General features: G+C 38.4%; 37 protein-coding genes (1 of these 37 cut by a window edge). 23 read left to right on the top strand and 14 right to left on the bottom strand.

From position 1 onward, the window contains the following. From ACFINC_RS01070 to ACFINC_RS01090, 5 genes are all read left to right on the top strand, one after another. A protein-coding gene (locus ACFINC_RS01070; protein ID WP_375615721.1) for a mitofilin family membrane protein crosses the window boundary here: on the top strand, nucleotides 1-167 show its final stretch. It extends 1,018 nt beyond the left edge of the window; only the last 167 of its 1,185 coding nucleotides appear in the window; its start codon lies off the left edge, out of view; its stop codon occupies nucleotides 165-167. Between the two features lie 11 nt (nucleotides 168-178). Continuing rightward, on the top strand, nucleotides 179-1,738 hold the full coding sequence (locus ACFINC_RS01075) for a heme biosynthesis protein HemY (protein WP_375615722.1): 1,560 nt from the start codon (nucleotides 179-181) through the stop codon (nucleotides 1,736-1,738). A 146-nt stretch (nucleotides 1,739-1,884) separates the two neighbouring features. Further along, nucleotides 1,885-2,631 carry a glutamine amidotransferase gene (locus ACFINC_RS01080; RefSeq protein WP_375615723.1) on the top strand — a complete coding sequence of 249 codons (747 nt, stop codon included), beginning with the start codon at nucleotides 1,885-1,887 and terminating at the stop codon, nucleotides 2,629-2,631. 791 nt (nucleotides 2,632-3,422) lie between these two features. Next, a complete protein-coding gene (locus ACFINC_RS01085; RefSeq protein ID WP_375615724.1) occupies nucleotides 3,423-4,409 on the top strand; it encodes a DUF2125 domain-containing protein in 987 nt (328 codons plus the stop codon). Between the two features lie 1,174 nt (nucleotides 4,410-5,583). Next, nucleotides 5,584-5,736, top strand: a complete 153-nt coding sequence (locus ACFINC_RS01090) for a hypothetical protein (RefSeq protein ID WP_375615725.1) — start codon at nucleotides 5,584-5,586, stop codon at nucleotides 5,734-5,736. Nucleotides 5,737-6,223: 487 nt separating this feature from the next. On the opposite strand, the gene ACFINC_RS01095 is transcribed toward ACFINC_RS01090, so the two are convergent. Continuing rightward, nucleotides 6,224-10,933, bottom strand: a complete 4,710-nt coding sequence (locus ACFINC_RS01095; protein ID WP_375615726.1) for an NAD-glutamate dehydrogenase — start codon at nucleotides 10,931-10,933, stop codon at nucleotides 6,224-6,226. A 262-nt stretch (nucleotides 10,934-11,195) separates the two neighbouring features. Here ACFINC_RS01095 and ACFINC_RS01100 point away from each other — a divergent pair, with 262 nt between their 5' ends. From ACFINC_RS01100 to rpsP, 4 genes are all read left to right on the top strand, one after another. Then, complete coding sequence (locus ACFINC_RS01100; RefSeq protein ID WP_375615727.1) at nucleotides 11,196-11,852, top strand: carbonic anhydrase; 657 nt, start codon at nucleotides 11,196-11,198, stop codon at nucleotides 11,850-11,852. 230 nt (nucleotides 11,853-12,082) lie between these two features. Next, nucleotides 12,083-13,651 (top strand): signal recognition particle protein, encoded by a 1,569-nt coding sequence (gene ffh, locus ACFINC_RS01105; RefSeq protein WP_375615757.1) that lies wholly within the window; start codon nucleotides 12,083-12,085, stop codon nucleotides 13,649-13,651. Nucleotides 13,652-13,675: 24 nt separating this feature from the next. Next, nucleotides 13,676-14,005 (top strand): chorismate mutase, encoded by a 330-nt coding sequence (locus tag ACFINC_RS01110; RefSeq protein ID WP_375615758.1) that lies wholly within the window; start codon nucleotides 13,676-13,678, stop codon nucleotides 14,003-14,005. A 16-nt stretch (nucleotides 14,006-14,021) separates the two neighbouring features. Further along, entirely contained in the window at nucleotides 14,022-14,396 is a 375-nt protein-coding gene (rpsP, locus tag ACFINC_RS01115; protein ID WP_375615728.1) for a 30S ribosomal protein S16, read from the top strand. A gap of 132 nt (nucleotides 14,397-14,528) precedes the next feature. Here rpsP and ACFINC_RS01120 read toward each other — a convergent pair whose 3' ends face one another. Next, on the bottom strand, nucleotides 14,529-14,744 hold the full coding sequence (locus ACFINC_RS01120) for a DUF1674 domain-containing protein (protein ID WP_375615729.1): 216 nt from the start codon (nucleotides 14,742-14,744) through the stop codon (nucleotides 14,529-14,531). A gap of 83 nt (nucleotides 14,745-14,827) precedes the next feature. Between ACFINC_RS01120 and htpX the strand changes: the two genes are divergently transcribed. The 3 genes from htpX (at nucleotide 14,828) to ACFINC_RS01135 (ending at nucleotide 19,111) form a co-directional block, all read left to right on the top strand. Continuing rightward, nucleotides 14,828-15,877: a zinc metalloprotease HtpX gene (gene htpX, locus ACFINC_RS01125; protein ID WP_375615730.1), complete on the top strand. Its 1,050-nt coding sequence runs from the start codon at nucleotides 14,828-14,830 to the stop codon at nucleotides 15,875-15,877. Nucleotides 15,878-15,936: 59 nt separating this feature from the next. After that, nucleotides 15,937-17,301: an RsmB/NOP family class I SAM-dependent RNA methyltransferase gene (locus ACFINC_RS01130; RefSeq protein ID WP_375615731.1), complete on the top strand. Its 1,365-nt coding sequence runs from the start codon at nucleotides 15,937-15,939 to the stop codon at nucleotides 17,299-17,301. 64 nt (nucleotides 17,302-17,365) lie between these two features. Then, nucleotides 17,366-19,111, top strand: coding sequence for a heparinase II/III family protein (locus tag ACFINC_RS01135; protein ID WP_375615732.1), 1,746 nt, complete (start codon nucleotides 17,366-17,368; stop codon nucleotides 19,109-19,111). 2,320 nt (nucleotides 19,112-21,431) lie between these two features. Here the strand turns inward: ACFINC_RS01135 and ACFINC_RS01140 are convergent. The 3 genes from ACFINC_RS01140 to ACFINC_RS01150 all read right to left on the bottom strand — a co-directional run bounded on the left by ACFINC_RS01140 (nucleotide 21,432) and on the right by ACFINC_RS01150 (nucleotide 26,824). Continuing rightward, on the bottom strand, nucleotides 21,432-21,584 hold the full coding sequence (locus tag ACFINC_RS01140) for a DUF1127 domain-containing protein (RefSeq protein WP_375615733.1): 153 nt from the start codon (nucleotides 21,582-21,584) through the stop codon (nucleotides 21,432-21,434). Between the two features lie 353 nt (nucleotides 21,585-21,937). Then, on the bottom strand, nucleotides 21,938-23,557 hold the full coding sequence (purH, locus tag ACFINC_RS01145; protein ID WP_375615734.1) for a bifunctional phosphoribosylaminoimidazolecarboxamide formyltransferase/IMP cyclohydrolase: 1,620 nt from the start codon (nucleotides 23,555-23,557) through the stop codon (nucleotides 21,938-21,940). Between the two features lie 2,478 nt (nucleotides 23,558-26,035). Next, nucleotides 26,036-26,824, bottom strand: coding sequence for an SURF1 family protein (locus ACFINC_RS01150; RefSeq protein WP_375615735.1), 789 nt, complete (start codon nucleotides 26,822-26,824; stop codon nucleotides 26,036-26,038). A gap of 277 nt (nucleotides 26,825-27,101) precedes the next feature. On the opposite strand from ACFINC_RS01150, the gene rpmB reads away from it, so the two are divergent. The 3 genes from rpmB to ACFINC_RS01165 all read left to right on the top strand — a co-directional run bounded on the left by rpmB (nucleotide 27,102) and on the right by ACFINC_RS01165 (nucleotide 29,061). Then, entirely contained in the window at nucleotides 27,102-27,419 is a 318-nt protein-coding gene (rpmB, locus tag ACFINC_RS01155; RefSeq protein ID WP_375606026.1) for a 50S ribosomal protein L28, read from the top strand. A gap of 78 nt (nucleotides 27,420-27,497) precedes the next feature. Further along, a complete protein-coding gene (locus ACFINC_RS01160; RefSeq protein WP_375609043.1) occupies nucleotides 27,498-28,181 on the top strand; it encodes a VUT family protein in 684 nt (227 codons plus the stop codon). Between the two features lie 736 nt (nucleotides 28,182-28,917). Continuing rightward, nucleotides 28,918-29,061, top strand: a complete 144-nt coding sequence (locus ACFINC_RS01165; RefSeq protein WP_375606024.1) for a hypothetical protein — start codon at nucleotides 28,918-28,920, stop codon at nucleotides 29,059-29,061. Between the two features lie 517 nt (nucleotides 29,062-29,578). On the opposite strand, the gene cobT is transcribed toward ACFINC_RS01165, so the two are convergent. From cobT to ACFINC_RS01180, 3 genes are all read right to left on the bottom strand, one after another. Beyond that, nucleotides 29,579-31,477, bottom strand: a complete 1,899-nt coding sequence (gene cobT / locus ACFINC_RS01170) for a cobaltochelatase subunit CobT (protein WP_375615736.1) — start codon at nucleotides 31,475-31,477, stop codon at nucleotides 29,579-29,581. Nucleotides 31,478-31,492: 15 nt separating this feature from the next. Beyond that, nucleotides 31,493-32,473: a cobaltochelatase subunit CobS gene (gene cobS, locus ACFINC_RS01175; protein WP_375615737.1), complete on the bottom strand. Its 981-nt coding sequence runs from the start codon at nucleotides 32,471-32,473 to the stop codon at nucleotides 31,493-31,495. 200 nt (nucleotides 32,474-32,673) lie between these two features. Beyond that, nucleotides 32,674-33,294, bottom strand: coding sequence for a J domain-containing protein (locus tag ACFINC_RS01180; RefSeq protein WP_375615738.1), 621 nt, complete (start codon nucleotides 33,292-33,294; stop codon nucleotides 32,674-32,676). Nucleotides 33,295-33,417: 123 nt separating this feature from the next. On the opposite strand from ACFINC_RS01180, the gene ACFINC_RS01185 reads away from it, so the two are divergent. Next, the gene (locus tag ACFINC_RS01185; protein ID WP_375606020.1) at nucleotides 33,418-33,690 is read left to right on the top strand and encodes a BolA family protein; all 273 of its coding nucleotides are present in this window, start codon (nucleotides 33,418-33,420) and stop codon (nucleotides 33,688-33,690) included. A 19-nt stretch (nucleotides 33,691-33,709) separates the two neighbouring features. Here ACFINC_RS01185 and ACFINC_RS01190 read toward each other — a convergent pair whose 3' ends face one another. Further along, nucleotides 33,710-34,678 carry a tyrosine recombinase XerC gene (locus ACFINC_RS01190; protein ID WP_375615739.1) on the bottom strand — a complete coding sequence of 323 codons (969 nt, stop codon included), beginning with the start codon at nucleotides 34,676-34,678 and terminating at the stop codon, nucleotides 33,710-33,712. A 3-nt stretch (nucleotides 34,679-34,681) separates the two neighbouring features. Then, nucleotides 34,682-35,503, bottom strand: a complete 822-nt coding sequence (locus ACFINC_RS01195; protein WP_375615740.1) for a SapC family protein — start codon at nucleotides 35,501-35,503, stop codon at nucleotides 34,682-34,684. A 131-nt stretch (nucleotides 35,504-35,634) separates the two neighbouring features. On the opposite strand from ACFINC_RS01195, the gene rimM reads away from it, so the two are divergent. The 7 genes from rimM to ACFINC_RS01230 all read left to right on the top strand — a co-directional run bounded on the left by rimM (nucleotide 35,635) and on the right by ACFINC_RS01230 (nucleotide 41,739). Further along, nucleotides 35,635-36,192: a ribosome maturation factor RimM gene (gene rimM / locus ACFINC_RS01200; protein ID WP_375615741.1), complete on the top strand. Its 558-nt coding sequence runs from the start codon at nucleotides 35,635-35,637 to the stop codon at nucleotides 36,190-36,192. A 266-nt stretch (nucleotides 36,193-36,458) separates the two neighbouring features. Continuing rightward, entirely contained in the window at nucleotides 36,459-37,157 is a 699-nt protein-coding gene (gene trmD / locus ACFINC_RS01205) for a tRNA (guanosine(37)-N1)-methyltransferase TrmD (RefSeq protein ID WP_375615742.1), read from the top strand. 212 nt (nucleotides 37,158-37,369) lie between these two features. Beyond that, a complete protein-coding gene (gene rplS / locus ACFINC_RS01210; RefSeq protein WP_375615743.1) occupies nucleotides 37,370-37,810 on the top strand; it encodes a 50S ribosomal protein L19 in 441 nt (146 codons plus the stop codon). A 477-nt stretch (nucleotides 37,811-38,287) separates the two neighbouring features. Further along, nucleotides 38,288-38,689, top strand: coding sequence for a succinate dehydrogenase, cytochrome b556 subunit (gene sdhC / locus ACFINC_RS01215; protein ID WP_375615744.1), 402 nt, complete (start codon nucleotides 38,288-38,290; stop codon nucleotides 38,687-38,689). 18 nt (nucleotides 38,690-38,707) lie between these two features. Further along, nucleotides 38,708-39,094, top strand: coding sequence for a succinate dehydrogenase, hydrophobic membrane anchor protein (sdhD, locus tag ACFINC_RS01220; RefSeq protein ID WP_375615745.1), 387 nt, complete (start codon nucleotides 38,708-38,710; stop codon nucleotides 39,092-39,094). A gap of 6 nt (nucleotides 39,095-39,100) precedes the next feature. Next, nucleotides 39,101-40,945, top strand: coding sequence for a succinate dehydrogenase flavoprotein subunit (sdhA, locus tag ACFINC_RS01225; RefSeq protein WP_375615746.1), 1,845 nt, complete (start codon nucleotides 39,101-39,103; stop codon nucleotides 40,943-40,945). A gap of 14 nt (nucleotides 40,946-40,959) precedes the next feature. Further along, a complete protein-coding gene (locus ACFINC_RS01230) occupies nucleotides 40,960-41,739 on the top strand; it encodes a succinate dehydrogenase iron-sulfur subunit (RefSeq protein ID WP_375615747.1) in 780 nt (259 codons plus the stop codon). A gap of 608 nt (nucleotides 41,740-42,347) precedes the next feature. Here the strand turns inward: ACFINC_RS01230 and virB11 are convergent. Genes virB11 through ACFINC_RS01250 form a run of 4 tightly spaced genes read right to left on the bottom strand, consistent with a single transcriptional unit; the run spans nucleotide 42,348 to nucleotide 46,071 of the window. Further along, complete coding sequence (virB11, locus tag ACFINC_RS01235) at nucleotides 42,348-43,409, bottom strand: P-type DNA transfer ATPase VirB11 (RefSeq protein ID WP_375615748.1); 1,062 nt, start codon at nucleotides 43,407-43,409, stop codon at nucleotides 42,348-42,350. Beyond that, a complete protein-coding gene (gene virB10 / locus ACFINC_RS01240; RefSeq protein WP_375615759.1) occupies nucleotides 43,384-44,553 on the bottom strand; it encodes a type IV secretion system protein VirB10 in 1,170 nt (389 codons plus the stop codon). Before virB10 ends, virB11 begins: the two co-directional genes overlap by 26 nt. After that, a complete protein-coding gene (virB9, locus tag ACFINC_RS01245; RefSeq protein WP_375609048.1) occupies nucleotides 44,553-45,359 on the bottom strand; it encodes a P-type conjugative transfer protein VirB9 in 807 nt (268 codons plus the stop codon). Before virB9 ends, virB10 begins: the two co-directional genes overlap by 1 nt. Nucleotides 45,360-45,372: 13 nt before the next feature. After that, a complete protein-coding gene (locus tag ACFINC_RS01250; protein WP_375615749.1) occupies nucleotides 45,373-46,071 on the bottom strand; it encodes a virB8 family protein in 699 nt (232 codons plus the stop codon). Nucleotides 46,072-46,141 lie beyond the last annotated feature (70 nt).

Below are 46,141 nucleotides of genomic sequence, written 5' to 3' on the forward strand. Positions count from 1 at the left end.
GTGATTACGAAAAGGCTTTGAGCGAATGGCAATCATTGCCCCAAAGTGCAAAAGATGTTTCAGAGGATTTTGTTAAGCAGCTTGAAAGACATATTGCTATTCAACAGTTGTTGCAGCAATTGTTATTGTCTGTACAACAAGGATCTTTTAAAGCAACAAAGATGTAAATAGGCTCCAGATGATTCGTGTTTTTATTTATATTTTTGTTGTTTGTATCCTCGGTTTAGCTTTCGGGTGGGTTGCTAACCACAACGGTGTTTTTGTCCTCACATTTTTGCATTTCAGATTTTCTGCTTCATTTCTTACAGTGTTAAGTGTGCTTATTTTGCTTTTTGCAATGCTGGTGCTTTTATGGTGGTTATTATCGTTCTTTTTTTCCATACCTAGTGCTCTTTCCAATTATTTTTATAAACGCTATCAAAAGCGCGGTTATGAAGCTCTTTCAAAGGGGATTCTTGCAACCTTTGCTGGTGATGCTATGGTAGCGCAAGAAATGGAAGCACGGGTTGCTAAATATCTTGCAGGGAAACAAGAGCCATTGGTAAAATTTTTACAAGCACAAACCTTGTCTTTACAAAATAACTCTGCTCGCGCCATCGGTCTTTACGAGGAAATGAGAAAGGAAGATTCGACAAAATTAGTTGGACTTTATGGTTTGTTTCGTGAAGCGATGAAGAGTAAAGCTTATGAGGCAGCACAACAATATGCCGAAGAGGCACTGACTTTATCGCCAGCACTTTTATGGGCGCATCAGGTGGTGCTTGATCGGTTAAGTGCTGAGGGTAAATGGGATAAGGCACTTACTGTTTTTGAAAGAGCAAATAAAGCTCTCCCGCGTTCTGTTCGCTCGACTCCAGAGCGGCAGCATATGCAGGTTTTATTGTTAAGTGGGCAGGCACTTCATTTGTTTGATACACATCCTGTACAAGCACGTGCTGTAATTTTGAAAGCCCATAAATTGGCGCCTGATTTTGTTCCAATAACAGTTATTGCTGCTGATATTCTTTATAAATTAAATGAAACGCGTAAAGCGGATAAAATGATTATAGCGGCTTGGCAAAAGGATCCTCATCCTGATTTGGGGATGCTTTATCTTGAAAGAGAAGAAGGAGCCATTGGGCGATTGAAAAGGGCTGAGACACTTGCTTCTTATAATAAAGAGGCATTTGAGTCGGCTTTTCTTCTTGCTAAAGCAGCTTTGGATGCTGGTGAAACGGCATTAGCAAGAGAGCAGGCACAAAAAGCATTGCAGTGTCATCCACGGGAAAGTGTTTATTTATTATTGGCAGATATTGAAGAAGCACAGGGAAATAATCAAGGCGCTGTGCGTCAATGGCTTTCTTTAGCACTTCGTGCTGAACGTGATCCAGTATGGATGTGTGATGGGTCTATTTTTTCTTCTTGGTCAGCTGTTTCTCCAATCAGTGGACGTTTAGGCTGTTTTGAATGGAAAGCGCCTCCTTGTGCACCTTCTCTCACATTAGAGGCGGCTAATCGTGTGCAGAAAAAAGAAGATAAAGAAGACATTATGGGAAAAAGTGATGGTATTGAAGATAAGAAGCTTGAAAAATTAACACCTATAGATGATTCTCTTTTGCATAATGCGCAGGTGGAAAAACAAGATATGAAAGAACAAGATGTAAAAATGTTCAGTCAAACTCACTTAAATGTTGATGACCCAGGGGTTAAAACAGAAGAAGAAACGTCTTTAACGAGGAAAAAATTTCGTTTATTTTAAATTACATCAATATGGTAGTATGAGCGTTTTTTCAGAAGAAACAATTGACCTAGAAGAAAAAATATCGTTAGTCTTGTCCAATAAAATTATTCTCTTATGCTTTAAAAATAAAGTTTTGCTTGGTAGCAGAGGTGATTGGTTAAAAAATGTTTTTAAATCAGAGATGTCTTGATAAAAAACAAAAAAATAACAAACCAAGGATTGCTGTCGTTATTCATCGGCGCTCTACCTATACTGGTCGTTTGGGAAAATTTTTACAACAAAATGGTTTTGTTCTTGATATTTATCGTCCTATTTTTGGACAAAAGCTTCCTGATACATTAGAGCATTATGCTGGCGTTGTTATTTTAGGGGGACCGATGAGTGTGAATGACAGCGAAGCTTATATTGGTGAGGAAATTGACTGGATTTCGTTGTTGCTAAAGGAAAATAAGCCTTTTTTGGGTATTTGTCTTGGAGCACAAATGTTAGCGCGCAATCTAGGCGCGCGCGTTGGTACAAGAAGTGATGGAACCGTTGAAGTGGGTTGGTATCCACTAGAAGCAACCCCACAAGGGAAAGAATTGATGAATTGGCCAGAAATGGTCTACCATTTCCATGATGAGGGTATTTATGATTTACCGAAAGAGGCGATGCTTTTGGCAACAGGGCATACGTATCCTACACAAGCTTTTCGTTATGGAAACAATGCATGGGGTTTGCAATTTCATGCTGAATTTACACGTGCTATGATGCGGCGTTTGGTTGTACGTTCGGCACATAAATTGACTGAAAAAGGCGCTCAACCTGCTTGTGCACATTTGAAAGGTCGTTTAATCTATGATCGAGCTTTGAGCCAATGGTTTGAAGGTGCATTACGCCAGATTTTTTGTACACCGACCGCACTTGTGTGATTGTTGGCAACGCTTTGGTTTATATAGGTAATTTACTGTTTTGAATATTGAATGAGAATCCTGAATATAGTAAGGTTTTCTCATTCCAAACCTGTGTATGTTGACTCAATAAAAACCTCTTGCTTGCATATTACAAGTAGGGCTGACGTGTGGGCAAAAACTGTATAAGAAAAGACTAAAAATGCCTCTTATAAACTGTCTTAAGTGCCAAGGGCTGTTGCAACATTTGGGGGTTAGCCAAATATAATGATGGTGCTGGCTTGCTCTTCCATAAGCGTAAAGATGGAGGGGCTCAATGGCTTTATCGTTAAGAGACATTATTCATTATCATTTTTGTTGTGCTATAAAACAGTATGGTTGAAGACTGAGATAGAAGGCCTATGTAAAACTTTACACATGAGGTATTTTTTGTTAAAGGGTATAATCATTCTTCTTAAGAAAACCTTGTTGAGTTTATGAGATACAGTACTTTAGAACGATGTATGGGGTCTTCTTGAAGTGACCAGTAGATAAAATCCGGTCGATTAAGAAGTTGGATTGTGTATAAACTGACCGGGGTTAGAAATCTTTGTCCTTTTTAGGGTGGGAGAAAGTTAAGAGATAAAGAAAGTTTTAATGTTGTCCAAATCCTCTCAATTACCATTAAGACGAAAAAGTTTTTCTTTAAGCTATTTAATTTTTGGGCTTTTTTGTTTTGCTCTAATATTTATTTATAGCGCACTCTGGTTTTTTTTTCACGTAAAATAGAAGACCATGTTTCTGATATATTCGCAAAAGTATCTTCCCATAATATGGCGGTGGTATGCGAGAATGTACGCAGGGGTGGTTATCCTTTACGTGTCGGTGTTATTTGTGATAAGTTTCAATTTTCTTGGCCTTTACATGGGGTTTCTTTATCGACGGGGCGTTTGACGGCTGGTGCACCAATTTATTCACCTTATTTGGTCGAGTTTAATGTTCATTCTCCTGCATCGATTGTTTTTTCTGGAAAAGCTCCCATAGTATCCCGTTGGCGCAATTTGGTGATTGAAACAGAACCTTATTGGAAAACGGGTGAGACATTGAAGTTGATAACTGAAGGGCTTGAGATTTCATTTCTTTCCTCTTCCCTTGAAGATCAAAAGCTTCAAGAAGCATTAGGAGCACAAACAACAGATAAAAAAACAACACAAGAAAATATTGAAGATTCGGCATCTTTGCAAAATACGCATGACGTAATTATTCAGCCATTAGAACCAAAAGATGCCTCCCAAAAAATAACGGCAGAATTTTTCCGACTTGATCTTAAACATGAAAAGAATCATTTATCGGGACATATAACTTTTGATGGTTTTGATGCTTCTCTCTTTTTTACATCTTCTTTTGTTGATATTCCTAAAATTGATGGCAATTTGAAATGGATTTTGAATGATGTCTCTCTTCTATCTGAAAATGAAGGAAAAAATTGGCAACAGCGATTGTATGGAAAAAGTGGACTTTTAAAGCATAGCGAGTTGGCTTTTCATACAGGTGGTGCGGTACGTATTAGTGGACCTTTTTCTTTTGATGATGAAGGATATTTGACAGCAAAATTTGAACTTGTCTTTGTTCAGTCCATGAAGCTTCTTGACACTCTGCAGCGCTTATTTCCTGCGCAAGCCAATAGTCTTCAGGCGTTATTTTTTATTTTGGGTGCTTTTCCTAAAAACGCGGATGGCGCCCCCGTTCTTCCTTTGCTCATTAACAAAGGGTGGGTAAAACTAGGATTTTTAAAACTTGGTCGTCTTGCTCCGCTTTAGATATTGTACCGAAGTCTTTTTTCATTTTTACTACCAAATTTCGATTTTTTCTGATTTTCACACTTTTTTGCAATTTTAGAGTGTCAAAATCTATTTTAACAAAATACGTATTTAATGGTAAAAAAATAGCTATAAAAATAAAAAATTACCACCTACTCCTAACTCGTCCAACCTTTTTTCACTTAGTACAAAATCTTATGTCAAACTACATATAACAACAGTGTTTGTATGGAAAAAGTGGCATTTTAAAATATGCTGAATTGCCTTTTTATACAGGTGGTGTGGTACTTGTTAGGAACCTTTTTCTTTATATATGGAATGAGCATATTGCATATATCTGTTTGGGAGTAACCTCTTAAAACAAGTAAACAGGCTAGCTGGAGGAGAATATGAAGTTGTAAAGGGAAAAATCAACATCCATCTTTACTGTCATTTTTTATTTGATTTTACGCATTTCAAAAGCAGTTACAGTTATATCTTTTAAATAATGGATTAAGCTTATCCTTTTATTTCTGATGTTTTTTAATGAAGCCATATGTCTTCCACGTAAAACAGAATATATTTGTATTGCATATTTACGCATTTGTTAAAAAAATATTTCTCAGTAATTCTTGTTTCACGATGTCGTCTATGAATGGTATAACGATAAAGCCATTAAGGGCTATCATCTTTTCGGTTATGGAGTAATAAGATAAGGGGCAACACCATCATATTATATTTGCTAACTCCCAATGTTACTGCAGCTTTTGGCACTTGGGGCGGTTTATGAGGGGCATTTTTAGTCCTTTCTTTACTGTTTTTATCTATTCGGCTTTCCCATTTGCAATATGCAAGGGGAAATGGAGTTAATTGATTGAATATAAATAGATTTGAAATAAAAGAAATCGAAGATATCGTAACGCTTTTTCAATATACAAAATGATAAAATTATGATTGTAAATCAAAACATTATACTTTTATAATGAAGGATATTTGACAGCAAAATTTGAACTTATCTTTGTTCAGCTCATGGAGCTTCTTGACGCTTTGAACACTTGTTTCCCGCGCAAGCCAATAATCTTTAAGGGTTATTTTTTATTTTTGGTACTTGCTTAATGGGATCATGCCCTGCACGAAAAATAGAACACTCCAAACCAACTTAGGTTGCATATTCACGGGCTTTTTTAAAAGAGATATGTTGCAACCGCTTCCAAGCTCATTTCCCGATGGTGCTCGTAAATGGTATACCGAATCCATTGAGCACTCTCATCTTTACGCTTATGAAGGAGTACATACACCATCACACATTTTGCCAACCTCTAGTGTTGCGACAGTTTTTGGCATTTGAGACGATTCATAAGAGATATTTTTAATCTTTTCTTGTACAGTTTTATCTATACACTTATTCTGCTTGTGATGTGAAAACGAAAGGTTTTGGTTGATTCAACAAAACAGACTTGAAATGAAAGAATCTTATGAGATTTGGGATTCTGATTCAATATGCAAAACGCCAAATTATCAATATAAATCAATCTGTTGTATAAAAATGCGGAACGACCTCCTCGTTTTTTCCTTGTTGTTTAGCCACGAATGGATAAAACAGGGGAAAAAAGTTAGCTGTTTTGTACTACTTTTAAGCTTGAAAGTTTATGTTTTTAAGTTGAGAAATCAATCCTGATGTTGTTTTGAAATTGTTACAAACAATTCCGTTGTAATAAGTAGCAGAATTTTTATTTTGGGTGTTATGTCTAAAAACATAACCTCCCCCTCTATTTTTGCCGTTTCGCTGTGGGGAGATAGAACAGGGGCAAAAACTTAGCTGTTTTATACAGCTTTTAAGTTTGAAAGCCAGTATTTTGAAGTTGAGAAATTAATCCTGCTGCAAAAGTAAAACGAGAAATATTGAGATCATTTTCAATAAGGGCACTAATGCGGTTTGTAATATTATGAATATTATTTTCTTCTGTTTTTTTCCAAGTGTCAAAAGGATCTTTTTTCTTGCCATAATTTTTGAGGATTTTCATAACGATTTGCCGTAAGCTTTCGGAAACATTTTCTTTGGCTTGGCTTAGAGCCATACTATCATAATAATCTAAGATGGGAATTGTTCGACGAGCTTCATTAATGCGGTTTATACGAATGATTTGTGCAAGCGAGAAATAAATCTCTGCAGTTTTAATAAGATCACTGTTGCTTTGTTTTGCAATCAAAGAAATATCACAGATTATTGGTGCTGCTTCCAAGAGAGCCAATTGTTTTGCTAATGCTTTTGGTGCTCCTTCTTCACTGTAGTGTAGTGCTTTTTCTTCAATCTTTTGATTAATATCGTTGTTGGGAGAATGCATAAGCTCTTTTTCAATAATACTACGGGCTTGCTTTATTGTTTTTACAATTTCTTCTAGTGGACGTGAGAGATCCATGTTGTGCAAACCCCAATTGGTTGTTTCAAAGAGCATTGGGGTCATTGCTGCATAGAATTTGTTTTGGACAAGACCAGGTATTTTATTATCAAGCTTATCAATTTGATCAGACAATTGAGGAATTTCAAAACCATCGCGGATGGCAATAAAAACGCGAATAATGTTTTCAACCTTTTGTTGTGTTTCATCGTGTAGTCGATTAACAAAAGTGGGACCTCCACGATTTACAATGTCGTTGGCAATCAGCGTTGCGATAATATTACGACGCAATTGATGGTTAATAACTTCCTTCTTAAAATTTTCTTGAATTTGGGTTGGAAAATAGTTCAGCAAGGCTGTATTGAAATAGTGATCATCAACAATGGGGCTATTAGCAATTTCTTCTTTTAAGGTCAATTTAGCATATGCAAGAATAACGGCGAGTTCTGGGCGGAAAAGACCTTTTCCTTGGGTTGTTCTTTGCTGTAAAACTTGTTCATCAGGGAGCATTTCAACTCTGCGGTCTAGAAGCTTTTTTTGTTCCAAATCGCGCATAAAGCGTATTTGATAGGGCAAATCAGCAATGCTGTGGTTTTCTGATAAAGAAAGCGCAAGGGGTTGTAGATAATTGTTGCGCAAGACGAGTTGTTCGACTTGAGGTGTCATTTTCTTCAAGAGCTTATTGCGTTCTTCGCGGGTTAGTGTTTTGGCACGTAGTGCTGATGCAAGAACAATTTTGAGATTGACCTCAATATCGGAACAATTCACACCGGCAGAATTGTCAATGGCATCCGTATTACATCGACCACCATTTGAGACATATTCAATCCGTCCACGTTGTGTAACACCAAGATTCGCTCCTTCGCCAATAATTTTTGCACGTACTTGTTCTCCGGTAATGCGTATTGCATCATTTGCACGATCACCTACTTGGGCATCGTTTTCTGTTGTCGCACGGATATAAGTGCCAATACCGCCGAACCATAAAAGATCAACAGGGGCTTTGAGAAGAGCAGAGATAATTTCAAAGGGGGTTCCTGTTTGCTTTTCAAAACCAATAGCTTGTGCTGCTTCAGGTGAGAGAGTAATGGTTTTTTCTTTTCGTGAGAAGATACCACCGCCCTTTGATAATTTGCTTTTATCGTAATCTTGCCAACTTGAGCGAGGAAGTTTAAAAAGGCGCGTACGCTCTGCGTAGCTTTCGTCTATGTTTGGATCTGGATCAATAAAGATATCGCGGTGATCAAAAGCGGCAATCAATTTTGTTTGTTTGGAAAGAAGCATTCCATTACCAAAGACATCACCAGACATATCGCCAACACCGATACAGGTGAAAGGCATTGTTTGAATATCGTGATTAAATGATTCTCTAAAATGTCTTTTGACGGCTTCCCACGCACCTTTGGCTGTAATAGCAATGGCTTTGTGATCATAGCCTGCTGAGCCACCAGAGGCAAAAGCATCATCAAGCCAAAAGTGGTTTGCTTGGCTAATGGCGTTGGCTGTATCAGAAAAAGTCGCAGTCCCTTTGTCTGCTGCTACAACAAAATAGGGGTCAGGGTCATCATGACAGATGATATTGTGGGGCGCACTTATTTTGCTATTAACCAGATTGTCTGTGATGGAGAGCAAAGCAGTGATAAAGTCTGTATAAGCTTGACGTGCTGCTTCTATGATGACAGCACGGTCATTTGTTTGGGGAAGACGGTGGGGATAGAATCCACCTTTTGCACCGGCAGGAACGATAACCGCATTTTTAACTTGTTGGGCTTTGACTAAGCTTAGAATTTCGGTGCGATAATCTAATGCACGGTCAGACCAACGAATTCCGCCACGGGCAATAGGTCCAAAACGCAAATGAACCCCTTCAACTTCTGGTCCATAAACAAAAATTTCTCGGTAAGGGCGCGGTTCAGGCAAACCTTCAATCTGACGCGGATTTAATTTGGTGGCTAAAATACGTCGTGGACTTCCATCGGGGAGAGGTGTAAAAGCATTCGTTCGTAAACTTGCCTCGATAAGATTACAATAACGGCGTAAGATGAGATCATCATCTAAACCAGATACTTTCCGTAATTTTTCTTCAATGCGCTTTTGAATGACTTGTTGGTTTTTTTCTCGTTCTTTTTCTGTATGGCTTTGATGAAACTTTAAGTGAAATAAAGCATAAAGGTCTTGGGTAATGTCAGGATAAGCATTTAAAGTTTGGGCAACGCGATCTTGCGAATAGGGAATTCCTGCTTGTTGGAGATAGCGCCCATAATGGCGCAAAATAACAATTTCATGCCAATTAAGCCCAGCTGTTTGGGTGAGAGCATTAAAGGCATCATTATCAGCATTTTGTGCCCAAATGGCTTCAAAAGTTTCAGCGTGTTTTTGACCGTCTTTTTCAAAATCAATACAGCGTTGGAAAATACTTTCCAGTTGCATATCATGAAGATATACAGAGTGTCCATTGCCATCTGGTAATTCAAGGGTTTGTTCAGCAATAACGCGAAACCCCATATTTTCAAGAAGTGGCACACGTTTGGAAAGGGCAAGTGCTTCATGGCGATGAAAAAGTCGAAGAGAAATGCACTGTTTTTCTTTGTTTTGTGCGTGATAAAAGATTACGAAAAGGGGCTTTTCATCATGAAGACTTAGAATGTGTCCGGCATCGTTAATAGCGTCTTCAGCTGAAAATAAATCTCGATAACTGTTGGGGAATTGGCTGGCTAGATGTGTTTGTTGCTCTGTTATTTTCTGGGTAAGAGCGATGGCTTGAACTCTGTCTTCCCAACTTCGTGCAATCAAACGCACATGTTGTTCAAGTGTGGAGCGCTCAATAAGAGGAGCAGTTTCATTTCCTTTGCGATGGATGATGTAATAGACACGTATAAGGGTGCTTTCCAAAAATAGCGGATAGGATTCAAAAAAATCACCTTTATAGAGCTCAACAAAATGTTCGCCAACTTTTTCACGTAGGCTGCTGCTGTATTGGTCACGTGGTACGTAGACAAGGATAGAAACAAAGCGCCCAAAAGAATCAGTGTGAGCAAGAACCCGTAAACGTGGACGCTCATCTAATTGTAGAATAAGTTTAATGTTTTCTGTCAATGTATCAACATCAGAACGAAACATTTCATCTCTTGGATAAGTTTCTAAAACACTGATGAGTGCTTTTCCTGAATAATCAGCTTGATTGTGTCCAAGACGTTGAGTGATGGTTTGGGCTTTTTCTTTTAAGAAAGGAATTTGTAAAATAGAACGTGTATAAGCTGAGGAGGTAAAAAGCCCTACAATGCGTAATTCTCCACAGAGTTGCTTTTCTTTATCAAAGATTTTAAGACCAATATAATCCAGCCAAACAGAACGGTGAATTTTGGAGCGGCTGTTCGCTTTTGTCACGATAAATAGATTATCGCTTTCCATGAAGGATAAAACTTCTTGAGGAGGTTCTTTCATACTTTTATCGTCAACAATATGAATAGAAGCATCCGTGAGTATACCAAGTTCAATATTACTCGCTGTAAAGGATTTTAAGGGTTTTTGATCTTTGATGAAGTTGTAAGTGCGCATACCAAGGAAGGTGAAATTATCATCCATTAGCCAATGAAGAAATTCAATAGCCTTTTCGCCTTCTTGCTTGTAGTGTGTGGGAAGGTTTGTTTGGTAGGCATGAATATGTTTTTCAACTTCTTCAAGCATAGGTTTCCAGTCTTGTACAGCAGCATTAACCTGCTCAAGAACTAAGGTGAGTTCATTTTCAAGTTTCTGCGTCTGCTGTTTATTGAGTGACTCGATGTGAATTTGCATCAGACTGATGCGTTTTCCAGAAGCACAATCAAGAATGGGGTGTGCAATCAAATAAATATGGTTTTTGTGTTGATTGAAGACATTTAAAATAGAATCGAGAAGGAAGGGTTTGTTATCATTGACAAGTGTGATAACAGTTATAGGTTTGTTATTACGGGTCAAATTTTGTTCAAAGTAGATAGTATTTTTTCCCGTTTTATGGAGATTAAAAGCTTTTACTGCGATGGCTGCCGCTTTTTGAAGTTCTTTATTTTCGTAATAAGCAATATCTTCTTCATCGGTTTGAGCAAAAAGAATTTGTTCTATTTTATCTTGGGTGTTTTTTGTTTCTGTTTTTTTTTGTTGTAACACATTCACTCTCCCTTTTTGCTCTTAGGGGTCTTTAAAAGCAGACCATTATATTTTTACATACTGTAACACCTTCTTCCTAAAGAAAATAGCTCTTTATTTGGAGAGAATAAATTTGTTTTTTCTATTTTTTAGTAATAGTTTGTACTTTAAAAGAAATATTTTGCGTCAATGAAAGGGCATTTTTAGTATTTTTGTATGTTAATAGTTTGTTTTTTAAAATATACAAAATGAAAGTAAAAAAAGAAGCAAAAGTAAAGAGAGAATGGCGCATTTACCAGAAAGACTTTTAAGGGGTTACCAAAACTTTATAAACAATCATTTTTTATATAAAATAGCAGATTATCAGCAATTGGCGATTGAGGGGCAGAAACCTGAAGTTTTGGTCATTGCTTGTTGTGATTCGCGAGCAGTACCAGAAATGATTTTTGATGCTAAGCCGGGGGAAATTTTCACCTTACGCAACGTGGCAAATGTGGTTCCTCCTTTTTCTCCCGATAACAAATATCATGCAACATCAGCAGCTCTCGAATATGCCGTGCAATTGCTTGAAGTGAGACATATTGTTGTTTTTGGTCATGCCCATTGTGGGGGAGTTCATACTGCTCTTAAGCAGACGTGTAAATCTTTATCGTCAAATGATTTTATCGGTCAATGGATAAGTCTCTTAGCACCAGCAGCAGAAATCGTTTTGAATAATAAGTCGCTGTCGTGGACAGAAAGACAGACGGCATTAGAGCAGCTTTCTATTCGTCATTCGTTGAGAAATTTAGAGACGTTTCCGTGGATAAAGCTTCGCAAAGATCAAGGTTTTTTGACATTGCATGGGGTTTGGTTTGATATCTCTAGCGGAAAATTATGGAGCATGGAACAGGAAACAGGTTGTTTTATGCGTGTTGAAGTTGAAAGTTTTGAAGTATAGTATTTGTTGTTTTTATTTCTTCGTATAAAAAGACATTTTATGATAAAACTTGACAAAGCTGGGGTTTTATTGTTTGAAGGAGCAAGCTTTCAGTGACAAAATTAACTTGGAGCCACCGACTGAGACCCCAGTTTAAGGGTATAAAGAGATCTCAGAGGTCAACATCCGACGGCGCGATGCGTTCTCGGGTGCAACTTTGGTTTGTTTGTTATGCAACAATGAGGTAAATGATGTTTGAATCTTTGCAAGAGCGACTTGGTTCTATCTTGTCTCATTTGACAGGGCGGGGCGCTTTGTCAGATCAGGATGTTGCAGAAGCGCTGCGTGAAATTCGTCGCGCTTTATTGGAAGCTGATGTTGCTCTTGATGTTGTGCGCTCTTTTACCGATAGAGTTCGGGAAAAAGCTGTTGGGGCCGAAATCGTTAAATCGATTAAGCCAGGCCAAATGGTGGTTAAAATTGTTCATGATGAATTGGTTCATATTCTTGGAAATGAAAGCGTTCTGAGTGATTTGAATGCACCTTCTCCAGTTGTTATCATGATGATTGGTTTGCAAGGTTCCGGAAAAACAACCACAACAGCAAAGCTTGCAAAACGGTTAACGGATAAGCACAATAAAAAAGTTCTCATGGCGTCATTAGATACACGCCGTCCCGCTGCACAAGAGCAATTGCGCCAATTGGGAGAGCAGGCGAAACTTGTAAGCTTGCCTATTATTGCGGGACAGTTGCCCGTTGATATTGCATCACGTGCTGTGCAAGCTGCTAAATTGGGTGGTTATGATGTGCTTCTTCTTGATACGGCAGGGCGTAATCATATTGATGAAGCTTTGATGCTTGAATTGGCTGAAATTAAAGCGTGTTCCCTTCCTCATGAAATTATGTTGGTGGCTGATAGTTTGACGGGGCAAGATGCCGTTCATCTTGCTCGTTCTTTTGATGAGCGTGTAGGGATTACAGGAATTATTTTAACACGGATGGATAGTGATGGGCGGGGTGGTGCTGCTCTTTCCATGCGTGCTGTTACAGGCAAGCCAATTAAAGCAATTGGAACTGGTGAAAAAATAGATGCTTTAGAAGAATTTCATCCCAGTCGTATTGCTGATCGTATTCTCGGAATGGGGGATATTGTTTCTTTGGTTGAAAAAGCTGCTGAAACAATGGATCATGAGAAAGCCGCTGCTTTTGCAAAAAAAATGCAAGCCGGAAAATTTGATCTGAATGATCTTGCTGAACAGTTGCAGAAAATGAAAAAACTTGGTGGAATGGGCGGTATTATGGGCATGTTGCCAGGATTGGGGAAGGTCAAAGAGCAAATTGCGGCTGCAGGGCTTGATGATCGTTTGTTTAATCGCCAATTGGCTATTATTTCATCTATGACACCTCAAGAGCGTGCAAATCCAGAGCTTTTAAAACATAGCCGTAAACAACGAATTGCTAAGGGGTCTGGTACAACGGCGGCTGATATTAATAAACTTTTGAAGATGTATCGCCAAATGGCTGACATGATGAAAGCCATGGGTGGTAAAGGAAAAAGTGGTTTGATGGGAAAAATGTTGGGAGGCCTTGGTTCCAAAATGGGATTTGGAGGCAAGGGAAACTTGAGTGGAGATTCTCCAGTTATACCTGATTTATCGGGAATGGATTTGAAGCAATTCTCAACGCTTCAAAAGCAGATTGAAAATGATAATGGAGGGAAGATTTTGCCTGGACTTCCCAAGCGTGGGCCTATATTTCCTGGTCTTTCCAATAGCATTGCCGATAGGGGAAAATTTCCTCAGCATCCTAAGAAAAAATAAGATGTAAAGAGGGAAAGGAATATGATGCAGGAAACAGTATTAAACGAATTGGCACATTTACGAGCATCTATTGATAATTTTGATGCAACCTTAATTCATATCTTAGCAGAGCGTTTTCGTTGTACGAAAGCTGTTGGGCGTTTAAAAGCACGTTATGATTTGCCTAGAGTAGATCCTTTACGGGAGAAACATCAAGTAGCGCGTTTGCGGCAATTGGCTATAGATAGTCATCTTGATCCTGATTTTGCTGAAAGATTTTTAAAATTTATTATTAAAGAAGTTGTGAGTCATCATGAAGTGATTGCTGAAGAGCAAAAAACAAAAAAAGTCAATTTAAACGAAAGCCAGAGCTGACAATAGGAGATAAAATATGGCATTGAAAATTCGTTTGTCCCGTGGAGGTTCAAAAAAACGTCCTTACTATCATATCGTCGTTGCAGATGTTCGTAGTCCGCGCGATGGGCGATTTCTTGAACGTGTTGGTGCATGGGATCCAATGTTGCCTAAAGATGGACCAAGGGTAAAACTTAATGAAGAACGTATCCAGTATTGGCTTGGGCAAGGGGCTCAACCAACTGATCGTGTTTTACGGTTTTTAGATGCGGCTGGTTTAAAAAAGCGTCCAACCCGCAATAATCCACATAAAGGTGAACCAGGTAAAAAAGCACAAGAACGTATCGCAGCAGCAAAGCAAGCAGCAGAAGAAGCGGCGGCAGCAACTGAAGCAGAATCTGCTTCAGCATAAGAAGCATGATTGTTCAATCAATGCGTCTTTAAAAGTTCTAGAAGAATGAATGTTATCCGTTTTTGTCTATCAAAAACGGATCTCTTTTAAAAGCATGTTTTAAAAGAGTGTTAGTTTTTTAAAAGTTGAATTTTAAAAATCAATGGCGCGGCCTTTAATTTCCCAATCTCCATAGCGCGAAGGGTCTTTGCCGCCGCGTCCACCATTTTCGACAGGTTGTTCTTTTTTTGTTGCGCTTTTTCGCCGTTCTTCAGCTTCTTTGAGGGCGCGTTGTGCTGCGGGAGAAAGAGATTGCTGTTTAATGACAGTTGCATTTTTTTTGCTTGTTTTCTCATCTTTTTTATTCATTTTACACCTATTCTATTGAAGAAGCAGAAAGAAAACCCCATCATATAGTATTAATAGACTTTTTTCATGGAGTTTTTTGAGTAATGAATATAATGCGTACAGCCATGCTTTTGGCTTTTTTAACTGCTCTCTTTATGGGGGTTGGTTATCTTGTTGGAGGGGGCAGTGGCATGGTCATTGCTCTTTTGGTGGCAAGTGCTTTGAACTTTTTTTCTTATTGGAATTCAGATAAAATCGTTTTACGCATGTACGGGGCGCGTGAAGTTGATCAGCATTCTGCACCGGTTTACTATAAAATTGTAAGTGATTTAGCGCAAAGAGCTTCTCTTCCTCAACCAAAAGTTTATGTTATTGAGAATCCACAGCCAAACGCTTTTGCAACGGGACGTAATCCGCAAAATGCAGCTGTTGCTGCAAGTACTGGATTGTTAGAGCGGTTGAGTTCGGAGGAAATTGCCGGCGTTATGGCGCATGAGCTCGCACATATTGAGCATCGTGATACATTAACAATGACTCTAACCGCAACGATTGCAGGAGCCATTTCAATGCTTGGTAATTTTGCTTTCTTTATGGGAGGACCGCGCAACTCTTCAGAAGATTCTCATGGCGCTGGGGCAATTGGAGGATTTATTGCCTTGCTCGTGGCTCCTTTTGCAGCGATGCTGGTGCAAATGGCGATTAGCCGTACACGTGAATATGCTGCAGATCGGAGAGGGGCTGAAATATGCGGTAATCCTCTATGGTTAGCTTCGGCATTGCGTAAGATTGCTGATGGGGGACGTGGGGTATATAATGAAGAAGCAGAGCATAATCCAGCAACAGCACATCTATTTATTATCAATCCTTTGAGCGGTGAGGGAGCGGATAGTCTTTTTTCAACACATCCTGCAACGGCAAATCGTATTGCTGCTCTTTATCGGCAAGCAGAAGAGATGAAAGGGGTTCTTGCTGAAAATGGGGGATGGAATGAAGAAGGCAGTATGAATAAAAAAAGCAATGATGAGATGAATTATGGAGATTTTCGCAGTGGTCAGGCTTATGCATCAGGAGAGCAAGAAAACAGCACTTTTCAGCGTATGACAAAACGTCCTTCTTGGCTTCGTTATGATAATTCAAAAAGATCTCGTTCATAGAATTTTTTGAGGAGATTTCTGGGAGTTCTTGAGAAAACAGTGATATAAAGGTTGTTGTTTTGAAACACAAAAAAGCGGGGCATGTGTCTGAAAAAAATGTTCCAGGATTAGCTGTTCGGCAGGTGTGTGTGCGCCTTTTAGGGGCGGTGGTTGATAAGTGTACGCCTCTTTCTGGTTTGACGGATAATGAACACGGACATCCACACTATTTAAAACTTTCACAACGAGATCGTTTGTTGTGTCGGGCTATTTTGATAGCTTCATTACGTCATCGAGGGCAGATTATAGCGGCTTTCTCACGATTTTTGATGCGTCCTTTGCCTTCACAAGCACTTTCACTTCAGCATCTTTTGCATATCAGTGTCGCACAAATTCTTTATCTTGATATTCCTGATCATGCGGCTATTGATTTAGCTGTACGTGTGGCAAAACTTGATCCTCGTATGCATCGTTTTTCAGGGGTTGTGAATGCTCTTTTGCGCAATGTTGCGCGTGAGGCAGAGCTTTTATGCCAACAAGTTCCTACCATTGAAGGTGTTCCAGCGTGGTTTGGACAGCTTTTAGTGTCAGCTTATGGAACAGAAAAGGCACATCAGATTATAGCAATTCAAAGTATGGAACCCCCTCTCGATTTGACAGTGAAATCTGATAGCGTTGGATGGGCTGAAAGACTTGGCGGTGTTGTGTTGCCTAATGGCTCTGTTCGATTGAATCGTCTGGAGTGTTCTGTTTCTGATTTACCAGGCTATTGTGAAGGAGCTTGGTGGGTTCAAGATTTTGCCGCAGCCTTGCCTGCTTGTTTACTTGGGAATATTCGGGGTAAACGCGTTGCTGATCTTTGTGCAAGCCCTGGGGGGAAAACAGCACAATTGGCTTTGCAGGGGGCAGAAGTGACAGCAATTGAGCTTTCTGCTAACCGCGTAAGGCGTTTAAAAGAAAATATGGAACGGCTTGATTTTTTAGTTCAAACTTGGCAGGGTGATGTGAGAAATTTCCACCCCACACAGCTTTTTGATGCGGTTCTTCTTGATGCTCCTTGTTCTTCTACAGGAACAATTCGTCGTCATCCGGATATTTTATGGACGAAGTCGAGGGAAGACATTATCAAGTTAGCGGCGTTGCAATATGAGTTGCTTGTCGCAGCAATTGGCTTAGTAAAGGAGGGGGGACGTATTGTTTTTTCCAATTGTTCCTTGGCAAGAGAAGAAGGTGAAGATCTCATTGAAAAAATTTTATCAACACGCAACGATATTGTTTTAGAACCTATTTATCCAGAGGAAATGGGAGCACTGGCACATTTGCTTTGTGAGGGGATGTTGCGTACAACGCCTGCGGATTTTTGTCATAAAAATTTCGATGCTGAGAAAACTGCATTTTTAGGAATGGATGGTTTTTTCGCTGCGCGCTTACGAAAAATTGCTTAATTAACGCTTCATTTACAAAAATGGTCGAAATTGTATTTGATTCAGCATAAATGGAGATAAAATTTTGGCGGTTGCAGTAAAAGCTCCTCAGGTAAAAGTGGTGGCCTATGTCGATACGCTGCAGCACTTTATGCGGCGTTTATGGGTTGGACCATTGTTTCGCTGGCGATTTTCAGGATTCCGCCCTCATAAAATTTTAGCACATCCTATTGATTTGCATGTGGCTGACCCAATGATGGCCCATGAATTTTATCATGGTCGTTTTGCTTTTGCTCGTCATGTGGTTCATTCTGGTGCTGTTTCTCCATTTTCATTGGTTCCCCCAACGCTTGAATGGGAAACGGCTCTACATGATTTTCATTGGTTGCGCCATATGGAGGCAGCAGAAAGTAATTTAGCTTCTGCACATGCACGCTCTCTTTTAGAAGATTGGCTTGATCATGCTGGTAAGAAGGTAAAAGGGCTTGCTTGGAGTAGTCCTGTTGTGGCACGGCGCTTGATTTCGTGGATTTGTCATTCAAAAATGTTGTTAGAGGGGGCAAGTGAGCGGTTTGAAAAACGCTTTTTACGTGCGCTTGGTTTGCAATTTCGTTATTTGCGCGTAACAATTTGCAGTATGGAGTATGATGATCAACGTTTACAAGCAGCGACAGCTTTGACTTTCGCCTCTCTTGCTTTGCCTGTTTCTGCGGCAGTGAAAAAAAAGGTACAAACGACGCTTATAGAGGAGCTTTCACGTCAAATCTTAGTTGATGGTGGGCATATTTCCCGTAGTCCTGTTATTTTGCTGAATTTGTTATCGGATTTATTGTCGTTACGGCATCTTTTTATGCGTAGCAATGAAACAGCACCCCGTATTTTGATTGATTCTGTTGAGCGTATGTTGCCAGCTTTACGATTCTTTATCCATGAGGATCAAACGTTGGCCCATTTTAATGGGGTTGGTCCTCTTGTGTCGGAACGATTATCATCACTTTTGGAGCTTGATGAAACAGGGGGGCATCCTTTTAGTTATGCCCGTTATTCAGGATTTCAGCGCTTAAAAGCCAATCAAACAACAGTGCTTGCAGATACAGGAAAGTTTCCACCTCGCTCTGTAGCGCAGCAGGCTTGTTCGGGGTGTTTGTCTTTTGAAATGTCTTCACAAGGGCACCGTTTTATTATCAATGCCGGTGTTAATCCTGATGGGCGGGAAGATTATCGACATTTAGGGCGTGTTACTGCAGCCCATTCTACAGCTACGCTTAATGATTGTTCGGTGGGCGTTTTTTATAAAAAAAAGAAAAATGGCGCTTCCTTTTTGTTTGATGGACCAACGGATGTTCAAGTGCGCCGTATAGAGGATTCAGAGAAGACAGGTTTTATTGCGAGTCATAATGGTTATGTGCGCTCTTTTAATCTTATTCATGAGCGTGGTCTTATTTTGGCGACAAATGGAGATATGATCGAGGGGTTTGATCGCTTTTTTATGCCAGATAAAGGGAGAAAGAGACATAAGAGTGCGCAAAGTGAACAGAATCATGTTGCTGTTCGCTTTCATCTTCATCCACAAGTTGAAGTTAATTATGATGGCAAGCGTGTGTGTTTAGCCATAAAAAATGAGCACGTAAAGAACGGGCAAGTATGGTATTTTATTTCGCCTGATGCGGATATTTGTCTTGAAGATTCAATTGATTTTGCGGAATTAACAGGTCCACAACGGACGCAACAAATTGTTTTATATTTTCGCCCTGCATTGCAGGAAAAAGTTCGTTGGCGTTTTATCCGTAAAGCATTTGATAAAAAATCAAAACAATGTTCTGATCTATAGTTCATATATTTTATCTTCATACCGCGAAACATCATCGCTTATTGTGGTAATATTTTCAAAATTTGAAGGCCATGTAAATTTTTATACATGAGGTGCTTTTTAGAGTATGTGATGGATATTCTTAGGAAAGGTTTACCTATAGAATCTCATGAGGTGGTGCTAAGGGGATTGGTTCCAGAGAAACAGAATTTTTGACAGATCGGTATTGGTTAAGAATTTTTATCCTTTAAAAGTGTGGAGAAAAAGTCAAGCTGTTGCGTGTCTTAGAAAGTTTTTGCATGTACTGTTGTGATCAATATTTATCTCTGAGAGAGCTGCATGTTTAAGATAGTCAAATGTTTTCCTGCAAATGCACATTCTTGTTTTAAGGAAATATCGTTCAATGTTTATTGTTCCCATTTTACGATGGAATCCGTATAGAATATAGCGTAAAAATCTCCCGTAAATGGTGTAGGGTTATTGTGTCTCCCATTTTTACCGTTTCTTTTTATTTTGCTTTATGATTTTTCAAAGCATCTAGAATAACAGCTTTTAAAGAATGTGGATGATGCTTTATTTTTCACATTTTTAAAGAGATTAACATATTGATTTATAACAATTATTTTTTAAAACTTAAAATTCGAAAATTGTGAGATTCTCTCTTTACAAATCTGTTTATAGTGAGGCAACTAAAAGTATAGGTTTGTACGTTATAAGAAGACTTGGCGTGTAGATAAAACCTATGGAAGAAAGGAATAAAATAGCTCTTCTGAACACTCTTAAGTATCGAGGATTATTACAACATGAGGGGGCTGGAAAATGGCATGATGTTATAATTTGTTCCTTTATTAAACATACAAGATATTGATTTATAAAGATAATTTATAGTTATTTATGTTGAATTACCCCCCCGAATATTGTAAGATTCTTTTGATTTCAAATTTGTGTATGTTGAATCAATCAAAATCACTTGTTTGCATATCACAAGCGAGGTTGGCGTATAGGCAAAAAAACGATCAAGAAAGGACTAAAAATAGCTCTTCTGAATTGTTTTACGTGCTAAAGGCTGTCCGACACACCCACAAGCTGGCAAAGTGTGTGATGGTGCCGGTTTGTTTCTTCATAAGCATAAAGGAGATAATGCTCAGGAGATTTTATGATTCTTCATAAATGTTATCATGAGAGGGGGATCACAAGCATTGAGGGATGTTTCCTTAAAACAAAATCGTGTGAATGTGCAGCATATAATGTCGTTTTAATTTTGGATCTTTTATTTTGCCTGAGGGATACGATTTTATTAAAGAGTGAGAGAAAAAGGTGTGATCATGCGTAATCTCCATTCTTTAAAACTATTATTCTCAATGCTTTTGAAAATTGTAAAGCAAAGTAAAAAATTATAATAAAGATAAGAATGGGTTTTTATCTTTAAGATTTTCTTTTCTTGTCGAATTAGGTTGTTTACCATTTTAGGAGTAAACCAAATCTATATATTCAATATTTTCTGTCACCATCTTGCATAAAAAGCTGATATAGAAAAGCATTAAGCCATCTTAATCTTACATTATTACTGTGTTAAGATTGGGGGTGTTGATTGATAAGCAACAGAAAACAGTACGGGCTTTAGAAGTATAACGATATCATAAAAGGTAAAACATACCAGTGCTGGATTGGGGAAATATTTCGGATTTTATCAGATATTTAAGCAAACAATGACAATCACACACTTAGTTTTACGAATGCTCCTCAAGCTTTGCTTTTGTTACAAGTATTCATACATGTTTTTTGCGTTATATTTATAAAAATCAAATTGATGGGGATCTATGATAATCTTTGTTTGGGCATAAAAACATTGACATGATACTCCACTAGAGTTTTGCATATACTCGCACGCACTTCCATCTTTACGCTTAATAAAAGCGCAAGCTGGTACTCTACTTTGTCTACGCTCAATGTTGTGCGATAGCCTTGTGCTCTTGAGAGTGTTTATAAAAGTTTTTTTTATTTCTTTCTTGATTGTTTTTTTGCCTATACGCCAACCTCGCTTGTGATATGCAAGCGAATGATTTTTATTGATTGAACATGAACCAATTTGAAATGGAAAAAGCCTACAATATCAGAACTTCTCATTCAATGTGGAAAACAATAAACTCTTTTTATAAATCAAATGTAGTTCATTATAAAAGCATTAAGAATTCAAAAAATAACACATAGCAACGACATGTGGAAAAAATATAAATATTCTTTCTGCTTTTTGCTATTATACTAAAAATGAAGTCATAATAACCAACTGCACAACGCTCATTTTCTCATACATAAGCATTCTCTCAACTTCAAACAACTTTTAGAAAGATCTATACGAATAATGCCGTGCAATGGACTTAATATTACCTCGATAAATGCCAAGATCACTCAGCTCATCTGTTGAAAGACGGTTCAATGCGTTAACGGTTCGACGATAACGACGCCAATTCCTATAAGAACGTAGAATATTCATGTCCTCTACTCAAATTTTATATTACACTTTTTAGTTTAAAGATAGAACATATTACTAAAAATAGTTGTGCTATAATGTCATAACAGGTATGCATCTACACATAAAAGAAACCGCTTTAACACTTGTCTCATATAATAAGGACAGACTATTAAAGTTAATAATGACTACGCTGTTCTATCTCTAAAACAATGGCTAAATTATGTTTGTTCGTTGTGGTGATAAATTTATTCATTACGCGTAGATTCTTTGAATTAAATAACTGCTCTCATTGCAACAGTTATCAATCGACAGATGACGATTATGAAAAATTCCTTGAAATATTTATCTTATATGAAGGGAAAACCACAAAATGATTAATGTCGGAAATGTCGTGTTCCTGTAAAGATCATAGCTAAACCTTGCTCATCAGCAGCTGTGATAACTTCTTCATCACGCATGGAGCCTCCTGGTTGAATAATTGCTGTTGCACCTGCTTCAGCTGCTGCTAATAAACCATCGGCAAAAGGAAAAAATGCATCTGATGCAACAACAGACCCTTTAGTGAGAGTTTCTGTTAAGCCTGCTCTTAGCGCACTTTCTGCTGCTTTACTTGCAGCAATTTTTGCTGAATCAATGCGGCTCATTTGTCCAGCTCCAATTCCAACTGTTGCACTATTTTTTGCGTAAACAATAGCATTCGATTTAACGTGTTTTGCTACACGAAAAGCAAATTGAAGATCACGCATTTCATCTTGAGTTGGTGCCCGCTTTGTCACCACTTGCAATTTAAGATCATCAACCACCACATTATCACGCGATTGCACTAAAATGCCTCCCGCTAATGTTTTAGCAAGAAGTCCTCCACAACGTGGATTAGGGATACCACCTGTAATAAGCAAACGAAGATTTTTTTTCTTTGCAATAATTTCACGTGCCGCCATTGTGGCATCAGGTGCAATAATCACTTCTGTAAAAATTTTAACAATCTCTTCTGCACATTCTTCATCAAGGGGCTGATTTAAAGCAACAATTCCACCAAATGCCGATACATTATCACACATAAGAGCTTTCAAATAAGCTTCTTTCAAATTTTTGCCTTCTGCAACACCACAAGGATTGGCATGTTTAATAAGAGCAACAGCAGCAGTTTTTTGCGGATCAAATTCTGCCACAAGTTCAAAGGCTGCATCTGTATCATTCAGGTTGTTATAAGAGAGCGCTTTGCCTTGTAAAAGTCTTGCTGTTGCAATACCAAAACGCTTTTCATTATTGCGATAAAATGCTGCTTGTTGATGTGGATTTTCTCCATAGCGCATAATACTCTCAAGATGGCCAGAAAAACTCTGCCACGATGGCATTTCAATTTTTAAATCCCGTGCAAACCACGCTGCTATTGCCGTATCATAAGCAGCAGTGTGGGCATAAGCGCGCATTGCTAGCTGACGACGTGTGGATAAGCTTAAACATCCGTTATGCTGTTTTAATTCGGCTAGAATCGAATCATAGTCGTTTATCGCTGTTACAACACCGGTATAAGCATAATTTTTTGCCGCTGCGCGAATCATTGCCGGTCCGCCGATATCAATATTTTCAAGAATTGTTTGATTGTCGGCGCCTGATTGGACTGTCTCTTCAAAAGGATAAAGATTCACAACTAAAAGATCAATTCCATGAATGTTGTTCTTTTCCATGGCATCTTTATGGCTAGGATTTTCTCTTACCCCTAACAAAGCACCATGAATCAAAGGGTGGAGTGTTTTAACACGCCCATCCATTATTTCAGGAAATCCGGTAACTTCAGCAACATCTTTTACGGGTAAACCAGCAGCTATGAGTGTTTGGGCTGTTCCTCCTGTTGAAATCAATTCAATATTATAATTCGCATGAAGGGCTTGTGCAAATGCAACAACACCTGTTTTATCAGATACAGAAAGAAGAACACGACGAATCTGATGAAGATCAGGTATGGGAAAATTTTTGGCAACAATACCCATTATAGAAGCCTTAAAAATGAAAGAGTTAAAATTTCAGAAAAATAAACTTATACATTTATAGCATAAGCCTTTAGAAAAATACACTGAAAGAATAAATTTCTTTGTTAAAATACACTAAGAATGATTCATCTTTTTTCTATTATTCTGTTATCTTGGAATGCTGTCATTGAAGATGTGGTGATAGAAGATATACACATTTCATTGATACATTAAATGTCGTTTTAGTGCATGGTCAATGATTCTTAAGATAGGCCTTTTCTGTAGACTTTTTGTAATCGTATGAATAGGAAGATCAAGCGTAAAGATAGAGGTGCTCAATGGATTTACCTTTATACCCTTCATGGGCGCTGCCGTGAAATGGGCTTGGGTGCTTTGAGAAATGTTTCTTGAAAAAAAGCTCGTGAATTAGCAAGTCAATGACGTTCTGTTTTACATGAGGAATACACACGGTAAGAATCCGGATTGTTTACAAACCAGATTGGGTTAAAAATCTTTATGCTTTGATATGGTGCGAGGAAGCCAAAAAGAAGCAGATCCTTGCTTACTATAAATTGATTTAAAATGGTAATTTAGTTTTCTATATTGAATGATGGCACTGAACACTATTAGATTTTCTCATTTTCTTCCCTCGCATTCAGAAACAAAAACTTTTCTTATACATTCCCTAAATGCAAAAATAGAGTAAAAGTGAGAGCTGAGAAATAAGATAATATTTGCTTATACCTTGACTAAACCTAAAAATGAAGCACCGTGGAGGCTTATCCTTTATGAGCACCGTCAAAAGATGAAATTGAGAGCAAGACAAGATATCTTGTCAAAGAAAATGCTTAAAAACATAATACTGTTTTAAAAGTTTATACGACGATAAGCACGCTTACCTTTATCCTCTCATATATATTTCTTGACATAGTTTTATACTTTCATAAGAAATGTCTGTTATTTCAGCGAGGCAATTCCATAGATGGGAATGAAAACTATGGAGATATGTTCTAAATTTAGAATGTTTGATGTCAGTTGGATGCAATTCATGTGCAAAAGGACTTTGATCAGAAAAAGAAAAGATAATAAATTTTTTCAATGAGTTTAGTGCTTTTGAAGTAATAAGCCGGTACCATCACACAATTTGCCAGTTCGTGGGTGTTGCTACAAGCTTTTGGCACTTGAGACGATTCATAAGAGCCATTTTTAGCCTTTCTTATACAAATTTTATCCACACGCTCATCCTGCTTATAATGTGCAACAGACATGGTTTTTGTTGATTCAAAATAAATAAATTTGAAATGAGAGAATCTTAAGATATTCGGGACTCTCATTCAACATACAAAACAATGAATTATTATTATAAATCAAAATATTATTGATGATCAAGATACGAAAAACTTTGTTGTTGTGTCGGGTTTCTTCTTATGTTTCCTCGCCAAAGATTGTCCATAGATTATTGTTAAGCTGATCTTTATGAATATGGTGCAAAGAAAAAAAGAATATGTACGAGTGCTTACTAAAATAAATAAACGCAAAGCTAAGTATATTATTGTTGTTGTTATTAATTATCTTAAAATTTAGCATATTTCTCCAATCCATTGCGGGTATATTGGTGAATTTATAGTATGTTATGTCTCATAAAGCTTTTGTTTCTTGTAACGCAACATCTCATCTTCATGAAGCAGCAGGTTTGAAATAAAAAACGCTTCCATACGTTCTCTGCTCTATGATTTTGTATGTTCGATGCAGGCCAGAGGATTACGTATATAAATTTGAGTAATCTCTGAAACGGCAAACAATCAAATAAGGCAAAAATATAATAGAAATGAGTGCCCATCTTGCCTGTTATTTTTAAATTGTGCGTTAGTTTTTTCAAAAGCGCTTATAACAATGTTTTTTTAGAGTGGTTTTTTAGAATGGGGATAATGCATTGCTTCACATTTTTGTGCATTGCTTCTTTAATGAGGTCACGATTTTCGTGCACAATAAAATACTATTATGGTGCCAATTCACGTGTGTGTATTTTAAAGAGACATTTTTTAATGAATCACTCCCTATTTTATGATGGTCTTTTGAAGAGTATCGTGTAAATTCTTCGTGAATAGGATAACAGATTCATTGTATGCCTATGATTTTTACTAAATAAAAGCGCAAGTCGGTATTCTTAATTCTTGATCGGTTCTCAATATTTTAACAACTCTTGGTCCTTGAGATGGAAGAGGTATTTATTTTCAATAATTTTATCCGTGCGGTTATCTTTGCTTGTGGGGAGCCAAGAGAATGATTTTGATTGCTTCAGCATAAGAAGATTTGAAGTGAAAGAGTCTTACGATATCTGAAGTCTTTTTTAGTTATAAAATGATAGGATTATCAAACTATTATTTCTTGAAAAAACAGATTTTATGGTGTGTTTAATACAACAGCGTTAAGATATGTTCTATTATGAAGCATATTAATGAGACTATATTGGGGGATGGGTATTTTACTTTTAATTTTTTAGTTTTTTTGCCTTAGCAGAAAAAGAAAAGCTCCTAACATCCCAGCGGCTAAAATAAACCACGTGATTGCATAAACGAGATGATTGTTTCGAAAATGTACAATCGTAAGACCAGCAACGGGAAGGTTTGCTTGTGGGGTTGTTTTTTTCCCGGCATCAATGAAATAAGGGGCAACAGTAGACAAACCAAGTTTTTGTGCCATAGCGGGGAGATCGCGCGTATACCATAAATTTTTGTCAGGATTATTTTTGCGTGGAAAAAATCCATTTTTTTCACTCATGCGTAATAAACCTATGATCGTTGTTTGTTCTGTGTCCGTGGTAGAATGTTGCTGAGATGAGGCATTTGTATCCAATTGCTCTGAGTTTTGAAAATTGTTACGTTCATCCATGGGGATAAAACCACGGTTGATAAAGGTCAATGTATTGTCATTAGTGGTTTGTAAAGGAGTCAAAACCCAATATCCCGTAGTATTTTGAGCGGTAGCCGTGACCAAAATATTTTTATCTGTTAAAAATTTTCCCGTGATAACAACAGGTTGATATTCATATTTTTCAAAAGTAACATCTGCCCATTGATTTTTGGGAGGGGCTTTTATGGGGGGCAAGTGAACGCGCTGATTGGCACTGGTGATAAGATTTGTTTTCCAGTTTAACCGTTGTATTTGCCATATACCTAATGCGCTGAAGAGAAGAAAAAAACAAACACATAAAGTTCCAAACAAAAAAGAAGAAAAACGGTTGGGATTGTCCTGAAGCTTTGTCATGGGGGACGCTTGTTTACTCATGATTTCTATTTCCTTTCAGGACAATAGGCTTTCATTCTAACATGGTGCGACTTTAAAAAAAACATTTTGTACGCCTTATTGCAGAAAAAGATGAAAAATGCTCCCATAAGAGATGAAAAAGGTTTTATAAAAGACTTGACCTTTTGTTGTCGACCCCCTATTAGAAAGAAACTTCCCAATGGTGCCCGTTCGAGGTAGTGTTGTGCGTGCTTTACGTTCATTCTATCCTTTGGGTATAGGGATTTGAAAGTTTCTTAGAGTTTTAAGGGTGAAGTTTATGTCTCGTGCATGTGAATTGACAGGGAAGACGGTTCTGTATGGTAATAATGTTAGCCATGCAAATAATAAGACTCGGCGTCGTTTTTTACCAAATCTTTGCAATGTGACATTGATTTCAGAAGTGTTACAGCAAAGTTATCGCTTGCGCATTTCTGCAAGTGCGTTGCGTTCTGTTGAGCACCGTGGTGGTCTTGATGTTTTTTTAATGAAAGCAGACGATAAAGAGTTATCGCAACGTGCGCGTTTGTTAAAGCGCCAAATCATTAAGAAGAAATCTGAGCAAGAAGGTGAGAAAAAAGCTGAGCAAGCAGCGTAATTTTTAGCGTCATTGTTTCCGGCTTTTTTCTTTTTGATCGCTCTACTTTGTTTGGTTCCATACCCCAGGTTAAAAAAAATGTCTTCAAGCGGTCCTTTATTAGAACAGCAAAAGAAAAGGTATATTGTTTTTTCTATTTTAGCAATGTGCCTTGCTGTCACTGCTTCTAATATTTTTGTTCAATATCCTGTCTACTGGTTTGATTTGAATGAGCTGTTGACTTATGGGGCTTTTACCTATCCATTTGCTTTTCTGATTAATGATTTGACCAATCGTTTTTATGGTCCATCTGCTGCGCGGCGTGTGGTTTATGCTGGTTTTTTTGCGGGTGTCTTTGTTTCTTGGGTATTGGCGACCCCACGGCTTGCAATTGCCTCTAGTCTGGCTTTTTTATTTGGGCAACTCCTTGATATTATTGTTTTTACTCCGTTGCGACGTAAAACATGGTGGAAAGCGCCTTTAGCAGCAGCATTGGTTGGTTCGGCTTTGGATACAGTGCTGTTTTTTTCTCTTGCTTTTTCTAGCTTTTTTGCCGTTCTTGATAGGATAACAGGCTATGCTGATAGTTCTCTGGTGGAAAGTACTGTTTTGGGAGGAATAGGCATGCCAGTTTGGCTCTCACTTGCTTTTGGTGATTTTTCGGTAAAAATTGTTATGAGTCTGTTTATGTTGATTCCTTATGGGACAATTCTTAACATTATAAAGCTTCCTCTTTATCGAGGGCATTCAAAGGATGCTTCCTCTTTTGTTTGTAACAAATAATAGTCTTTGTCTTTTTGTTTTCCTGAAGCCAAAAAAATTGTACGCTATGTTTAGTATGGCACGTTATTTATAATGATACTTTATCATTTACCAACTTAAGTAAGAACTCTAACACAAAACACTTTTCTTCTTTCAAAATTCTCTTGTGAGGAAGAAATAGAGTCATTTGTTTGTATCTCACAAGAAGGCAATGTGAATAAAATTGTTTGAGAAGGGGCTAAATATACTTCTTATGAGCGGTTTAAGGTGAAAAAAAATGATAATTATGTTTTTCATTTGAGTGAAAAAGTCCAATATCATAAACTTTTACGCGTTTTAAATACTTTTATTATTGAGTGAATAAAAATTATTTATTTGTCTATGTTACAAGAGAAATTGGCGTGGAGACAACGCCATTTGAAAAGGAAATACTTCTTATGAAGAGCTTTAATGCAATAAAAGTGCAATATTAGACGCTGGAAGTATACTGATTGACCTTAAAATATTGGAAGCTTGAAAATAGGTTTCTGCTGTTGGCTTTTTGCTTGTAAAGCGTAAAGGATGATTCCGAATTCTACATTATGCTATATATGGGTACTGTCGTGAAATCGGCTTCAAGGTGAAATGTTTCTTCGAGTAGGCGCGTGCGAATACACTATATAACGGTGTGTTCTTTTTCGTGAATGAAGCAATATTCTTTTTTTCGTGTTTTTTCTTATATTTTATGTGAGTAAAGGTTTTTGCTTTTATTAATGAGATGGGAGCTTATGTTGATCATTCACTTGTGGAGAGTACTGTTTTGGAATGGTTATGGAGTGTCAGTTTGGCTTGTCGTTTGCTTTTAGCAATTTTGCCGAAAAATCGCTATGAATCCATTTATGCTGATTCTTTTATAAAATAATTCTTAGTGTTTAAAACAGCCTCTTTGGATTATTCTTCTTGTCTGTATCATAAATACGAATTTTATCTTCTCGTTTTACTGAAGATGAAAGGTTAAGTATTATATTTTCTGTGAGAGCAACATTTTAGAGGCATGTTTAGTAGAGATATTGTTTTGTCTACGTGTCTTTCAATATCTAAAATATAGGGAAATAACACAAGATCGAGACAAAAACGGGTGATTATTCAGTCTTTTAATTTGAAAGGTACTCTAGGATACGGTCGTAAATGGAGAATTCCAAGTAAAACTTATCCGTTGCAATAAAACCGGAAAGTAAAAGCAAACTCATTATAATTTTTGAAGATGGTTAGAGCATTTCTTTTAGAATTCATAATGCATCTAGTAAAGTAGAAGCCTTCCTTAAAGTTTTATATTCAATTTGTGGGATTATCTTCTCAGGTTTTTAGCCATCAAATTCCGATGGTTTAATGATAGAAATAATTTTTTAAAATGTAATCGTTGTTGATTCAAGGAAGGCTTATTTCTTATAACTATGAGGACTTTTATCACTAAAAAGTACTTCTAATTGTTTTGTTATCGCGTCGGCAAGTTCTTCAGCATTCATAATTGTTACAGCACGTTGATAATAACGTGTGACGTCATGACCAATTCCAATGGCGATGAGTTCGATGGGGGAATGGGTTTGGATTTCTTGAATCACTGCGCGTAAATGTTTTTCTAGATAATTGCTGGAGTTGACCGATAGTGTCGAATCGTCAACAGGAGCACCATCAGAAATGACCATAAGAATGCGACGTTGTTCACGCCGTAATAAAAGGCGTTGATGCGCCCAAATCAAAGCTTCTCCATCAATATTTTCTTTTAATAATCCTTCTTGCATCATCAAACCTAAATTGCGTCGCGCTCGACGCCATGGGGTATCAGCACTTTTATAGATGATATGGCATAAATCATTAAGACGTCCAGGATTATGGGGTTTGTTTTGGTTAAGCCATTGTTCGCGTGATTTTCCTCCTTTCCAAGTTTTAGTGGTAAAACCTAAAATTTCAACTTTGACACCACAACGTTCAAGAGTTTGTGCCAAAATATCGGCACAACTTGCAGCAACGCTAATGGGGCGTCCGCGCATTGAGCCAGAATTATCAATGAGAAGTGAAACAACTGTATCCCGAAATTGGGTATTACTTTCCATTTTAAAAGAAAGGGGTTGCATGGGGTCAATAATTAGACGTGGAAGCCGTGCTGTATCAAGATATCCTTCTTCAAGGTCAAAGTTCCAGTTGCGATTTTGTTGCGCCATCAAGCGGCGCTGGAGACGGTTTGCTAAACGCCCAACGATGTTTTGGAGATGATTGATTTGCTTATCAAGATAACGGCGTAAGTGATCTAACTCGTTTTCAGAACAAAAATCTGTTGCTTCCAAAATTTCATCAAATTGACGGGTGAATATTTGATAATTGCCAAGTCTTTCCATTTGTTCCGAATCAGAAAAAAGGTGTTTGGGTTTGTGCGGCTTTTCTTGCCAAGGTCCATTTTTTTGCTCGCCGTCAGCTTGATCATTGTTGTTTGATTGTGTCGCTTGTGTTTTTCCGTCGTCTTGCACATCACTTTCTTGTTCAGTGCTGGTTTGTTCTTCACTTTGAGCGTGTTTTTTGTTTTTACTCTCTTCTTCTGCTTGGTCTTGAGGTTCATATTCGTTTTTTAATTTTTTATTGTTTTCACTGTTAGAAGCTTCAGCTTGTTGTACTGTCATTTTGAGTGTAACAAGCATTTGGCGAACAATCTGTGCAAAAGTCTGTTGGTTGTAAATATGATGTGTAAGTTCATTAAGCTCTGCTGCGGCTTTTTGTTCGAGTTCTTGACGCCACAATTCTAAAACAGGGCCTGCTTCTTTTGGGGCAGGGCGCTTTGTTACTTTTTCACGCAATAAAAGTGCAATCGCTTCTTGGATGGGAGCCTCACTTTGGTTGCTAATCTTATGATAATGGGCTCTTTTGTATTTATCGGCGAGCATGACATCAAGGTTTTTTGCAAGCCCCTCCATGGTTAACGTGCCAATTGCTTCAACACGTGTTTGTTCGAGAGCATCAAAGACAGCACGTGCTTCTGATTCTAGTGGAGCAAATTGCATGTGAATGCGGTTATCATGCCATGCTTTGCGTAGAGCCATGGAATCACCTAATCCGCGGGTAATGGTGATGTCTTTATTCGTTGCGTATTGAGGTAATTCTGGTAAACGTGCACAACTTTCGCTCAAAGAGGGTCTGTTGGAACTAAAGGAAACTTCTAGGTGAGATGTTCCAGCAATTGCACGCATACAGGTGGAAAGAGCTCTCTTAAAAGTTTCATTATTAAGAATTTTGGGTGAAGCGTTATTTGTCAGATTCTTGCTTTTGTCGTTAAAGTCGATAGCCATGATTGACATACTCCTTTAAGACAAGACGCCCTGCATGAATGATTCGGGAAGCTCTTGTCCAAAGGCGCGTTGATAAAATTCTGCAACAGTGGCACGTTCGAGTTCATCACATTTATTGAGAAAGGTTAATCGGAAGGCAAAGCCGACATCTTGAAAAATTGTTGTATTTTCTGCCCAAGTAATGACGGTACGTGGACTCATGACAGTTGAAAGATCTCCATTGATAAAAGATTGGCGTACCATATCAGCAACATGAACCATTTGTGAAATTATCTTTTTTCTTTCAGTCGTTTGAAAAGATTTGACCTTTGAACAAATGATATCAACCTCTTTATCATGGGGTAAATAATTGAGTATCGCAACAATAGACCAGCGGTCCATTTGAGCTTGATTAATTTGTTGGGTACCATGATAAAGACCGGTTGTATCGCCAAGACCAATGGTATTTGCTGTTGCAAAAAGACGAAACGCTGGATGTGGAGAGATGACACGGCTTTGATCAAGTAAGCTTAGTTTTCCAGAAGTTTCAAGAACGCGTTGAATGACAAACATAACATCGGGACGCCCCGCATCATATTCGTCGAAAACAAGAGCAACATTATTTTGATAAGCCCAGGGCAAAATGCCCTCTTTAAATTCAGTGATTTGTAAGCCATCTTTTAAAACGATAGCGTCTTTTCCTACAAGATCGATACGACTTACGTGACTGTCAAGATTAATGCGAAGACAAGGCCAGTTAAGACGGGCAGCAACTTGTTCAATATGCGTTGATTTCCCTGTACCGTGATAGCCGGAAACCATTACACGACGGTTAAAGGTAAAACCTGCGAGAATCGCTAAAGTTGTTTGCTGATCAAAAAGATAATCGGGATCGATATCAGGGACATGGGGGCTTTTTGTGCTAAAAGCGGGGATTTTCATATCTGTTTCAATGTGAAACAGATCACGAGCGCAAAGTGTAATATCGGGCAAATTTTCAACGGTAAGATTTGTCATTGTGTTTCTGGAAGGGAAAGGACGCTATTTATTCATTAGAAAACGATACAAGAGTTAAAGCATTTATGCAATGCTCTATAACGAGAGCTTTAGAGTTGCAGAAAGATCTTGCTTACTGTTCTATAACGTTTTACAAAAAATAATATTTTGTGCAAATCATCATAGTCTAAATGAGAATGGGTTCATATAAGCGCGTGTTTTTAGCACAAACCAGATTTTTTTAGCAAATTATAAGCATGTAAAACATCGCGAAAGCGCTCTTCTGAAGCACGGTTACCACCATTGGAATCGGGATGGTGTTTTTTTACCAACTCTTTATATTTCATTTTGATATCTTCTGCTGAAGCGTTTGCTTGTAGTCCCAGTGTATCAAAAGCTTTCGCCTCTAAGGGTTTTAATTTCCGTGAGAAATTATTTTTTGAATGCCGCTCAGTAAAAAGCGTAAAAGGATCGCGCATACGATTTTGATAGGCAGCTGTTCCAGAGCGAATCTTTGCATAATTAGCGGCTGTTTTTTTCAATGTACTATTGCTCAGATCTGTAGGCCATGTTGGTCGATGCCCTGTAAGAGCATCCTTTTGGAATTTTGCGATATCTTTATTGCTAAGACCAGAGAAGTAATTAAAATTTTTATTATAAGCGCGTACGTGTTCAATACAAAAATATAGATATTGCCCTTCGTGATTTCGTCCTGCCGGTGCTTTATGAGTCCCTGTTTTTTCACAACCTTCCCACTGACACTGTTGTGCTTCTGGCTCAGCTTTTTGTTTTTTATTTGAGCTTATGCGAATTGAATCGAATAATTTAGATGTTATTGTCATATTCTTGGTTTATGCAAAATTGATCAATTTTACAAGAATTGACTTTTGAAAAATTTGTTTTCACACTTATTCTATTATGAAAAAGTGTATTTTTGCACGTTCATTTTGTTTGAGGAATGAAAAATGTCTATAGAAACAATCATCAACAGAAAGCTTCAGGATGCTTTTCATCCGCAGAAACTGGAAGTGATTAACGAAAGTCATCTTCATGAGGGACATCCTCATGATGAACATGCTTTTGATGGTAAAGGAGAAACACATTTTCGGGTGAAAATTTTATCTTCTTCTTTTTCCAATATGACGCGTGTAGAAATACATCGAGCGATTTATCAAGTTTTAAAAGAAGAGCTTGCTACTTGTGTTCACGCTTTGGCACTTGAGGTTGAAACTCTTTGATTTTTTTGATGAGAAGCCGTTAAGAACGAGGATGTGCCTTTTGATAAATTTCTAACAAATGATCTGTATCGACATGGGTATAGGTTTGTGTGGTGGAAAGGCTAGCATGCCCAAGAAGTTCTTGAATTGTGCGCAAATCTCCCCCCCTTGATAAAAGATGAGTGGCAAAAGAATGGCGTAGTGTATGAGGCGTGGCAGTTTCTGGTAAACCAAGACTTGCACGTAAATTACGGACAGCTTTCTGAATAATGGCAGGCTGTAGGGGACCACCCCGCGCACCACGAAACATGGGTTGGTTGTCTATTAAAGGATGTGGGCAACATTGAAGATAATTTTGTACGGCTTCGTAAACAATTTTTATGAGGGGAACAAGGCGTGTTTTTCCCCCTTTTCCCGTTATAAATAAACTTGTTTTTTCAGGATCAGAAAATTGTTCTGGTGTGAGGCTTAAGGCTTCTGATATTCGCATTCCACAGCCATAAAGAAGTATGAGGACAGCAGCATTACGAGCGGTAATCCAAGGTTCATTTTCCAGTTGATTTTCTTGTTTGACTATGTGGAGTGCTGATTTTATCGCTAAAGGTTTTGGGAGCGATTTGGGGTGTTTGGGGCTTCGGATAAGTTGAGCCGCGGGAACATTGACGATTCCTTCACGTGATAAGTATTTGAAAAAAGAACGGATGCCTGCCACCCCTCGGCTTAAAGAGCGCGCACTTACATTATTTGTTCGCCGATAAGCAAGATAAGCACGCAAGTCACTAACGCGTAAATTAGCAAGATCTGTAAGGGTTGGTGTATGGCTTAAGTGTTGACAGAGAAAAGATAAAAATTGCCGTGTATCACGTTCATAAGCTTGCGCTGTTTGTGCGGATAGACGACGTGTTTGTATGAGACACTCTAACCAGTTTTTCCTTGCGTTTAAAACTGCATGGTCTGCTGGAATGAGAGGAATATTTTCATCTTTTCTCTTGTCGTTTTTGATGGGCATTATCTAGTTGAGGGTTTCTTTCTTTTTAGATTTTTCGTCGTTAGAATGACCATTTTTGCTGTGGGATTGATCTTCACGATTGATAAGTTGTTTTTCACCTTTGAGAGAGAGTATTTTTAAAAGGTTGTGTGTTGACATCAAGTGCGCAAAAATTAATCCTAAAAAGCCATTTTTATGAAGTTTGGCAAGTTGGCTTGCTGATAGCTTATTCAATTTTTCTTCATCAACAACCCAAAAATGTTCCAATTGCGCTGAAAGACCTTTATCGTTTTTCACATTGATTGATTTTTGACTTAGAAGATCCATTTCCACAAGGGCATCAATAAACTCAGAGGTTTTCTCCATAGCGATTTTAAAACTTTCAAGAAAACGAATACGTTCTTCCATAAAAGGAGAAATAGAGCCATCGGAATTAAAAAGTTCTGTTCCTGCAACTTCATTAAACATACCTGACTGTTGATCAAAACAAACAGAAAGTTCTTTTTCATTGCTAATTTGTGCCAAAACAAAAGGGTAGCGGCGGACAAAGGCGGGAACATAAGTATCGGTTTTCCAACTTTTATCAGAGGTAATGTAGTCATTTTCGTCGTTAGAAAGTCCTACAAGAGCAGCAGATGTATAGTGCCGTTTTTTTTGTTCATCTTCGGCGCACATAAATAAAATAGGATAGTCCAGTGCTGCTTGAAAATACTCAGTACTTGCCAAAGGAACCCAGTGCGTATCTTTGGCAAAAGACATATCACTTGGAGGAGCAAATTTTAGATTTTTATGGGAAACTTTGTTGATTGGGGTAATATCTTTGTAAAATAGCATAATATTTGCCATAAGACTTCTCCTTTATTAATTTGTTTTTGTCACCAAGAAAGGTCTTTTTGGAAGATTGTCTCATATGGCAACAAGATTGAATAGAAAACTATAAGATTGAAGGGCTCATTTTTGAGAGATAATATTTTTGCATGAAGTATAATAAAGAAAAGCTTAAAAATAAAGTCTATCTTGCCATTATTGGTACGCCTCATGGTATAAAAGGGGATGTTTTTGTTAGAATTTTAAGTGCTGACCCCCAGCGTTTCAAGTCTTATGGTACTCTTTATGATGATATGGGGCGTTCTTATGAAATTATAACTCTTCGCATGCAAAAAAATAAGGCGATTGTACGTTTTAAAGGGGTAGAAAATCGTAATACTGCTGAGTCTTTAAACGGTATTCGCCTTTATGTGATGCGTGATCAATTAATTGATGATTTGATGGAGGATGAGTTTTATCAAGTCGATTTAATGGGTTTGTGTGTCCAAGATTGTGGGGGAAAAATCTTAGGTGAGGTATGTGGTTTTTTTAATTTCGGGGCTGGTGATTTGCTTGAAATACGTTTGAATACGGGTAAAAGAGTTCTTATTCCCTTTAGTAAGGCGGCGGTACCAGAAATTTGTATGGATTCTGGTTTTCTTGTTGTTGATCCCATGGCAGCTGGTTTTAGCGATAGAGGAGAAAATGATAAAAAGGAAATGGCTTGAATCTAAAAAAATCAAAAAGAGAAAATGCTAATAATGCAAGTGATCCAAGCAGGAGGGGTATTTTGATTTCTAAAAGTTTTTTGGATTCTTAGAGGCAATTTGAAAGTAAAGGTCTTATTTTAAAGTGAAAATATTGAAGAGAGGGATAATATTAAATATGGCGAAGATAGAGGAGATCTAGATTAACGCTATAGCGTTATAAGGTTTGGTTTGTGCTCTTTTTTCTATAAGAGTATGTTTAAGAAAATGAGGATGAAAAAATAAAAATGAAGTTTCAGGCGCGCGTTTTAACCCTTTATCCTGAAATGTTTCCTGGTTTTTTAGGGTATTCTTTAGCAGGGCAAGCTTTAGAGCGTGGGATTTGGTCACTGGAGACTGTGCAGATTAGGGATTTTGCTTTGGATAAACACCATAGCGTTGATGATACACCAGCTGGTGGGGGGGCTGGTATGGTGATGCGGGCAGATGTATTAGCGGCTGCACTTGATAGTTATCCACAGGATTCGCCAAGATTATTGATGAGTCCACGTGGGCGCCCTTTTGATCAAGCTTATGCGCGTAGCTTGGCTCGTGATTCGGGCGTAACGTTGGTTTGTGGACGTTTTGAAGGTGTTGATGAGCGGATTATAGAAGCACGGGAATTAGAAGAAGTCTCTATTGGTGATTATATCCTTTCAGGGGGTGAGGCAGCTGCACTGGTTATCTTAGATGCTATTATACGCCTTCTCCCCGGAGTGATGGGAAATGAAGCTTCTGCAAAGTGTGAAAGTTTTGAAAATGGTTTGCTAGAACATCCGCAATATACCCGCCCTTCTCTTTTCGAAGGACGGGGGATTCCGCCTGTGTTGATCTCAGGTCATCACAAGGCGATTGCAGATTGGCGTCAAAGCCAAGCCGAATTGCTAACACGTCAACGTCGTCCTGATCTTTATGCGCGTTATGATAAAAAACATCAGAAAACTTGATTCATATGATAAGGTGGTGTATTGCATGGCTCTCTTTTTAGAGAGTTTTTTTATAAAAGGTTTTCTGTAGTTCCAAAATTAAAATGAAGGAATGGTGTATTCGCTCCTGTTGTAAGGCATAACCTAAAGAGCTCCTTTTCTTTAATTAAAGGTTTTTTAGGTAAGAGTTGAGCGCTCTGACTGTTCGATAAAGAACATGAAGGATAGAAGAAATGAATATTATCGCACAGCTTGAAGCTGAACAATGTGCAAAAATTGAAGAAAAGCGCAAATTTCCAGCCTTTCAGCCAGGAGATACAGTTCGTGTTATGGTGCGTGTGACGGAAGGTACACGGACACGTGTTCAGGCATATGAAGGTGTTTGTATTGCACGTTCAGGTGGTGGGTTGAATGAAACCTTTACAGTACGCAAGATTTCTTACGGTGAAGGAGTGGAACGGGTATTTCCTGTTTATTCTCCTTTGATTGAAGGTGTTGAGCTTGTGCGCCGTGGTAAAGTGCGTCGTGCAAAACTTTATTATCTTCGTGGTTTGAGAGGTAAAGCTGCGCGTATCGCTGAAAAGAGAGATTATCGGAAAAAAGCTGAAAAGGTTGTTGAGAAAGTAGAAGCAACACTCGTAAGCACAGATGTTGAAAAGAAAGTTGCTGAGTAAAGATTATATCGGCTAAACTTTATGCAAAAGCGGCTTTTATGCCGCTTATTTGTGTCTTTCGTGATTCGTTTTGTCATTTAAAAGGCTGTGAAGAGACATGAAAATGTTTAATCTATCAAATTTTTTGTCTTTTTTATTCTTAAATAATGGATCAAATTTAGAATATCATTGTACATATCGTGAATACTCAAGAGTACAATGATAGTTTGAAAAAATGTCTGTTTATATTTGAGAAAAGATGTTAGACCTTTGACGTGAAGATAAAATTGTATTAGATTAAGGCAAGTTTTGCGGAGTATATCCGTTGAGTAATCGGTTTTTTTTATGCGTGACCTTTAATCCGTTATTTGAGACAACCGACCTGTAATATTGGTATTTGAGATGCCAAACAAGTAAAAGCGAGATAATATATTTAGTCGTTTTATGCGAGCTTTCTCGTTCGTTACGGTTGCAGTAAAAACCAGGTCAGGATATTTTATGACAGAGACAACTAGGATAAAAGAGCGCCCTCGTTCCCCTCATATAAGTATTTATCGTTGGACAATTACTATGGCCATGTCTATTGCGCATCGCGTTACAGGTATGGCTCTTTATGTTGGAATGGTCTTTCTTGCTGTTTGGTTAGTTGCTATTGCATGTGGGGAGGAGGCATTCAAAACAGTTCATGAGATTTATAGTTCTTGGTTTGGATTGTGTATCTTGTTTCTTTATACTTTGGCAGGGGTTCATCACATGGTTGGTGGTGTTCGCCACATTGTGTGGGATGCGATGCCTTGCCTCCTAGCAAAAGAAAAGGCAACAGTTACTGCTTGGGTAACAGTGTTTATTTCTCTTATTATTACTTTTATAATTTGGATTATTGGATATAGCATTGTTTAGCTGGGGGTGAAAAGAGAGATGAAAAAAGATTTTCGAACGGAACTTGGAAAAGTACGGGGGCATGGAAGTGCTCATGAAGGAACAGAGCATTTTTGGCTACAGCGTTTGACAGGGGTTATCAATCTACCGCTTTTGATATTTTTTATTGTTCTTATTCTTTCGCTTGTAGGCAAAGACTATAGTATTGTCCGTGAACGGCTTGCACACCCTATTGTTGCTATTTTGATGGGATTGATGACTTTTTCAGTTCTTTATCATATGAAACTTGGTATGCAGGTGGTGATTGAAGATTACATTCCACGTGAAGGTTTCCGGATATTCTTTTTAGCATTAAATATTTTATTTTGTTTTCTCATAGGTGGTGTCATTATTTTTTCTCTTTTGAAAATCGCATTAGGGGGTTAAACACATATGGCGGGTACAAGATCATCTCTGGGCACTAAAGCAGGTAACGCCCCTTATCGCACTGTAGATCATAAATTTGATGTTGTTGTTGTTGGGGCAGGCGGTGCAGGATTACGTGCAACACTTGGTATGGCAGAGCAGGGATTAAAAACAGCTTGTATCACGAAGGTTTTTCCAACGCGTTCACATACGGTTGCAGCACAAGGGGGTATTGCTGCATCACTTTCAAATATGGGACCTGATAATTGGCAGTGGCATTTATATGATACCGTGAAAGGTTCTGATTGGTTGGGTGATACCGATGCAATGGAGTATTTGGTGCGTAATGCACCTGCTGCTGTCTACGAATTAGAACATTATGGCGTTCCTTTTTCGCGAACGCAAGAAGGCAAAATTTATCAACGTCCTTTTGGTGGACATACGACACAATTTGGTGAAGGCCCACCTGTTCAGCGTACTTGCGCAGCAGCTGATCGTACAGGACATGCCATTTTGCATACGCTTTATGGACAAAGTTTAAAGCATAACGCGCAATTTTTTATTGAATATTTTGCACTCGATCTCATCATGACGGATGGGGTTTGTACGGGGGTTGTAGCATGGAATCTCGATGATGGTACAATACACCGTTTTTCTGCCAAAATGGTTGTTCTTGCAACCGGTGGTTATGGGCGTGCTTATTTTTCCGCGACATCGGCGCATACCTGTACGGGTGATGGTGGTGGAATGATCGCACGTGCTGGATTGCCACTTCAGGATATGGAATTTGTGCAATTCCATCCTACAGGGATTTATGGTTCTGGTTGCTTAATTACAGAAGGAGCTCGGGGTGAGGGGGGCTATTTAATCAATTCTGAGGGTGAACGCTTTATGGAGCGCTATGCACCTTCCTTTAAGGATTTGGCTTCACGTGATTTGGTTTCGCGTTGTATCACTCTTGAAATTCGTGAAGGGCGTGGCGTGGGACCTAAGAAGGACCATATTCATTTGGTTCTCAATCATATTGATCCTGCAATCTTGCATGAGCGTTTACCGGGGATTTCGGAATCAGCACGGATCTTTGCAGGTGTGGATGTAACAAAAGAACCTATCCCCATCTTGCCAACAGTTCATTATAACATGGGTGGGATTCCTACAAATTACTATGGGGAAGTTCTCAATCCAACGGCTGATGCGCCTGATCGTATTCAACCCGGGCTGATGGCAGTAGGAGAAGCGGGGTGTGCTTCTGTTCATGGTGCTAATCGCTTGGGGTCAAATTCATTGATTGATCTTGTGGTATTTGGTCGTGCTGCTGCTCTTCGCGCAGGTGAAGTTATTGATCGGAATGCAGAAATTCCACCCCTGAATGAAGCCGCTGTTGATGAAATTATAGCGCGTTTTGATCGTTTGCGTTTTGCAAAAGGGGCAGTACCAACAGCGGTATTGCGTGAAAAAATGCAACGCACGATGCAAGAAGATGCGGCTGTCTTCCGTACTGAAGATTCTTTGCAACAAGGATGTCAGCGGATGAATAAAATCTGGGAGGAATTGTCTGATATCAAAGTCACAGATCGTTCTCTGATATGGAATTCTGATTTGGTTGAAACATTAGAGCTTGAAAATCTCATGGCGAATGCAATCATGACTGTTTATTCGGCGGAAGCACGTTTAGAAAGCCGTGGTGCCCATGCGCGTGAAGATTATCCAGAGCGTGATGATAAAAACTGGCGTAAACATACGCTTTCACATTTGTCAAAAGAGGGTAAGGTGATGTTATCCTATCGACCTGTCCATGTGGACCCGTTAACATCTGAAGCTGATGGTGGGATTGATTTAAAGCGCATTGCACCTAAAAAACGGGTTTATTAGGGGGAGAATGAATTATGGTACAAATTAAGCTTCCCAAAAACTCTCAAGTAAAACCGGGAAAGGTTTGGCCTAAACCTAAAGGCGCTAAAAAACTAACAGAATTTCACGTTTATCGTTGGTCGCCTGATGATGAGGAAAATCCTCGTTTAGATACCTATTACGTAGATCGTTCCGCTTGTGGTCCAATGATTCTTGATGGGCTTTTGTTTATTAAAAACCATATTGATCCAACTTTGACACTTCGTCGATCTTGCCGTGAAGGCATCTGTGGTTCATGTGCGATGAATATTGATGGAGCTAATACATTGGCTTGTACCAAAGGTATGGATGATGTAAAACATCCCATTAAAGTCTATCCTTTACCTTCCATGCCGGTTGTTAAAGATCTGGTTCCTGATTTAAAGCGCTTTTATGCACAACACAGAGTCATTGAACCTTGGTTGCAAACAGTTTCTCCTGAACCTGCAAAAGAGTGGTTACAAAGTTACTCCGATCGCCAAAAAATCGATGGTCTTTATGAGTGTATTTTGTGTGCGTGTTGTCAGACATCATGTCCAAGTTATTGGTGGAACGGTGATCGTTATTTGGGCCCCGCTGTTTTGCTTCAAGCTTATCGCTGGATTGCGGATTCACGTGATGAAATGTGTGGTGAACGTCTTGATAATTTAGAAGATCCTTTCCGCCTTTATCGTTGTCATACGATTATGAATTGTGCGCAAACTTGTCCAAAGGGATTAAATCCAGCTAAGGCAATTGCTGAGATTAAAAAACTCATGGTTGAACGCCGCCTTTGAAAATTGACTGATTGATCAAAAGAAAGCGCAATGGAGAAAATTGTGCGTGTTTTTAGAGATTAAATCTCTAAAAACACATGGGTCGTTTATGAGTCCTCGTTTGAGGAAGAAGTCGATATGCTCCTATCTTTCTATTCTTGAATGGAATGTAATTTATGCATGCTAAATCAGAATGATAGTATACTTGTATTAGGTTTTCTGTATTTGAAGATTATTTGGTTAAATATTTATTGATCATTTGAAGAAAATAAAACTTAGAACTTTTAAACGATAAGCTCTTGTCCTTAAGACGATAATTATTTGCGATGATTAAAAGTATCTATGTCAATCAGCTTTTTATAGGCGAATTAAGCTTCATTTTTTTCACATCAAATATACATTTTCAAAAGAAAAAGAATGATCAAAGGTTAAGAGAATTGAGAAAGAATCTCATGTGTGATTTGTTTTTTTGTACAGTTGTTTTCTCTTAATTTTTTTCTTCTTTTATTCATTAAAAGTGTAGAAAATGCATTGAAGAAGCAAAGGAAGAGGGGGATGAAATAAAAAGCCGTAACTAATTGGTTACGGCTTTTTTGTCTTGTATAATACTATCGAGAGAAGAATCCCTCTTAAGCGATTTTTGATTTAGCAAAAATTGGGTCGTAAAAGACTTCAGAAAGTTGCCTATCTTTAAAGAATAACACTACATCAACTGTTGTGTAGAGAACGATCTTTATCATTTCTAACTCGAGTTGGCGGCCAACTTCAGATCTTTTAATCAAGGTAGCACATCGTTCAAATGTCTGCAAAGCACTGTTGGCATGCGTCGTTGTAATTGATCCAGGATGACCCGTGTTTAGTGAATTGAGATATTCCCATGCTTCATTGCCTCGTAATTCAGCGAGAAAAATTCGGTCCGGCGATTGACGCATACACGCATCTAGGCATTCTTCAGCTGAAACACGACCCACATTGTTACCATAAATCATATGTACATGATTAGGATGATTGGGGAGGAAAAGCTCATGAACATCTTCAATTGTGATAATACGCTCTTCTACAGGAACCTTTTCAATAAGCGAGCGGGCAAATGTTGTTTTCCCAGATCCTGTCTTGCCTGCGATGATAATATTGCGTTTGTGAAGGATGCATTCTTCCAAAAATTCAAGAATTTTACCCTCACGTTTATGTTGCAAGAGTCGAACTTCAAATGGCTCCAACCGTGTAAAGTCCTGCTTCGATAACAAGTTATTTGCTTCTTTTTCAGAAGGTTTATTAAAACTTACATCAGAAAAATTATCAAATGCTCCTTCTTCTTTGAGTTCTTCTAACGTTTTAACTACAAGAGAATGTTTACGAATTACAAAAGAAAGAGCACCATCAATGACAGCTGGTGTTTGTATAATTGTACCACGTTGTCCACCAGGCAATAGCACATAATTAATACTTTTTGGAGCCATACCATTATAAACAATAATAGCTGTAATGAGCGTTTGCAAAAAAGCAGTGGTTAACTCTGGCACGCTATATACCTGCCAACCCTTAAAGCTTTTTGTCCATACTTCACAGGGGCGGCAGATCGATAATTCAGTGATCTGCGGATCTTCTAAAAAATGATCAAGCGGTTGCAAAAGCTGAGAAACGGCTTGATCTTTCTGTATTGGGTTAACGTGTGACGAGACTGTAGACATCGCTGAAATCCAGATCACGAGCAACAAAGATATTCACTCGTTCGCCTTGGTTTTTATAAAGTGTTGGTGCGATATTGATGGAATTTTGAAGAACATCGGTCACTATCGATTCAGCATTCTGAGCACCTTGAGATTGAACATTTTGAGTTTGTGAATTCTCTTTATTCTCTTTGCTATTTTTATTAATTTTGCTTCTTACCCATTCTCCTAAATCACCGATGATACTCACCATAATGGCACTGCCAAAACGTTCCCAAAAGTGCCTATCAACCCAGCCGCCGATACCTGATTCACCAAGAGGACCTGTACCAGGTGAGTCAAGATTAACAACAACACCAGAAGGCGTTTCAATGCGTGACCATTGCACAAATACACGCGTTTGTCCTTGTTGTATGCCACTTTGGTAAAAACCAACAACTTTAGAACCACGGTCGAGCAAAACAACGCGACCACTTGTGGAGTAAATATCACGTGTTAGATGACATGTCGTCATGCCTGGTTGTGATGTGATGATCTTTGTTTCCAATGTGCAATCTATTTGTGTTCCTTGCGTAATCAAGAAGTCACGATTACGAAGTTGTGCTGCATGTGATTGACCTAAACGAACTGGTTGGAGACGGTCGAATAATGCGCCATTATTTCCATCATCATTCGATGCTTTTTTTGTCTCTGCAGATCCTTCACTCCCACCGTTGTTAAGACTAGAACTGAGCATACGTTTGCGTGCTAATTCTTCAGAATCTTTAAGCAAATGTAGGGGAATGGTTGTTTGAAGAAGCTTACTCAAGGCTGGTGAAATATCCAAAGTTGAGTCTTCTGTTTGTGTTGGCTTATCTGCTTCTTCTACAAACTTTGGCTCTTCTATAACTCGGGGGGTATAGCTTGGTATAATTTGCTGTACTGTTTGTTGTGGTTTCTCTTCCTCCACTTCTACGGTGTCACGCATTTTAAAAGATTTCCACGTCAAAGCAATCGGTACCGCTACTATGACAATAAGCCCTACCATTAACAATGCACGGGTACCTGGAATTGTTGGACGATGTTCTGAACCTAGTTCTGACCCTCCATACACGCTTTCAACATGCCGTTGCTCTGCATTGTCTAGTTTTGTACCTTTCCCTTCTCCCTTCTCATTACCAAACATCATTTTCCTCCTTTATTGACGCGATGAACCACCGAAGATATTGTTCCAGTTGTATTTGGTATACCATTGGGATCATAGGCTTCATTAAAAACAGCTAAAGCACGTTTTCCAAGTCGTATAAGCCACTTAGGATTGACTTTATGAACGGCGATAATATCATTAGAACTGCCAACAACGGTGCGTGGTATTAAGCTTTCATTCCCCTCAGCATCTACGACATAAATCGATGGCATATCCATGTTAGCGGGAAACTTAAAGTAAGTAATACGCCCATTGTCCCAAGCATTTATCGGCGCAATATCTTGGTGGCCGCTCATGGTGTAACTAAGATTATAACCTTTTACGCTTTGATGAAAACCACGTTCAATTGCAAGGCGTTGGTTGTTTGTGTCTGATTTTTCATCGTTTGAATCGGGATAATGGAAAGCCAATTCATAAGTTGCTCCTGCACGGTCATTGCGAAATTGTAGCCGGAATTTGTAACTTCGTTTGTCAGTTACAACGATGAGATTGGTATTGGCAAGTTCTGCCTTTGGTTTAATAAAAATATGCCTCCCTTTATGCGCAAAGGCATAGGCCTCTGAATCACCAAAGGCATGGGTGATATACTGTTCACCTTCTTCAAGAATAATATGTGTTGCCACACCAAGAACTGTTTCAATTTGAACCACATCAGCTTCGTTATATGTTATATAGCGAATGCGGTGATCATATTGTGAATTTGATGGGCTTTTGAGTGCTTGCACAGGCACCGTATAAAGAGAAGAAAACGAAGACAATAGAACAATGAATGCAAGTTTTTTCATAACAATCAATACCTTAATCATTCAATAGTATTTCTGGGTCAGAACGATAACTTGTCACTTGGAAACCAAGGGGGTTAAGCAATCGATCAGATGACTTCATAGGTGAACCAACATAAGTGTAGCCAATTGTTGCGATTTGGTGTTGTTTTGCTCCAGCAGCACCGGTGCTGTCATGTTGTTGGGTCGTAAAACGTACAGTTGCTTGACCAAGCCCATTAGGTTGGATTGATCGTACTTTAACAGTGATACGTGCTTTGTTAGACAGAACTTTATCCCGCGCATTTTCTCCTTCATAAATTTTTAAATATTCTTGTTGAACAGCTGCTGCGCTTAAAAGTGCTGTTGTATCATAGTTTAGTTGAATGGTATCGTAGTCGTAACTTTCACGGTTCAGCACATATTGATTGAGCCAATATCTGTCTACAACTTCACCATAGCTGGTTTCATGCTCACGCATGATCGAGATAACATCAACTGCACCCGTTGTATTATCAACGCGTAGTACTAAAGGGGTGGGGGCTGGTTGAGAAAATCCAACGACCCCACATATCATCCCAAATAAGCCCAAAAGACCAACAGCACCTGCTACACGCCATGCCGTTCTACGCGATCTTATAAATTCACTTATGAGATCACGTTCTAAACCTCGGCTTTCTTCATAATAACTGCTCAGTTGTTCGGCTTTCACTGGTTTTGCTTGTTTTGTTTTCATCTGTCTCCTCGCTTGATTTCGGCAGGGATTGTTTTATTAATGGGTACGCGGTTCCTATCACTTGGTTGTT

The organism is Bartonella sp. AP58NXGY (assembly GCF_042195785.1).
Taxonomy (GTDB): Bacteria; Pseudomonadota; Alphaproteobacteria; order Rhizobiales; family Rhizobiaceae; genus Bartonella.

What these genes read in the sequence shown, in the direction of transcription:
- ACFINC_RS01075 (WP_375615722.1), top strand. Translation starts at nt 179, where the DNA reads ATGATTCGTGTTTTTATTTATATTTTTGTTGTTTGTATCCTCGGTTTA.
- ACFINC_RS01080 (WP_375615723.1), top strand. Translation starts at nt 1,885, where the DNA reads ATGTTTTTAAATCAGAGATGTCTTGATAAAAAACAAAAAAATAACAAA.
- ACFINC_RS01085 (WP_375615724.1), top strand. Translation starts at nt 3,423, where the DNA reads ATGGCGGTGGTATGCGAGAATGTACGCAGGGGTGGTTATCCTTTACGT.
- ACFINC_RS01090 (WP_375615725.1), top strand. Translation starts at nt 5,584, where the DNA reads ATGTTGCAACCGCTTCCAAGCTCATTTCCCGATGGTGCTCGTAAATGG.
- ACFINC_RS01100 (WP_375615727.1), top strand. Translation starts at nt 11,196, where the DNA reads ATGGCGCATTTACCAGAAAGACTTTTAAGGGGTTACCAAAACTTTATA.
- ffh (WP_375615757.1), top strand. Translation starts at nt 12,083, where the DNA reads ATGTTTGAATCTTTGCAAGAGCGACTTGGTTCTATCTTGTCTCATTTG.
- ACFINC_RS01110 (WP_375615758.1), top strand. Translation starts at nt 13,676, where the DNA reads ATGCAGGAAACAGTATTAAACGAATTGGCACATTTACGAGCATCTATT.
- rpsP (WP_375615728.1), top strand. Translation starts at nt 14,022, where the DNA reads ATGGCATTGAAAATTCGTTTGTCCCGTGGAGGTTCAAAAAAACGTCCT.
- ACFINC_RS01120 (WP_375615729.1), bottom strand. Translation starts at nt 14,744, where the DNA reads ATGAATAAAAAAGATGAGAAAACAAGCAAAAAAAATGCAACTGTCATT.
- htpX (WP_375615730.1), top strand. Translation starts at nt 14,828, where the DNA reads ATGAATATAATGCGTACAGCCATGCTTTTGGCTTTTTTAACTGCTCTC.
- ACFINC_RS01140 (WP_375615733.1), bottom strand. Translation starts at nt 21,584, where the DNA reads ATGAATATTCTACGTTCTTATAGGAATTGGCGTCGTTATCGTCGAACC.
- purH (WP_375615734.1), bottom strand. Translation starts at nt 23,557, where the DNA reads ATGGGTATTGTTGCCAAAAATTTTCCCATACCTGATCTTCATCAGATT.
- ACFINC_RS01150 (WP_375615735.1), bottom strand. Translation starts at nt 26,824, where the DNA reads ATGAGTAAACAAGCGTCCCCCATGACAAAGCTTCAGGACAATCCCAAC.
- rpmB (WP_375606026.1), top strand. Translation starts at nt 27,102, where the DNA reads ATGTCTCGTGCATGTGAATTGACAGGGAAGACGGTTCTGTATGGTAAT.
- ACFINC_RS01160 (WP_375609043.1), top strand. Translation starts at nt 27,498, where the DNA reads ATGTCTTCAAGCGGTCCTTTATTAGAACAGCAAAAGAAAAGGTATATT.
- ACFINC_RS01165 (WP_375606024.1), top strand. Translation starts at nt 28,918, where the DNA reads ATGGGAGCTTATGTTGATCATTCACTTGTGGAGAGTACTGTTTTGGAA.
- cobT (WP_375615736.1), bottom strand. Translation starts at nt 31,477, where the DNA reads ATGGCTATCGACTTTAACGACAAAAGCAAGAATCTGACAAATAACGCT.
- cobS (WP_375615737.1), bottom strand. Translation starts at nt 32,473, where the DNA reads ATGACAAATCTTACCGTTGAAAATTTGCCCGATATTACACTTTGCGCT.
- ACFINC_RS01180 (WP_375615738.1), bottom strand. Translation starts at nt 33,294, where the DNA reads ATGACAATAACATCTAAATTATTCGATTCAATTCGCATAAGCTCAAAT.
- ACFINC_RS01185 (WP_375606020.1), top strand. Translation starts at nt 33,418, where the DNA reads ATGTCTATAGAAACAATCATCAACAGAAAGCTTCAGGATGCTTTTCAT.
- ACFINC_RS01190 (WP_375615739.1), bottom strand. Translation starts at nt 34,678, where the DNA reads ATGCCCATCAAAAACGACAAGAGAAAAGATGAAAATATTCCTCTCATT.
- ACFINC_RS01195 (WP_375615740.1), bottom strand. Translation starts at nt 35,503, where the DNA reads ATGGCAAATATTATGCTATTTTACAAAGATATTACCCCAATCAACAAA.
- rimM (WP_375615741.1), top strand. Translation starts at nt 35,635, where the DNA reads ATGAAGTATAATAAAGAAAAGCTTAAAAATAAAGTCTATCTTGCCATT.
- trmD (WP_375615742.1), top strand. Translation starts at nt 36,459, where the DNA reads ATGAAGTTTCAGGCGCGCGTTTTAACCCTTTATCCTGAAATGTTTCCT.
- rplS (WP_375615743.1), top strand. Translation starts at nt 37,370, where the DNA reads ATGAATATTATCGCACAGCTTGAAGCTGAACAATGTGCAAAAATTGAA.
- sdhC (WP_375615744.1), top strand. Translation starts at nt 38,288, where the DNA reads ATGACAGAGACAACTAGGATAAAAGAGCGCCCTCGTTCCCCTCATATA.
- sdhD (WP_375615745.1), top strand. Translation starts at nt 38,708, where the DNA reads ATGAAAAAAGATTTTCGAACGGAACTTGGAAAAGTACGGGGGCATGGA.
- sdhA (WP_375615746.1), top strand. Translation starts at nt 39,101, where the DNA reads ATGGCGGGTACAAGATCATCTCTGGGCACTAAAGCAGGTAACGCCCCT.
- ACFINC_RS01230 (WP_375615747.1), top strand. Translation starts at nt 40,960, where the DNA reads ATGGTACAAATTAAGCTTCCCAAAAACTCTCAAGTAAAACCGGGAAAG.
- virB11 (WP_375615748.1), bottom strand. Translation starts at nt 43,409, where the DNA reads ATGTCTACAGTCTCGTCACACGTTAACCCAATACAGAAAGATCAAGCC.
- virB10 (WP_375615759.1), bottom strand. Translation starts at nt 44,553, where the DNA reads ATGTTTGGTAATGAGAAGGGAGAAGGGAAAGGTACAAAACTAGACAAT.
- virB9 (WP_375609048.1), bottom strand. Translation starts at nt 45,359, where the DNA reads ATGAAAAAACTTGCATTCATTGTTCTATTGTCTTCGTTTTCTTCTCTT.
- ACFINC_RS01250 (WP_375615749.1), bottom strand. Translation starts at nt 46,071, where the DNA reads ATGAAAACAAAACAAGCAAAACCAGTGAAAGCCGAACAACTGAGCAGT.